The 57671-nt window shown below is 73.3% G+C and carries 39 protein-coding genes (1 of these 39 running past the window's edge); 12 read left to right on the forward strand and 27 right to left on the reverse strand.

All coding sequences use genetic code 11. The annotated features are described in order from the left end of the window. Positions 1-510 precede the first annotated feature (510 nt). Both ACYQ77_RS42815 and ACYQ77_RS42820 read left to right on the forward strand, forming a co-directional pair. Positions 511-783 (forward strand): STAS domain-containing protein, encoded by a 273-nt coding sequence (locus ACYQ77_RS42815; RefSeq protein ID WP_459723076.1) that lies wholly within the window; start codon positions 511-513, stop codon positions 781-783. Continuing rightward, on the forward strand, positions 780-1739 hold the full coding sequence (locus ACYQ77_RS42820; protein WP_459723078.1) for an anti-sigma factor RsbA family regulatory protein: 960 nt from the start codon (positions 780-782) through the stop codon (positions 1737-1739). The genes ACYQ77_RS42815 and ACYQ77_RS42820 overlap by 4 nt, the downstream gene beginning before the upstream one ends. A gap of 169 nt (positions 1740-1908) precedes the next feature. Here the strand turns inward: ACYQ77_RS42820 and ACYQ77_RS42825 are convergent, their stop codons facing one another. Continuing rightward, a complete protein-coding gene (locus ACYQ77_RS42825; RefSeq protein ID WP_459723080.1) occupies positions 1909-2343 on the reverse strand; it encodes a hypothetical protein in 435 nt (144 codons plus the stop codon). Positions 2344-2610: 267 nt separating this feature from the next. On the opposite strand from ACYQ77_RS42825, the gene ACYQ77_RS42830 reads away from it, so the two are divergent. Next, positions 2611-5538 (forward strand): nSTAND1 domain-containing NTPase, encoded by a 2928-nt coding sequence (locus ACYQ77_RS42830; RefSeq protein WP_459723081.1) that lies wholly within the window; start codon positions 2611-2613, stop codon positions 5536-5538. A gap of 27 nt (positions 5539-5565) precedes the next feature. Here the strand turns inward: ACYQ77_RS42830 and ACYQ77_RS42835 are convergent, their stop codons facing one another. The 13 genes from ACYQ77_RS42835 to ACYQ77_RS42895 all read right to left on the reverse strand — a co-directional run bounded on the left by ACYQ77_RS42835 (position 5566) and on the right by ACYQ77_RS42895 (position 31044). Next, positions 5566-6876, reverse strand: a complete 1311-nt coding sequence (locus ACYQ77_RS42835) for a cation:proton antiporter (protein ID WP_459723084.1) — start codon at positions 6874-6876, stop codon at positions 5566-5568. Next, positions 6873-9095: an AMP-binding enzyme gene (locus ACYQ77_RS42840; RefSeq protein ID WP_459723086.1), complete on the reverse strand. Its 2223-nt coding sequence runs from the start codon at positions 9093-9095 to the stop codon at positions 6873-6875. The genes ACYQ77_RS42835 and ACYQ77_RS42840 overlap by 4 nt, the downstream gene beginning before the upstream one ends. Then, the gene (locus tag ACYQ77_RS42845; RefSeq protein ID WP_459723087.1) at positions 9095-10162 is read right to left on the reverse strand and encodes a TauD/TfdA family dioxygenase; all 1068 of its coding nucleotides are present in this window, start codon (positions 10160-10162) and stop codon (positions 9095-9097) included. The genes ACYQ77_RS42840 and ACYQ77_RS42845 overlap by 1 nt, the downstream gene beginning before the upstream one ends. A 44-nt stretch (positions 10163-10206) precedes the next feature. Further along, entirely contained in the window at positions 10207-17703 is a 7497-nt protein-coding gene (locus ACYQ77_RS42850; protein ID WP_459723090.1) for an amino acid adenylation domain-containing protein, read from the reverse strand. Continuing rightward, positions 17700-17981 carry an acyl carrier protein gene (locus ACYQ77_RS42855; protein ID WP_459723092.1) on the reverse strand — a complete coding sequence of 94 codons (282 nt, stop codon included), beginning with the start codon at positions 17979-17981 and terminating at the stop codon, positions 17700-17702. The genes ACYQ77_RS42850 and ACYQ77_RS42855 overlap by 4 nt, the downstream gene beginning before the upstream one ends. 119 nt (positions 17982-18100) lie before the next feature. Beyond that, a complete protein-coding gene (locus tag ACYQ77_RS42860; RefSeq protein ID WP_459723093.1) occupies positions 18101-19897 on the reverse strand; it encodes a gamma-glutamyltransferase family protein in 1797 nt (598 codons plus the stop codon). A 37-nt stretch (positions 19898-19934) separates the two neighbouring features. After that, positions 19935-20792: a PhzF family phenazine biosynthesis protein gene (locus tag ACYQ77_RS42865; protein ID WP_459723095.1), complete on the reverse strand. Its 858-nt coding sequence runs from the start codon at positions 20790-20792 to the stop codon at positions 19935-19937. Then, a complete protein-coding gene (locus tag ACYQ77_RS42870) occupies positions 20789-21670 on the reverse strand; it encodes an LLM class flavin-dependent oxidoreductase (RefSeq protein WP_459723098.1) in 882 nt (293 codons plus the stop codon). The genes ACYQ77_RS42865 and ACYQ77_RS42870 overlap by 4 nt, the downstream gene beginning before the upstream one ends. 17 nt (positions 21671-21687) lie before the next feature. Continuing rightward, entirely contained in the window at positions 21688-22620 is a 933-nt protein-coding gene (locus ACYQ77_RS42875) for a hypothetical protein (protein ID WP_459723099.1), read from the reverse strand. Then, positions 22617-23078, reverse strand: a complete 462-nt coding sequence (locus ACYQ77_RS42880) for a VOC family protein (protein WP_459723102.1) — start codon at positions 23076-23078, stop codon at positions 22617-22619. The genes ACYQ77_RS42875 and ACYQ77_RS42880 overlap by 4 nt, the downstream gene beginning before the upstream one ends. Then, a complete protein-coding gene (locus ACYQ77_RS42885; protein WP_459723104.1) occupies positions 23075-28525 on the reverse strand; it encodes an amino acid adenylation domain-containing protein in 5451 nt (1816 codons plus the stop codon). Before ACYQ77_RS42885 ends, ACYQ77_RS42880 begins: the two co-directional genes overlap by 4 nt. Before the next feature lie 34 nt (positions 28526-28559). Further along, positions 28560-29567, reverse strand: coding sequence for a class I SAM-dependent methyltransferase (locus tag ACYQ77_RS42890; protein ID WP_459723105.1), 1008 nt, complete (start codon positions 29565-29567; stop codon positions 28560-28562). 10 nt (positions 29568-29577) lie between these two features. Next, on the reverse strand, positions 29578-31044 hold the full coding sequence (locus ACYQ77_RS42895) for an AMP-binding protein (protein ID WP_459723107.1): 1467 nt from the start codon (positions 31042-31044) through the stop codon (positions 29578-29580). A gap of 206 nt (positions 31045-31250) precedes the next feature. On the opposite strand from ACYQ77_RS42895, the gene ACYQ77_RS42900 reads away from it, so the two are divergent. The 5 genes from ACYQ77_RS42900 to ACYQ77_RS42920 are packed head-to-tail and all read left to right on the forward strand — an operon-like array spanning position 31251 to position 39159. Further along, on the forward strand, positions 31251-33380 hold the full coding sequence (locus ACYQ77_RS42900) for a S9 family peptidase (protein WP_459723108.1): 2130 nt from the start codon (positions 31251-31253) through the stop codon (positions 33378-33380). Continuing rightward, positions 33377-34855: a lyase family protein gene (locus ACYQ77_RS42905; RefSeq protein WP_459723110.1), complete on the forward strand. Its 1479-nt coding sequence runs from the start codon at positions 33377-33379 to the stop codon at positions 34853-34855. The genes ACYQ77_RS42900 and ACYQ77_RS42905 overlap by 4 nt, the downstream gene beginning before the upstream one ends. Continuing rightward, positions 34836-35831 (forward strand): GHMP family kinase ATP-binding protein, encoded by a 996-nt coding sequence (locus ACYQ77_RS42910; RefSeq protein ID WP_459723113.1) that lies wholly within the window; start codon positions 34836-34838, stop codon positions 35829-35831. Before ACYQ77_RS42905 ends, ACYQ77_RS42910 begins: the two co-directional genes overlap by 20 nt. Continuing rightward, positions 35813-38101: a pyridoxal-phosphate dependent enzyme gene (locus ACYQ77_RS42915; protein ID WP_459723115.1), complete on the forward strand. Its 2289-nt coding sequence runs from the start codon at positions 35813-35815 to the stop codon at positions 38099-38101. Before ACYQ77_RS42910 ends, ACYQ77_RS42915 begins: the two co-directional genes overlap by 19 nt. Further along, a complete protein-coding gene (locus ACYQ77_RS42920) occupies positions 38098-39159 on the forward strand; it encodes a GntG family PLP-dependent aldolase (protein ID WP_459723118.1) in 1062 nt (353 codons plus the stop codon). The genes ACYQ77_RS42915 and ACYQ77_RS42920 overlap by 4 nt, the downstream gene beginning before the upstream one ends. Here the strand turns inward: ACYQ77_RS42920 and ACYQ77_RS42925 are convergent. From ACYQ77_RS42925 to ACYQ77_RS42935, 3 genes are all read right to left on the reverse strand, one after another. Continuing rightward, a complete protein-coding gene (locus ACYQ77_RS42925; protein WP_459723119.1) occupies positions 39137-40099 on the reverse strand; it encodes a phosphotransferase family protein in 963 nt (320 codons plus the stop codon). The genes ACYQ77_RS42920 and ACYQ77_RS42925 overlap by 23 nt on opposite strands. Before the next feature lie 73 nt (positions 40100-40172). After that, the gene (locus ACYQ77_RS42930) at positions 40173-41045 is read right to left on the reverse strand and encodes a metallophosphoesterase family protein (RefSeq protein WP_459723122.1); all 873 of its coding nucleotides are present in this window, start codon (positions 41043-41045) and stop codon (positions 40173-40175) included. Next, a complete protein-coding gene (locus tag ACYQ77_RS42935; protein ID WP_459723123.1) occupies positions 41042-42223 on the reverse strand; it encodes a PucR family transcriptional regulator in 1182 nt (393 codons plus the stop codon). The genes ACYQ77_RS42930 and ACYQ77_RS42935 overlap by 4 nt, the downstream gene beginning before the upstream one ends. Positions 42224-42872: 649 nt before the next feature. On the opposite strand from ACYQ77_RS42935, the gene ACYQ77_RS42940 reads away from it, so the two are divergent. Together ACYQ77_RS42940 and ACYQ77_RS42945 are read left to right on the forward strand one after the other, a co-directional pair. Then, positions 42873-44195, forward strand: coding sequence for an ATP-grasp domain-containing protein (locus tag ACYQ77_RS42940; protein ID WP_459723125.1), 1323 nt, complete (start codon positions 42873-42875; stop codon positions 44193-44195). 18 nt (positions 44196-44213) lie between these two features. Beyond that, positions 44214-45443, forward strand: a complete 1230-nt coding sequence (locus tag ACYQ77_RS42945; RefSeq protein ID WP_459723126.1) for an MFS transporter — start codon at positions 44214-44216, stop codon at positions 45441-45443. A 22-nt stretch (positions 45444-45465) separates the two neighbouring features. On the opposite strand, the gene ACYQ77_RS42950 is transcribed toward ACYQ77_RS42945, so the two are convergent. The 6 genes from ACYQ77_RS42950 to ACYQ77_RS42975 are packed head-to-tail and all read right to left on the reverse strand — an operon-like array spanning position 45466 to position 51863. Next, positions 45466-46767, reverse strand: a complete 1302-nt coding sequence (locus ACYQ77_RS42950; protein ID WP_459723127.1) for an MFS transporter — start codon at positions 46765-46767, stop codon at positions 45466-45468. Positions 46768-46801: 34 nt separating this feature from the next. Beyond that, positions 46802-47293: an NUDIX domain-containing protein gene (locus ACYQ77_RS42955; protein WP_459723129.1), complete on the reverse strand. Its 492-nt coding sequence runs from the start codon at positions 47291-47293 to the stop codon at positions 46802-46804. Between the two features lies 1 nt (position 47294). After that, positions 47295-49091, reverse strand: coding sequence for a nucleotidyltransferase family protein (locus ACYQ77_RS42960; protein ID WP_459723130.1), 1797 nt, complete (start codon positions 49089-49091; stop codon positions 47295-47297). Between the two features lie 19 nt (positions 49092-49110). Continuing rightward, positions 49111-49854: a protein phosphatase 2C domain-containing protein gene (locus ACYQ77_RS42965; protein WP_459723131.1), complete on the reverse strand. Its 744-nt coding sequence runs from the start codon at positions 49852-49854 to the stop codon at positions 49111-49113. Between the two features lie 13 nt (positions 49855-49867). Further along, positions 49868-50833: a hypothetical protein gene (locus tag ACYQ77_RS42970; protein WP_459723133.1), complete on the reverse strand. Its 966-nt coding sequence runs from the start codon at positions 50831-50833 to the stop codon at positions 49868-49870. Then, positions 50823-51863 (reverse strand): FomB family phosphonate monophosphate kinase, encoded by a 1041-nt coding sequence (locus ACYQ77_RS42975; RefSeq protein WP_459723134.1) that lies wholly within the window; start codon positions 51861-51863, stop codon positions 50823-50825. Before ACYQ77_RS42975 ends, ACYQ77_RS42970 begins: the two co-directional genes overlap by 11 nt. 136 nt (positions 51864-51999) lie before the next feature. Between ACYQ77_RS42975 and ACYQ77_RS42980 the strand changes: the two genes are divergently transcribed. Together ACYQ77_RS42980 and ACYQ77_RS42985 are read left to right on the forward strand one after the other, a co-directional pair. Next, positions 52000-53367 carry a helix-turn-helix domain-containing protein gene (locus tag ACYQ77_RS42980; protein WP_459723135.1) on the forward strand — a complete coding sequence of 456 codons (1368 nt, stop codon included), beginning with the start codon at positions 52000-52002 and terminating at the stop codon, positions 53365-53367. A 30-nt stretch (positions 53368-53397) separates the two neighbouring features. Continuing rightward, positions 53398-54555, forward strand: coding sequence for a glycerate kinase (locus ACYQ77_RS42985; protein WP_459723137.1), 1158 nt, complete (start codon positions 53398-53400; stop codon positions 54553-54555). Here the strand turns inward: ACYQ77_RS42985 and aepY are convergent. The 4 genes from aepY to ACYQ77_RS43005 all read right to left on the reverse strand — a co-directional run. Then, a complete protein-coding gene (gene aepY / locus ACYQ77_RS42990) occupies positions 54494-55624 on the reverse strand; it encodes a phosphonopyruvate decarboxylase (protein ID WP_459723138.1) in 1131 nt (376 codons plus the stop codon). The genes ACYQ77_RS42985 and aepY overlap by 62 nt on opposite strands. A gap of 38 nt (positions 55625-55662) precedes the next feature. Next, complete coding sequence (locus tag ACYQ77_RS42995; RefSeq protein ID WP_459723140.1) at positions 55663-56250, reverse strand: PucR family transcriptional regulator; 588 nt, start codon at positions 56248-56250, stop codon at positions 55663-55665. Positions 56251-56462: 212 nt separating this feature from the next. Continuing rightward, positions 56463-57602, reverse strand: a complete 1140-nt coding sequence (locus ACYQ77_RS43000; protein WP_459723142.1) for a phosphonoacetaldehyde reductase — start codon at positions 57600-57602, stop codon at positions 56463-56465. Beyond that, positions 57599-57671: the 3' end of an isocitrate lyase/phosphoenolpyruvate mutase family protein gene (locus ACYQ77_RS43005; RefSeq protein ID WP_459723143.1), read on the reverse strand. 809 nt of this gene lie beyond the right edge of the window; the window shows 73 of its 882 coding nt (coding positions 810-882); its start codon lies beyond the right edge, outside the window; the stop codon is at positions 57599-57601. Before ACYQ77_RS43005 ends, ACYQ77_RS43000 begins: the two co-directional genes overlap by 4 nt.

Genomic DNA, 57671 nt, shown 5'->3' on the forward strand with positions numbered 1-57671 from the left:
TTTGTTCACCCTTCAGTCCTCCGTTTGAGCAGACTTGCGTTCTCGGCCAATGTCTTTGACCGCCTCAGGGCCGGAGTGTAAACGATAAACGGGTTCCTGGCCGCATTGACTCCTGAATGGACTCGAGGTCGAGCGGGGTGCGTGCGAGCGGCGGACTCAGGACAGGGCCGGGTCGCAAGTCTCTTACAGGAGAGGCAGAGCGCCGATCGAGTCCCTTCTCCGTTGATTCGGATCGCTTCGCGGATTGTGCGAGTGTCATCGACATGGCGGCCCGCACGACATCGCCACTGCGACGGCACGCACTTCGCCGTGGGCTGCCCGAGACCGTTAACATCCGGTTTCGGCTACCACGGAACGGGGTAGGTGTGAGGCAGGCGAGAGCAGGAGACCGCGGTGATGGTGAAACGGGGGAGCACCCAGCAACGCATCGCTGGTGAGTCTGCTGAACCCAGGCGCCCCGTCGAGGAAGGGCTGCGGGTGACGCGCCTGCCCGGTGACGAAGGACTGGCGGTGGCGGGCGAGGTCGACCCGGCAACCCATCGCGACTGGCAGAACGCCCTGACGTCACTGCTGGTCAGCGGTGTGCCTGCGCGGCTGGACCTGTCCCGTCTGTCGTTCGTCGACGCGCACGGCGCCGCGGTACTGATGTCCGTCGCGCGGAAGGTGGCGCCCGGCAGAACGCTGACGCTGTACCAGCCACCGCCGTGCCTGCTGCGGCTGCTGGACTTGTTCTGGCCGGAAGACCAGGTTGAGATCGTGATCGTGGATGAGGAGGCGGGATGAGCACAGCCTCCCCCGCGCTCAGAACCGGCACCTCCGGGGACGAGTCGTTCGTGCATCCGGCGTTGTTCTACCGCGGTGACGCGGAGTACCTCGCCGGGACGGTCCCGTTCGTGCGGGACGGCCTCGAGGCGGATGAGCCGGTGGCGGTGGCCGTCCCGGGTCGCAACCTCGAGTTGCTGCGCGCCGAGTTCGGCGCGGACGCCGAACGGGTCCTGCTGCTGGACATGACCGAGGCGGGCCGCAACCCCGGCCGGATCATCCCCGGGGTGCTGCGTGCCTTCGCCGACCGGCACCGGGACCGCCCGGTGCGCATCATCGGTGAGCCGATCTGGCCCAGCCGGTCGGAGCTGGAGTACCCGGCGTGCGCCCAGCACGAGGCGCTGATCAACATGGCGTTCACGGGCAGGGACGTGACGATCCTCTGCCCGTACGACGAGGAAGGGCTCACGCCGCGGGTACTGGCGGACGCCGAAGCGACCCACCCGGTCCTCCTCGACCGCGACGGTCAACGCGACAGCGAGGCCTACGCGCCGGACCGGATCGTCGCCGCCTACAACCAGCCGCTGCCGGAACCGGCGTCGGTCATCGAGGCGGCCGAGTTCGCCACCCCGGGCGACATCACGCGCCTCCGCCGGGCGGTCCGCGACCACGCCGACAACGCCGGCCTGGCAGCGGACCGCGTCGTGGACATGGAACTGGTGGTCACCGAGCTGCTCAGCAACAGCGTCGACCACGGCGGCGGCTCCGGCACGATGCGCCTCTGGACCGACGGCGACCACCTCGTCTGCGAGGTCCGCGACAGCGGCGTGCTCACCGATCCCCTCGCAGGCCGCCGCCCCACCGAACCCGGCCAGCTCCGCGGCCGCGGCCTCCTGCTCGTCAACCACCTCGCCGACCTCGTCCGGATCCACACCGGCAGCGACGGCACGGCCATCCGAGTGCACTTCCACGCCTGAACGGCCCGCACACCCGGTCAGAGCACTCGGCCCCGACTGGGCTCCGATGGGACTGTCCACATCCGAACAACCACGGCCCGCAGCCGGCGCGGACAGGTGCGCTGACTCGAGTCAGGCGGGAGTGGTGGTCCTGAACACCTCTGGCCCAGGACCACCGTGTCCCCCCGGCTCAGCCGTCGACGCTGGTGTGCGTCGCCGACCGACAGTCTGATGGGGTGGGGTCGTCGGCGCCGTCGACCAGGCACACCTTCAGGCCGATCGCCTCACCGGCCACGACGTTCCCGAAGGGGTCCCACACCACCGGGGCACCGGCCAGGCCGTTGCCGTTGTACTTGCTCCCCAGGTAGTAGCCGTCGATCCACGCGTAGGCCTTGACCCCGTGGCCATCGCTGCAGTAGTCGTGCACCACGGCGTAGTCGTCGTTGGAGCCGCCGCCCGGCTGGCCCTCGCCGTAGTCGACGAAGTCCACGGTCCCGCAACCGTTGCCGGTGCGCACGGTGAACCCGTCGTCGTACGCGGCGGCTGCCTGGTTGGCCGTCAGGACCATCGACCCCAGCACGAGCGCCGGGGCGAGCATCGCGGCTTTCTTGAACAGTGTGATCATTTCGTCTCCGTTCGGTTGGCTGGTCAATTCATAGCGACGATGTGTTGTCCGGTGCCGGGGCGCGCGCGCCGGACAACAACCTCCGGACAACCTCGGTCGGTGACGCGGTGTGCCGGCCCGCGGGATTGGCTGGTCCGATCGGGTTGTCCGCTGTCATTGCGGCACGCGTGGCAGGTGCTGCCCGGAGAATGGGGGGCCGGAATTCGGATCCTGGGGGTGTACGGATTGGCGCGTCCCGAACGTGTGCTGGAGCCTGACGGAAGTGCGTTGACCGAGTTCGCCGTCGAGCTGCGGCGGTTGCGCACGGCGGCGGGGCGTCCGCCGTACCGGGAACTGGCGCGACGTGCGCATTACTCGTCCACCACGTTGGCGGAAGCCGCTGCCGGCAGGCGACTGCCCAGTCTCGCGGTCACCGTGGCGTACGTGGCGGCGTGCGGCGGGGACGTGGGGGAGTGGGAACGTCGTTGGCGTGAGCTGGCGGCGTCGGAGCCTCCTGACGTTCACGGGCACGTGAATCAGGACGGCGAGCGCCCGCCATACCAAGGCCTCGCCTCCTACCAGACAGGGGACGAGGAGTGGTTCTTCGGTCGGGAGCGGTCGATCGCTGAGCTGGCGGACAGGGTCCGTGCGGTGCGGTTCGTGGCGCTGTTCGGCCCCTCCGGCGCGGGGAAGTCGTCGTTGTTGCGGGCCGGGTTGGTGCCGCGGTTGACGAACGGGAGCGCGGCCCGCGTGGCGGTGTTCACGCCTGGCCGCAGTCCGGTGGAGGAGTGTGCTGTCCAGCTCGCCTCGCTGGTGGGTGGCACAGCGGGCACGGTGCTCGCGGAGCTGCGTGCGGACGCCCACAACCTGCACCGGCTGATCCGCCAGGCGTTTGCCTGCGAGCCGCCGGACGCGGAGGTCGTGCTGGTGGTCGACCAGTTCGAGGAAGCCTTCACCCTGTGCGAGGACCCCGCGGAGCGTGCGTGGTTGATCAGCGCGCTGACCGCGGCGGCCGATGCGCCGAACAGCCGGTGCAGGGTCGTCCTGGGAGTGCGCGCGGACTTCTACACCCACTGCCTGTCCGCCGCCGAGATCACGGCCAAGCTGGCCGACGGGCACGTCTCCCTGGGCCCCTTGAGCGCCGACGAGTTGCGCAGGGCCATCGTCCTGCCTGCACGGCGTGTGGGTTGTGTGGTCGAGAGTTCGTTGCTCACCACCCTCGTCGCGCAGGCGCACGGGCGGGCGGGGACGCTGCCGCTGCTGTCGCACGCCTTGCTGGAGACGTGGCGTCGCCGCCGGGGCAATACGCTCACCCTCGCCGGATTCGACCGCGTGGGGCTCGACGGCGCGCTCGCCATGTCGGCCGAAGCGGTCTACACCGACCTCGACGAACCCGGGCGGCAGGCGGCGAAGAACCTGTTCCTGAGGTTGGTCGCGCTGGGCGAGGGGACCGAGGACACCAAACGGCGGGTCAGCCGGGACGAACTCGGCGGCGGCAACGGCGAGACCGGCGACGTCATCGACGTGGTCATCGAAAGGTTCACCGCCGCCCGGCTCGTCGTGGTCTCCGACCACGGCGTGGAAGTCACCCACGAGGTGCTCATCCGTGCGTGGCCCCGGTTGCGAACCTGGCTCGAGGAGGATCGTCAGGCGCTACGTGTACATCGGCAGCTCACAGCGGCGACGCGGGTCTGGCAGGAACACGACCGCGACCCCGGCACTCTCCTGCGTGGGACCCGGCTGGCGGTGGTGGAAGAGTGGACCGGACGTCATCAGTTCATGAATCAGGCCGAACACGCCTTCCTCGACGCCAGTGTCGCTGCCCGGGACCACGAACAGCGGTCGGCCATGCGGCGAACACGCGTGACGCGCGCACTCGTCGCCATGCTCGCGGTCCTCGCGGTGGTCGCGACATCGGCGGCGCTGTACGCCACCCACGCACAGCGGATCGCCACCCATGAGCGCAACACGGTGACCGCGCTGAAGGTTGCGCGCGACGCCGCGGATCTCATCAGCACGAACCCGAGGCTCGCCGCCCAGCTCAGCCTGGCCGCCTACCGCCTGGCGCCATCGCGGACCACTCGCGACAGCCTCGTCGCGGCAGAGGCGGCGGCGAACGTCCGCCCCTTGAACCCAGGCGGTGCGTTCGTGTCGGTGACGCCCGACGGGCGGGTTTACGCCGCCGCGGACCGAGGCCGGGACGTCACGGTCCTGTCGACGATCTCCGATGCGGCGACGGCAGAGGTCAGCACCCTGACCGGCGGCTACATCTCGGCACGTTTCAGCCCCGACAGCCGGATCGCCGCGACGATGGACGACCACGCGGTCGCACGGCTGTGGAACGTGGCGGACCCCGCCCGGCCGCGGCTGCTTGCGACCCTGCCCAGAAAATCCGCCGACTTCTGGTTCAGCCCGGACAACTCGTACCTGGCCACCGCGGACGCGGTCGAAGGCGCGGTCGACGCACTTCCGGACATCGGATCGACGTGGAAGCACTCGACCGGCCAACTCTGGGACATCACAGCCATCGACCGGCCACGGTGGGTCGCCACGATCTTGTCCGGGCGGCTCGAAGCGGCGACGTTCAGCGATGACGAGAAACGAATCGCCACGGTGAACGTGGCCGAGCCCGGAAGACCGGCCGGCAATGACCGTAGCGGTTCCCGGCAGATCATGTGGGTGTCGGACATCGGCACGTTGTCACGATTGAAACCCGTCGGCCGGGAGGAGATGGCCGCCGCCGAATGGCAGCGCAGTGTGACCTTCGCGTTGAACAGTCACACGCTGGTCACCGGCGGCGAAGCAGGCACGGTCTCCGTGTGGGATGCCGACGACGGCGAGCGCCTGCTGATCCACGGAAAGGCCAGGGGCAACCGCGCGGCGATACTCGACATGGCAGGTCATGGGACCCGGGTGGCCACCGCGGACATCGGTGGCGCCATCGCTGTCTGGGACGTCTCCGACGACGCTGATCCCAGGCAACTCGTCGAACTCACACAACACCACGAATCCAGTTTCGACGCGCTGACCTTCGGCACGGACGGCAGAACGTTGCAGGCAATCGAGTTCCCGGCCCAAGGCGGCGCGAACCTGCTCCGCTGGCACCTCGACGCCGACGACGCGGCCGCCACCGTATGCGAGCACATCCCGCCCATGACCGAATCCGACTGGCACGAACACCTCGTCAACGTGCCGTATCAGCCCGTTTGCGAATAGCGCGAGCCGCGGTCGGAGCGCCGGGGGTCAGCGGGTCGTGTTCAGGTGCAGCCGGGCGGAGCGGGATGTTTCGGCCTCCGTCTCGGTGACCCTGGCCATCGCCCAGCGGAGCACCGGTGGGGCCATCAGCGAGGTGACGATCGCGATGAGCACGACCACCGTGTAGATCTCCGGGCTGAGGAGGCCGAGGCGCAGGCCCACCATGGCGATGACGATCTCCACCACGCCTCTGGCGTTCATCCCGGCGCCCAGTGCCAGGCCTTCCCAGTGGCTGAGCCTGCTCAGCCGGGCGCCGAGGTACGCGCCCGCGAACTTCCCGACGACGGCCGCGATCAGGACGACGGCGCCGGTGGCCAGCACCGGCCAGTGGGCCAGTGACGTCAGGTCCATGCGCAGGCCGGCCAGTGCGAAGAACACCGGTGACAGCACGGCGAGCACGGTGGTGCGCAACGGCACCAGCAGTTCCATCCGCACGAGGCGGCCGTGGCTCAGCACCAGCCCGACGACGAACGCGCCGAACACCGCTTCCAGGCCGAGTGCCTGCGTGCCGGTCGCGCCGAGGAGCACCAGCACGCACACCACGCCGGTGGTCGGGCCCCCTCCGGTGGTGCGGCGCAGCACCGATCGCGCCAGCGGGCGCAGCAGCAGCGCTCCCGCCACGGCGGCGAGCAGCCCGGCGGCGGTCGTGAGCAGCGTGTGCGCGTGCAGCCCCGCGGTCGCGATGCCGGACACCACGGCCAGCAGGACCCAGCCTGCCGTGTCGTTCAGCATGACCGCGCACATCGTCAGCTGGCCGATGTCGCGGTGCAGCAGATCCATGTCCAGCAAGGTCCGCGCGATGACGGGGATCGCGCTGATGCCGAGCACGATCCCGATGAACAGGGCGAAGGTGGCCCGGTCCGCGCCGTCGGGCACCAGCGCGGCCGGGATGCACAGCGCGACCGGGATCCCGATGGCGAACGGCAGCACGAAACCGGCGGCACTCACCTTGGACACGGTCGCCGAGCGGCCCCGCGCGAGACCCAGGTCGACGTGCATTCCCGTGATTCCCACGAGCAGCAGCACGCCGACCTGACCGACCGCCTCCAGCAGGTGCTGCTGCTGCGGCTGCCCGAAGGCCAGCGCCTCGCCGAGACCGGGCCAGAGCGCGCCCAGCACCGACGGCCCCAGCAGCACACCGGCGCTCAGCTCCCCGGCGAGCGCGGGGAGCCTGCACCGGACTGCCAGGCGTCCCAGCACGACGGCCAGCAGGAGCAACAGGCTGATCTGCCACAGGAACCGCAGCATGGTGCCGGACGGGATCGGCGCGATCACCGTCACCTCCGCCACCAGGGTCATGTCACCGCCCAGCCCTGGCCGGCGAGCGTGGCGGTACGGGTGTGGTCGACGAGCCCCTCGTGCGTCCTGGGCAGCGCCGTCACCACGCGGAACTGAGCCGGGATCAGGTAACCCGGCACCCTGTCCCGCAGGAACGACACGATGTCGACGCGAGTGGGCCGCTGATCGCGCTCGACCACGAGGAACGCGACCAGTTCCGGGCCGCTGCCCGCGCCGGGCGACCACACGAGCGACTGAGCGATGGCGGGATGGCGGTCCAGCGCCGCTTCGGCGAGTTCCGGATCGACCCGGAACCCGTGCACGAACACGGGGTGGTCGCGGCCCTGGCCGAGTGCCGCGCCCGTCTCGTCGAGCACCGCCGTCTCACCGGTGTCGTGCTCGCGGCCCGCGACCCGGACGAGGAACCTGCCTGCCACCCCCGGAGGCAGCGTCACGCCGCCGTCCCCCGCGACGCGCCAGCCGACGCCGTCGACCGGGCGCCCGACCGGGACGATGTCGCGCTCCAGTTCCGCCGCGCCGACCCGGTGCGCGGCCAGCGCACCGGCGATCCCGGCCGCGGTGTACAGGGTCCGCACCTCCGCGGCGGGCCCGGCGAGGTCGCGCATCGCCTCGGCCGTCCGCGCGTGCAGCAGCTGCCCGGAGGCGACCAGCAACCGCAGCCTGCCAGTGGTGAGCTGCCCGCGCAGGTCGGCGTCTTCCAATGCGGCGGTGTGCACCGCACGCCACTGGTCGGGCAGCAGGTCGACGACCGTCGCGCGGGAGCCGGCGATGCGCCGCGCGAGCGCGGTCCGGTCGGCCCGCACCGACGCCGCCTCGACCAGGCACGCGCCGACCAGCCATGCCGCGGTGACGTCACGGACCCAGCCCGCGCTGCCCCGCGGCCACGCCGTCAGGAGCACGTCGTCGGGCCGCAGGCCCAGCGCCCGCACCGTGCGGGCGGCGCCGTCGGCGAGTTCCGCCGGATCGGTGTCGCTGCCCAGCGTGGCGAGGAGACCGGCCGGAGTGGTGTCCAGTTCCGCGAACAACACCGGGCCGTCGTCGCGGTCGAGCGCCACGCGGTCGGCGTCGGCCGCCCAGACGGCGACCACCCGGCCGAGGTCCGGGCGCTCCCGCCGCCGGGCAGGGCCGGCGTCGTCGGTGGCGGTGTCCGGCTCGCCCGCGAGGAACTCGGCGAACCGCTGCGCGACGACCGCTGCGTGGCTCACCGCGATCCGGTCCTGGTCGTGCCACACGACCAGGGTGCCGTCCGCGTCCCTGGCGAGTGCCAGGTCGAACCGTTCGCCGCAGCGGTCGGCACCGAGGTAGGCGAACGGGAAGTGCGCGTCGCGGTAGGCCGACGCGTCGTGGTGGTGCAGGTGGGCGTCGGCCTCGGCGAGGCCCGCGCGCACCTGGTCGACGAGGTCGGAACCGTCGAGGTCGAGCGGGACCGGCATCAGCCGGGCGAACGGTCCGACGACGGTCGTCAGCTGGTCGTCGTCGCGGCCGTCGCGCAGGACACCGACCACCGCCACCCGGTGGCCCGCGAGTTCGGCGCAGAACTGGCCCCACGCCGCGATCAGCACGGCGTCGGACTCGGGGGTCGCGGTGGTCAGCGGTACCGGGACGCGGCCGGGGGTGCCGCCGTGCCGGCGGACGTGGTGGGTCAGGGGAGCCTCGGCCTGGAGCCGCTCCTGCAGGTGCAGTTCGTCCAGGCGGGCGTGCCACTCCTTGGCTTCGGTCGTGTCGGCCTGCTGCGCCTGCCAGGCACCGTAGGACAGGTACCGCACGTCGGTCACGGAATCGGCCGCGCCGCGGGCGACGGCGGCGATCAGCTCGAGCGATCTCCGGTCCACGGCGACGGTGAGGCCGGTGACGGCGAGCGCCGCCGAGCCGTGCCCGGTCGCGAGCACCGCGCCGATCACGCGGCCGCTCGCCGGGTCCAGTTCCAGGGTCCGGGCACGGGCCGCGGCCGCCGCGCCGGGGTCGGCGACACCGCGCAGCTCGACGACCTCGACCGCGGGCGCCTGCGCGGCGGGCAGCGGTCGCTGCATCCCGCTGGGCCATCCCGGCACGGCAACGAACGCCGTCCGCAGGATCTCGGTGCGGCGCACCAGATCGCGCAGTGCCGCGGTCACCTCCCCGGCGGTGACGCCGGCCGGCATCGGGAAGACCGCGTCGGTGCGCCTGCCCGGCACGTGGAGCCGCTGCTGCTCGGACAGGGCGTACAGGTCGTCGGTCATCACACGGTCTCCGTCTCCATCTCGACGCTGCTCGTGCGGCCGCCCACCTCGGCGATGCCGCCGCCGGTGTAGGTCGGCACGTACATCTCGGCGATCGCGAGCGCGATCAGCCGCTCCCCGCGGTACGGCGTCCTCGAGTGGGCGACGAGCATGTTGTCCAGCAGGATCACGTCGCCGCGTTCCCACAGGAAGCTGTTGCTGTTCTGCTCGTAGCAGTCGTAGACGTGGCGCAGCGTCTCCTGGTCGATCGGCGTCCCGTCGCCGAAGTAGGCGTGCCGCGGCAGGTCCTCCTCGGCGAAGGTGTCCAGCAGGACCTTCGTGACCTCCTCCTCCAGGCTGGACACGTGGTAGTGGTGCGCCTGGTTGAACCACACCTGCTCGCCGGTGTCCGGGTGGATCGCCACCGCGTGCCTGCGCGACTTCGTGCGCAACCGCTCGCCGCCGTCGAGCCACTCGAACTCGATGTTCTGCCGCCGGCAGTACGCGGCGACCTCGGCCTTGTCCTCGGTCTGGAACGTCGACTGCCAGGACAGACCGATGCCGTCGTGGTAGTTGCTCACGTAGAGCACGCCCTTGGCCTTGAACTCGGCGGCGACGTCGGGGTCCATCACCGCCAGCACCTTGCGGCAGTCGGCGATCGGCGTGCGGCCCTCCCACTCCGCGGGCTGGATGCAGGAGAACCAGAGCTTGCGCGGCCACTGGTGGGAGAAGGACGTGGTGTTGTGGAAGTGGATGTACTGGTCCTGCGGGTGGATGGTGGAGGTGTAGATGTGGTCGCCGAGCTCGGTGCGCGGCGACCGCCGCTCGGTGTAGGGGATGAGGTCGGGGGTGAAGGTGCGCGCGAACCGGCGCAACCCGTCGATGGTGTCGACGTGGAAGTCGCGGAACAGCACCGCTCCGTTCGCGGCGAGGTCGGCCAGCACGTCGTCGCGGTGAGCGGCCACCCAGTGCAGGAGGTCGACGTCGGCGCGGGCGGGCTGGACGAGCCGGATCGGCGTCGGCCCGTCGACGTAGCTCTTCCGGACGGCGCTGACGTCGACGCTGCGCGGCTGGACTTCGTTGAACATGCGTGCTCCTCCGTTGTGACGTTGTCTGTCGTCGCCGGGCCGGGTCAGCTCCTGGCGCCGGCGAAGGTCTCGTCCTCGACGATCGCGGGCGTGCCGCGGAAGCCGTGCTCGACGAGTGCTCGGTGGGTGCGGTGGACGTGCTCGGGATCGGGTTCGCCGATCACGGGCACCGGTGCGCCGTCGAAGGTCGGCAACACCCCCGCCGAGACGCAGCCCATCAGGTGCCGGCCCACGCGGTGTGCGCGCAGCGACCCGAGGACCGTGGCCAGCACGCCGTCCTGCGGCTGCCACCGCAGTTCCGTGAGGTCGGCGGGCCAGGTCAGCATGCCGCCCTCGGTGACGTGCAGGTCGCCGTTCCGGTGGCGGGCCAGGGCCCTGGCGACGTCGAACAGGTGCGGCGACGAGTCGTCCACGACGACGGTGCCGGGCCGCAGGCGGTCGACGTCCAGGACGCCGTGCACGCTGGCCGCGCCGATGACGAGCGTGGCGCGGTAGGCGGCATCGGCGACCGCCGACGGTGCGCTCTGCGCGCACTCCACCGGGCAGTCGCAGCCCGCCGCGGTGAGTTCCCCGGCCACGCGCTGCGCGCGGCCGAGGTTGCCGGGGCCGTCGACCAGGATCAGCCGCCGGGGTCTGCCGAGCACCCGGACCGCCTGCCGCACGGCCGCCCGGCCCACCGAGCCGAGCCCGACAACCGCCACGTCGTGGTCGGCGAAGCCGGTACCGGTCCTGGCGAGGGCCTCGGCCACGTTCAGCACGACCGCCGCCGCGGTCACGTCGTGCCCGGTGGTCACGCTGCCCGCCGGCACCAGGGGCCGCAGCAGCCGACCGTAGTCGAGGCTGGACGCGAGCATCCCGGTGAGCGCGGTGCACCGCGCGCCCATCTCGCCCGCGGCCTGGACGGCAGCCGCCACCGCGGCGGCCGTCCGGCCGGGGTCGGCGAACAGGTCGCTCGTCATCAGCGGCACCAGCAGGTGGCCGACCGGGCCGAACGGGGTCACGAAGACCCGGCGGAGCACCGGTTGTCCGGCCGCCACCGCGTCGAGCACCTCGGCGCGGGTGTGCCCGGTGCGGGCGAGGGCCTGCGCCGAGACGTAGCCGACCGCCGCCGCGGTCAGCCGTCGCCGGGGCAGCCGGTCGAGGAGCGCGAGCCCGGTCCCGGCGGTGACGACGTCGACGGCGTCCGCGCGGTCCGGTGCGGCGGTGCCTGCCCGCGGCGCGGTGCGGTCGGCGAGCAGGCCGACGAACGCGCCGAACCGCGGGTTCCGCAGCACGGTGGCGGCGTCGACCTCGGTGCCGAGCCGGGCGCTGACCCGGGCGGCGAACCGCACCGAGTCCAGCGACGTGCCGCCGTCGGCGTAGAAGTCGGAGTCCGGTCCGGGATCGGTGCCGAGGATGGCCGTCCACTCGGCACCCGCGGCGGCTGCCACCGCGGCGGCGCCGGGGCCGGTCAGTGCCGGGACGTCGGTCGCGGCGGGGGTGTCCGCGGGATCGGACAGCGCGGCGAGTGCTGCCCGGTCGACCTTGCCGTGCGGCGTCAACGGCAGCGCGCCGACCACCAGCAACTCGTCGGGCATCATCCAGCGCGGCAACCGCTGCGCCAGTTCCGCCCGTAGTCCCGCGTGGCCGGTGGCCGCGCTCGGCCCGGTGACGACGCACCGCAGCCGCTTGGCGCCTGCCCGGTCCACCATCACCGCCACCGCGTCCGTGACCCCGTCGCAGCCGCGCAGGTGGTGCTCGATCTCGCGGAGGTCGACCCGGCGGCCGTTCAGCTTCACCTCGTCGTCCATCCTGGCGAGCCACACCAGCTGACCGTCCTCGCGCAACAAGCCGAGATCGCCGGTGCGGTACGTCGCGTGCACCGATCCGTCCGATGTGGACTCGAACTCGAACCGGCCGCGTTCGTGCGCCGGGTCGAGGTAACCGAGCCCGACCGCGGCGCCGGAGACACGCAACTCGCCCGCCACACCCGGCGGCAGCAGCCGCCCGGCGGTGTCCACCACCGCCACCGCGCAGTTCGGGATCGGCGTGCCGATGGGGATCCGCGCGTCGGCAGGCGGCGCGGACAGCACCGCGTGCGTGACGTCGTCGGCGCACTCGGTCGCGCCGTAGGCGTTGACCAGGGGCACGTCGCTCACCCGGAACCACCGGGTCACCAACTCGGCGGTGAGCGCCTCCCCGCTGACCATCACGTGCGTCAAGCCCAGCGCCGCGGCCGGCCACCGCACGCGCCCGCACTCGACCGACTCCAGCAGGGCACCGAGGTGGCTGGGCACGGTCTCGAACACGGTGACCCCGTGCTCGACGAGGTGGTCGACCAGCCGTCCCGGGGCGAGCATGCGGGCTTCGTCGACGACGACCGACCGGGCGCCGACCAGCCAGGCGGCCATGCACTGCCACAGCGACTGGTCGAACGACGCGGGCGCGACCTGCGCGACGGCCGACGACGCGTCCAGGCCGAGCAGCTCCGCCTTGCCCCACAGGTGGTTGGCCATCGCGTCCGGGCCGATCCGCGCGCCCTTCGGCTCGCCGGTCGACCCGGAGGTGAACACCACGTAGGCGCACTCGGGCACGGGCCGGACCGCCGGCTCGCCGACGGCCGCGCCCGGGTCGGCGGCCGACACCGGGACGGTCCTGCTCCCGGCCTCGGCCAGCGCGGCACTCAACGCCGGGCCGACCTCGTCGTCGGTGACGACGACCCGGACCCCGGCCCGTCGCAGCAGGCCCGCGAGCCGCGCGGGCGGCTGTCCCGGGTCGAGCGGCAGATATGTCGCACCGGCCCGCCAGATCGCCAGCACGGAGATCCACAGCCGGGCCGACCGGGTCGCGAGCACCGCGACGACCCCGGGGCTGGGCAGGACGCGCCGGATCGCCTCGGCGCACGCGTGTGACGCCCTGGACACCTCGGCGTAGGACCAGGTCCGCTCGTCGTCGACGATCGCCGGGGCATCCGGCCGGACCCTGGCGTGGTCGTCGACGACAGCGGCCAGGTTGTCCAGTCGCGGCCGGTCACGGGTGGTGTCGGCACCGGACGCCAGCTGGACGAGCCGGGCGTCGCGTTCGGGCAGCGGCACGTCGGCGGGCCTGCCGTCCGGGTCCGCGGTCAGCCGCCGGACCAGGTGCGCGAAGTGCGCGAGCATCCGCTCGGCGTCGCTGTCGGCGACCGTGGGGAACCGGTTGTCCACCGACACCCGCAATCGCTTGCGCGCCGGGTCGAGCGAGCACTGCACGGTGACGTCGAAGTAGGTCTGGTCCAGCCCGACGAGCGTGCCCGTCCGCAGCGAGCGCTCCTCGTCGGCCACGGTGTCCGCGTAGCGGTGGAAGTTGGTGAAGTTGAAGACCGAGTCGCAGCCCTCGATGCCCGCGTCGCGCACGATCGTCGAGTAGGGCACGCGGCGGTGGCGCCAGGCCGCGCCCTCCCGGTCGCGCACGGCGCTGATCAGCTCGGACCAGCTCGGCGCGGCTTGCGAGTCGACGACGAGCGGCACCATGTTCAGGAACAGCCCGCACGCGTCGGCCGCACCGGGCAGCTCGGGGCGGCCGTTGACGGTGACGGCGGTGGCCGCCTGCCCGCCCCCGGCGAACGTGGTGACCAGGTGGACGTGCACGGCGAGCAGCACCGTCCGCAGCGGGACCGCGAGCCGCTCGGCGACCGCCAGCAGGTCGGCGACCTCCCGCTCGGTGAAGACGTGGTCGTGGCGGTGCCACTCGTCCGGGTGCGTGCCGCCGTCCTTGGCCACGGCCAGCTGCCAGCGCACGTCGCCTGCCTCGGCGATGCCGGCCCGCCAGAACTCCCGTGCCGCCGGGTCCGCGACCGCCTCCTGCTCCAGCCGGACGAACTCGGCGTAGCTGGGCGGTTTCCGCCGTTGCCGCCACCGGCGCGCGGTGGGCGGCACCGGCCGGTCACCGGCCGCGCAGTGCAGGCATTCGTAGGCGTCGAGCACGTCGCGCAGCAGCACGGCGACGCTCCACCCGTCGAGCACGGGTTCGACGACGGACAGCATGGCGCGGTCGTCCGCGAGCCGGTAGAGGGTGAAGGTGAACAGCGGGGCGGTGTCCCACCGGAACGGGGTGCGCCGGGCGAGCGCCGTCTCCGCCTCGATCACCGCGTCCTGGTCGGGCCCGGGCAGGTGCCGCAGGTCGCGTTCGGCGAGGGGGACCTCGACGGCCGTGCGCACCACCTGGACCGGACCTTCCGGGGCGCCGGCGTCGATCTCGGTGCGCAGCACCTCGTGGTGCTCGGCGACCTCGGCCAGGGCGGCGCGCAGGAGCCCGGCGTCGACGTGGCCGTGCAGCTCGACCGTGGTCACGTAGGTGACGTAGTCGTCGCTGACGTCGTGGTGGAACAGCAGCGCCTGCTGCAACGCCGACAGCGGGAACCGGGCCGGCCGCGACGGCGCGGGCGGATCCGCGTCGACCGGGGCGGCGCGGCAGGCGAGCCTCTCGGCGAGCCGGGCGATGGTGCGGGTCTCGAACACGTCGGCGGTCGTGATCTCGGCACCGGCCGCGCGCAGACCGGTGACGAGGTCCAGGACCGTGATGGAGTCCAGGCCGACGTGGAACAGGTCGGAGTCCGGGGCGACGGCGGCGGGCTCGACGCCCAGCAGGGTGGTGACGTGTTCGGCAAGGAGCCGCTGCGACCCGTCGGCCGGGACGTGCCCGGCACCGCGGTGCTCCGGCAGGACCTCGGCGGGGAGGGTGGCGAGCGCCGGGCGGTCGAGCTTGCCGCTGGGGGAGTACGGAAGGGCGGCCACGGTGAGGAACCGGGTCGGCAGCATGTGCTGCGGCAGGGTCCTGGACAGCTCCCGGCGCAGGCCGCGCGCGTCGGGGTGGGCGCCGGGGCTCAGCCGCAGGTACGCGACGAGCCGGTCGGTGGGAGCGGCGTCCGGGTCGTGGCGCACGGCGGCGGTGGCGACACCGGCGCACTGGGCGAGCGCGCTGTCGATCTCGGCCAGCTCCGTGCGCTGGCCGTTCACCTTCACCTGGCTGTCGGTGCGGCCGAGGAACTCCAGCACGCCACCGGGCCGCCAGCGCGCCAGGTCACCGGTCCGGTAGGCGCGGGTGCCACCCGGTCCGGCGATGAACCGGCCTGCGTCGAGCGTGCCGTCGCCGACGTAGCCGAGCGCTACGGCGTCGCCGGAGATGACGAGTTCGCCGCGCACGCCGACGGGCGCGCTGCGCCCGTACCGGTCCCGCACGTCGATGCGCACGTTGTCGGCGGGCCGTCCGATCGGCACGTGGGTGCGCCGGTCACGGGGGTCGTAGGTCCACCCGGTGACGTCGATCGCCGCCTCGGTCGGTCCGTAGAGGTTGTGCACGGCGACGCCGAGGTGTTCGTGCAGCCGCCGGGCCTGGCGCAGTGTCAGCCGTTCCCCGCTGGTGATCACCCGCCGGAGCTGGCCGCAGCGGCGCCGGTCGGCGACGGCGAGGAACGCGTCGAGCATCGCCGGTACGAAGTGGACGGTGTCGATGCCGTAGCGCTCGACCACGTCGACGAGGTACTCGGCGTCGCCGTGCCTGCCGTGTCCGGCCAGCACGCACACGGCACCGGCGAGCTGGGGCCAGAACAGCTCCCACACGCTCACGTCGAAGCTGATCGGGGTCTTGGCGAGTACCCGGGAGCACCGGTCGAGCGGGAACGCCCGCTGTGCCCACCGCAGGCGGTTGAGCAGCGCGGGCTGGGACACCACCACGCCCTTGGGGCGCCCGGTGGAACCCGAGGTGTACATGACGTAGGCGGCGTCGTGCGGGTCGGCGTGCCCGAGCGGTACCGGGCTGGCGGCGCGCAGCCGCCGCACCGACAACCGCACCGAGCCGAACTCCTCGCCGCCGTCGTCCTCGCCGCCGCCGTCGTTGCCGTCGTCGGGAGCGGCGACCAGGACCGTGGCGCGGCTGTCGGCGACCATGTGCGCGCGGCGCTCCGGTGGCAGGTCGGGGTCGAGCATCAGGAACGGCGCGCCGGCCAGCAGCGCGCCGTACACGCCGACGTGCAGCGCGCACGAACGCGGGGCGCGGACCGCGACCACCACGCCCGGCCCGGCCCCCTCGGCCAGGAGCCGGCCGGCCAGCGCTCGTGCCGAGCGGGCCAGGTCGGCGTAGGTCATGACGCGGGGCGCCGCACCGCGCGCGCCGTCCTCGATCACGCAGGGGCGCAGCGGGGTGTCCTCGGCCTGTCGCAGGAACTCGGCGGCGAGCGACGAGGGCACCGGGTGCGCGGCGCCGACGACCGGGGGTTCGGTGCCGGTGACGCAGTCCAGGGCGGGGTGCCCGGTGTCGCGTTCGGACAGTGCGGTCCACGCGCCGGTGAGGAGGTCGGCGTAGGCGGCCATCGACGCGTGGTCGTAGCGGTCGGCGCGGTACTCCAGCGCCATCGTCGCCCGGTCGCCGTCGCGTCCGATGTAGATGGACAGGTCGAACTTCGCGGAACCGTTGTGCACCAGGAAGGGCCGCCAGGACAGGCCTGCGCAGCGCACCGCCCGCTCGGGGACGAAGTGCAGCGGGAGGTCCGGTGGGTCGAGCTGGTTGACCGCCACGATGGACGTGCCGGTGCCGCCGAGGGTCAGCGGCAGGTCGCCGCACAACCGGATGGCACCCTCGTGCAGCTCGTCCTGCACGTGCTCGGCGAGGGCGGCGACCGTGGTGTCCGCGCCGACCCGCAGCAGCAGCGGCAGCGTGCGCACCCGGTAGCTGACGAACCGGTCCTCGTCGGGCCGCCGGATGCTGAACGGGACGCGGACGGCGAACTCCTCGGCGCCGCTCACCGCCCCGACGAGCACCGCGACCCCGCTCAGCGCCAGCGAGAACGGCGACACGCCGAGCAGGGCGGCGCGCTCGGCGAGCGCGGTCGCCGAGCCGGGCGCGAGCCGGCGGCGCAGCAGCGCCCCGCGGCCACCGCTGTCCGCGTCGCCGTCGGGCGGCAGCAGTTCCTGCGACTCGGCGAGCCGCTGCCGCCGCCGCCAGTGGCGGGTCGCGTCCTCGGGGTCGGTCAGGTCCGCGTGCGCCAGCGTCTCGGCGGGCTCGGCCCGCTGGTCCCCGGCCGGGTCGTCGCGGTACAGCTCGCGGATGCGGGCCAGCAGCAACCGCAGTGACAACCCGTCGCACACCAGGTGGTGGATGGTCAGCTGCAGGACCGGGGAGCCCGCCGGATCGCGCCACAGCACGAAGCGGTGCAGCCGGGCGCCGGGCAGGAAGGGCCTGCCCGCCTCCTCGATCAGCTCCTGGCGCTCCTCGACCGGTGTTTTCCCTTCCACCACGGGAAGATCGGCGACCCGGAGTTCGGCGGCGCCCGCGTCCGCGTACCGGCGCCACACCCCGTCATCGTTCCGGCGCACCACCGACCGCAGCGCGGGCTGCTCGCCGACCAGCCGGTGCAGCGACCGCGCGAGCCGGTCCTCGTCGAGGTCGCCGTCGATCTCGACGGCCGCGGTCACGTGGTAGGCGACGTCGAGCGGCCGGCGGGCCTGGTGCGCCCAGATCTCCCGCTCACCCGGCTCGAGCGCCACCCCGGCGCCGAGGTCCGCGGCTGCCCCGGCGTCGCTCATCGAGCGGTCTCCCGCGTGCCACCTGTCCACTGGTCCGCCACCAGCGCGGCGAAGTCGTCGGCGTTCTTCGCTCCCTGCAACGCCTGCCAGGCGAGCCGGACACCGAACTCGGCCCGCACCGCGCTGAGCATCCGCAGCCCGGACAGGGAGGTCCCGCCGCCGACGGAGAACGGGCCGTGCACCGACCCCTCGTCGCCGCCGGTCGCGACGACCCACAACGTCCGCACCCTGGCGCGGACCTCGGTGGCATCGGCGAAGGTCGTGGTCGTGTTCGCCACAGTGTCGTCCTTTCCGTTCGAGCGGGAGGTGGTCCCATTCCCTGGATATCGGATGGATTTCCCGCCGCGGGCGAGGTTTGTCGTTGACCCCAGCCCTTCGGGGCCCGGTCGGTGACGGCTCACCGCACCACGCCGTAGGCCTGCTCGCCGCGCTGGGACGCGGCCGCGAGCACCCCGCCGCGCGGGTCCGGCCCGGTGGCGCACACCTTGCCCAGCGTCGCGGCCGGTGCCGTGCGGATCCGGTGGCCGCGACGGGTCAGCTCGGCGGTGGTCGCGGCGTCGAAGCCGTCCTCGGCCACCAGCACCAGCGGCTCGGCCCGGCGCGGGGTGAACGAGCTGGGCACGTGCTCGGTGTGGAAGGTGCGGGCCTCGACCGCCTCCTGCACCGGCATCCCGAAGTCGACGTGGTTGACGAAGAAGTTGAGCGTCCACTGGTCCTGCTGGTCGCCGCCGGGGGTGCCGAAGGCGAGGTACGGCGTGCCGTCGTCCCGGCGGACCACGGTCGGGCTGAGCGTGGTCCTCGGCCGTTTGCCCGGCGCGAGGCTGTTGTTGTGGCCCTCGGCCAGCCAGGCCATCTGACCCCTGGTGCCGAGCGGAAAGCCCAGCCCGGGAACCACGGGCGAGCTCTTCAACCACCCGCCGCTCGGGGTGGCGACCACCATGTTGCCCTCGGCGTCGGTCGCGCTCACGCACGTCGTGTCGCCCGCGGCGGCGGTCAGCTGGACCACCGTGGGGATACCGCTGTCCAGCTGCGCGAGCCAGTCCGGCCCGTCGGGCACCGCGGCTCCGTCCGGCACGGGCGGCACCCAGGGGGCGCGGCCCGCGGGGGAGCCGGGGCACAGCGTGTCGCGGGCCCGGTCGCCGATCAGCGCCCTGCGGTGGTCGCTGTAGCCGGGCGACAGCAGCTCGTCGATCGGCACGTCGGCGTGGTCCGGATCCCCGTACCACGCCTCACGGTCGGCGAAGGCCAGCTTGGCCGACTCGACGACCGTGTGCAGGTGGTCGGCGCTGCCGAACCCCATGGCGCCGAGGTCGAAGCCGGACAGCAGTGCCAGCTGCTGCAGGAAGACCGGCCCTTGCGACCAGGGACCCGCTTTGCTCACCACGAGGTCGCGGTAGGGCAGGCTCACCGGCTCCTCGACGCCGGACCGCCAGCCGGCCAGGTCCGCGCCGCGCAGCAGCCCGCCGTTGCGCCTGCCGGTGGCGTCGGCCATCTCCGCGGTACTGAGGAACTCGTCGACGGCCTCCGCCACGAACCCTTCGTAGAAGGCGCGCCGGGCGGCCTCGATCCGCGCCTCCCGGCCGCCACGCGCGGCGCGTGCCTCCGCCACGATCCGGCCGAAGGTCTCGGCCAGCACCTGGTTGCGCACGATGGTCCCGGGCGCCGGGGCGCCACCGCCGACGAGGTAGGTCTTGCCGGACTCGGCCCACTCGTCGCGGAACAGCGGGGTCAGCACGTCGATCATCAGCGATGCCTTGGGCAGCACCGGGAAACCCGCCGACGCGTAGCCGATGGCGGGCGCCAGCACGTCGGCCACCTCGAGCCTGCCGTGGTCCCGCAGCAGGCGCATCCAGGCGCCGAACGCCCCCGGCACGCACGCGGCGAGCAGACCCGATCCGGGCACGTGGTCAAGCCCGCGGTCCCGGAACGCCGCGATCGTCGCCGCGGCGGGCATCGGGCCCTGCCCGCAGATCACGCTGACCCGCTCGGTCCTGGCGTCGTGGACCAGGATGGGCGCGTCGCCCGCCGGGCCGTTGAGGTGCGGTTCGACCACCTGGATCACGAACGCCGCGGCGGTGGCCGCGTCGAAGGCGTTGCCGCCGCGCTCGAACATGGCCATCCCGGCGGCCGACGCCAGCCAGTGGGTGGACGCGACGGCGCAGTGCGTGCCGTGCAGTTGCGGTCGGCTCGTCATGACGTGTTCCCCTCGGTGGTGGTCGGGTGGCCGGTGCTCACGCGGGTACGGCGATGCGGCCGTCGGCGACGGCGGTCACCGACCCGGTGACCGCCGCCCGCGCGACCCGGCCGTCGGTGATCTCCGCGGTGCACCGCAGGACGGCGGGCCTGCCGATCTCGTCGCCCTGGCGGATGTGGTACCCGTGCAGCCCGTCCGGTTCGGGGAACAGCCCGGCCTCCGCCAGCCAGATCCCGAGTGCGAGCGCCACCGGGGCGCACGCGGGGTCCTCCGGGATGTCGAACCCCGGCGCGAACAGCCGGGCGCGCGCGCAGCGGCTGTCGGGGCGCCAGCTGAACAGGAACAGGGCCGCCACGCCGAGTTCGCCCAGCCGCCGGTGGTCCGGGCGGGCGACGGCCAGCGCCCGTTCGTGGACGGGCAGGAACGGGAACCTGGCGGAGAACCCGGCTGCCATCGGGCTGTACAGGTCGGTCTCGGCCGCGGTGAGGCCGACCGCGCCGAGCAGCGGCTCCGGGTCGACGGCCGTGCCGGGCAGCGCACCGGACCCGGTCAAGGTGGCCCGGCCGGGTTCGGCGATCAGGTGCTGGCGCCCGGTTCCGCACTCCTGCACGACCGGCCCGCCGGGGATCACGCCCAGCCGCACCAGCGTCGCCGCGGTACCGACCGCGGAGTGCCCGCCGTGCGGGGATTCGTTGCTGGGCGTGAAAACCCGGACCCGGTAGGTGGCCTCCGGCGAGGACGGCGTCAGCACGAACGCGGTCTCGGTGGCGTTCAGCTCGGCGGCGATCGCCCGCATCGCGGCGGTGTCGAGCCGGTCCGCGTCCGGGACGACGCCGAGGGAGCTGCCGGTGAACGGCCGGTCGGTGAACATGTCGACCAGCAGGTAGTCGATCATCGTGCGGTCCTTTCGGTCAGCACCTCCGCCGCCACCCCGGCCAGGACGTCGAGGCGCGCCCGGTACGGGAAGTCCGGTCGGGGCCAGTGCGTGACGACGTCGGTGACGCCGATGCCCGCGAACAGTCCGCAGGCGTCGCGGTAGGACTCCACCGACGTCAGGACGCCGTCGATCATGGCTCCGGTGACCACCAGCCTGCGCACCGTCGCCGGGTCCCGTCCTGCCGTCTCGCAGGCCCGGTCCAACGCGGCGGCCTGCGCGCGGAGCCCGGCGACCGCCCGGTCGTACCGGACGGGGCTCGGCCAGCCCGGCTGCCCCGCGGTGACCCAGATGTCGGCGTGCGCCGCGGCGAGCCCGATCCCGCGCGGCCCGGTGGCGGCGACCGCGAGCGGCACCCTGGGCCGCTGCACGCAACCGGGACGGACGTGCACACCGGCGGCCGTGTAGTACCGGCCGCTGTGGTCGGTCTCGGGTTGCCGCAGCAGCCTGTCGGTCAGCGCGACGAACTCGGCGAACCGGTCCGCCCGCTGCGCGCCGGTGAGCGGGCCCGCGCCGAGCGCGGTGTCGTCGTAGCCGCCCGCACCGGCGCCGATGCCGCAGATCGCCCGGCCCCCGGCGATGTGGTCGAGGGTCATCACGTCCTTGGCAAGGGTGACCGGGTGGCGGAAGGCCGGGCTCGCGACCATCGTGCCGAGCGCGATCCGCTCCGTGGCCGCGGCGGCCGCGCTGAGCGTCGGCACGGCGGCGAACCACGGTTTGTCGCGGAACCACCGCCACATCAGGTGGTCGTAGGTCCACGCGTGGTCGAACCCGAGGCGCTCGGCGGCGAGCCAGTCCGGCCGGGCCTGTGGCCACGGCCGGTCCGGCAGGATGATCACTCCGTGCCGCGTCGGGCTCACCTGCCCCGGTCGGCGGACACGGCCAGCGTGGCCATCCGCAGCACGATGTCGACGAGATCGCGTTCGCACGCGCGGACCCGCGGTGTGCGCAGTTCCTCCGGCACCGGTTCCGGGTAGTCGGCGGCGGCAGGCCGGAGACCGTTGGTGGCGAGGTCGGCGAGCACGGCCTTGCAGCGCCGCAGCATCTGCACGGTCACCTCGTGCTCGGACACCGGTTCGCGCACGGTGAGGAAGTAGCAGTCGAAGATCGCGCCCCACATCCGCGGCTGGTGCGCCGCGGGGTGGTCCACCAGGTGCTGCAGCAGCGACCGGCCGTCGCGCACCAGTTTCGACGCGACGCCGAGGTGGATGCGGTGGCCGAGCGCGACCTCCTCGCGCAGGGCCGCCAGTTCGCTCGGCGGCACCGGTGGGACGCGCCTGCTGCGGAAGACACTGCGCACCGGGGCGAAGTCCGCGGCCCACGTGCCGCTGAACGTGTCGTGCAGGCGGTACATGCTCGGCCGGATGGTGCTGTTGTAGATCTTCCGCGTGCTCGACGCGGTGTAGAGCAGCATCGCGCTGTAGCCGCGCACGTACCAGGTGATCGCCCTCGCCGTGGCCACCTGGTCCGTGTCCGGGTCGGACAGCCGTCCCACGGCCTCGGCCAGCAGCCGCCAGATGACGAAGGAGACGTGGTGGCCGATCATCCAGCGGAACCAGAACAGCCGCTCCAGGTCCCGCGGGCCGGCGGGCACGGTACCCAGCCGCCGCTCCCGCACGGCGGCCACCAGTTCCCGGCACACGGGTGCCAGGTCGGGGCCGCCGGTGACGATCGACTCGCCAGGGCGCGGCAACGTGAGCGGCTCCAGCCCGTAGGGGTAGTCGCCGAAGTCCCACCCGGTGCCCGACGGCGGGGACAGCGCCACCGCCCTGGATGTCGTCGCGCTCATGAGGCGGCCTCCGGGACGTGGGTGAACTCGAACTCCAGCCCGTTGACGTCGAGGCAGTAGAAGCTGCTGATCCCGGCGGCGTCCACGACGATCTCGGTGGGCGGGGCGTCGGTGAGGAAGCGGTAGCGGCCGGACCGGTACAGCTCCCACCACCGGTCGCGCCACCACGGCAGTTCGGCCGCCTCCGCGACGCGGACGCACAGGTGCTGGAACCGCACCTGGTCGGTGGCCTCGGCGCGCTCGGTTCCCCGGCGTTCGAACAGGTGCAGGCGCACCCCGGCGAAGTCCACCTCGGTCAGGCGGGTCACCCCGGGCAGGCGGCTGCGGGTGAGGGCCGAGAACCGGTCGGTCGACCAGTTGGTCTCGCAGCCGAAGAAGTCCCGGTACCAGGCCACCGAGTTCGCCAGGTCGAAGGTCTGCACACCGACGTGGTGCAGGACGGGTCGTGCCGTGCTCACCGGGCCTCCTCGCCGGGTCCGTCGTCGAGCAGTGCGGTCAGTCCGGCAGGCGTCGGACGTTCGAACAGGTCGCGGATCGACACCTCGGCACCGGTGCGCGACCGGATGAGACCGACCAGCCTGCTCGCGCTCAGGGAGTGCCCGCCGAGGGCGAAGAAGTCCTCGTCGGGGCTCATCGCGTCGACGTCGAGCACCTCGGCGAACAGCGCGCAGACGAGCCGTTCGCGGTCGCTGCCCGGGTCGCGGGCCGCGCTGCCACCGGTCGGCGGCGCGGGCAGGGCACCGCGGTCGAGCTTGCCGTTGGGGTTGAGCGGCAACGACTCCAGCACGACGTAGGCGGCGGGCACCATGAAGTCGGGCAGCGTCCGGGCGAGGTGCCCGCGCAGCGCCGCGGTGTCCGGACGGTTCGCCCCGGTGGCGACGTAGGCGACCAGCCGCTTGGCGCCCGGGGTGTCCTCGACGGGGACGACGGCCGCGTTCGCCACGTCGGGGTGCTCGCGCAGGCGGGCCTCGATCTCCCCGGTCTCGACGCGGAACCCGCGGATCTTCACCTGGTGGTCGACCCGGCCGACGAACAGCAGCTCACCGGCGGGTGACCACCGCACCAGGTCGCCGGTGCGGTACATCCGCTCGCCCGGCGGCCCGAACGGGTCCGGCACGAACCGGCTCGCCGTCAGTGCCGGCCTGCGGTGGTAGCCGCGCGCGAGCTGGGCGCCCGCGAGGTACAGCTCGCCGGTGACCCCGACCGGGACCGGGCACCCCCATCGGTCCAGCACGTAGGCACGCATGTTGGCGATCGGGCGGCCGATCGGCGGGTCCGCCCGCCATTCCTCCACTGTGGACGGCAGGGTGTGCGCGGTGGCGAGGTGGGTCTCGGTGGGGCCGTAGTAGTTGTCGAGCCGCCTGCCGGGCCGGGCCCGGTAGAACTCGGCCAGCGCCCCGGACAGGATCAGCGCCTCCCCGCCCTGGCCGATCTGGTTCAGCGCGGGCAGGGTCGTGCCCGCTCTGGCGGCCGCCGCGCAGACGGCGTCGATGACGAGGTTCGGTGCGATGAGCTCGCCGACCCGGTGCTCGGCGAGCCAGCGGACGAGCCGGTCCGGGTCCTTGCGCGTGTCGTCGTCGGCGACGACGAGGCAGCCGCCGCTGAGCGTGGCGATGAGGATCTCCATGGCCGCCACGTCGAAGCTGATCGCGGAGAACTGCGCGACCCGGCGCGCCGAGCCGAACCCGCCGTACCAGGCGACCAGGTTGACCAGCGCCGCGACCGGGACCTCGACCCCCTTGGGCCTGCCGGTCGAGCCGGAGGTGTAGATGACGTAGCAGAGGTGGTGCGGCAGCAGCGGCCGCACCCGGTCGGCGTCGGTCACCTCGTCCGCCGCGATGTCGTCGAGGTCGGGCAGTTCGGTCAGCACCACCCGGGGACGCGCGTCCCGCAGCATGAACGAGATCCGCTCCTCCGGGTAACCGGGGTCCAGCGGCAGGTAGGCCGCGCCCGCCTTGAGGGTGGCCCACACCGCGACCACCATGTCGATCGACCGCGGCAGGTGCAGCCCGACGAGGTCGTCCGGCCCGATGCCGAGCCCGATGAGGTGGCGCGCCACCCTGTTGGCCTTGGCGTCGAGCCCGGCGTAGGACAACTCGGCGTCACCCATGCGCACGGCGGGCAGGTCCGGGGTGGCGCGCACCTGTCGCCGGAACAGCTCGGGCAGCGTGGTCTGCTCGACCGGGCGCGCGGTGTCGTTCCAGTCGACCAGGACGCGCCGCCGCTGCTCCCGGTCGAGCAGTTCGATCCGGCCGACCGGGGCCCCCGGGTCGGCCGTGGCCGCGTCGAGCACCCTGACCAGCCAGCCGGCGATCGCCCGCGCCGTCGACCGGTCGAACAGGTCGGTGGCGAACCGCAGTTCGACGTCCACTCCGGACGGTGCGCGGTCCGCGTCGTGCCGGACGTCGAAGTTGACGTTCAGGTCGAACTTCGCCACGCCGAACTCCCGCTCGTGAGCGGTGGTGCGGAGCCCTGGCAGGTCCAGCGGTACCTCCTTGGCGTCGGCGGTCACCAGCACCTGGAACAGCGGGTGCCTGGCCGCCGACCTTGCGGGGTTCACCGCCTCGACGACCTGTTCGAACGGCACCCCCTGGTTGGCGAACGCCGCGAGGTCGGCACGCCGCACCCTGGCGAGCACGGTGTCGAACGAGGGGTTCCCGGACACGTCGGTGCGCAGCACCAGCGTGTTCACGAAGAACCCGACCACGTCGGCGAGTTCCTCGTCTTCCCGTCCCGCGACGGTGGTGCCGATCGGGACGTCGTCGCCGCCGGTGATCTTGGCCAGCAGCACCGCGACGGCTGCCTGGAACACCATGAACGGGGTCGTCCTGGTGCGCCGTGCCAGCGCGGCGACCCGTTCGTGCACCGCGCGGGACACCCGGAACGTGACCGCGTCGCCCCGGTAGGACGGGACCGGCGGGCGGGGGCGGTCCAGCGGCAGCCCGACCTCGTCGGGCAGACCGCGCAGCGCGCCGGTCCAGAACCGCAGCTGAGCGGCGGCCGGGCTGTCCTGGTCGGCCGGGTCGCCGAGAGCCGCCCGCTGCCGGACCGCGTGGTCGGTGTAGCGCACCGGCGCCGCCCGCCACCGCGGTGCCCCGCCCGCCGTGCGGGCCCGGTAGGCCGTGGCGAGGTCCCGCGACAGCGTGCCCATCGACCACCCGTCGCTGCAGGTGTGGTGCATGAGCAGGACCAGCACGTTCTCCTCCGGCCCCAATACGAACAACGCGGCCCGGAACGGGCGTTCGGCCGACAGGTCGAACCGGTGCGCGGCGAACGCCGCCACCTGCTCGTCGAGGTGCTCCTCGTCGATGCCGGTGATCGTCCACACGGGACCGGTGGCGTCGGCGGGCAACACGACCTGCTCGGGCACGCCGTCGCGCTCCGGCAGGATCGTGCGCAGGCTCTCGTGCCTGCGCACGACGTCGCGCAGCGCGCTGTGCAGGGCGTCGCGGTCGAGCGGGCCGGAGAGCCGCACCACGACGGGGAAGTTGTAGAGGTCGCCCCGGTCGGCCATGCGGTGCAGCAGCCACAGCCGCTGCTGGGCGAAGGACAGCGGGACGCGGTCCGCGCCGGACCGGTGCGCCCTGGCGGCTGCGCTCGCGTCCGGCCCGGGCTCGAGCCCGCGGCACAGCGCGGCCGGGGTCGGTGCGTCGAACAGGTCCCGCATCGCCAGCCGGACACCCAGCCGTGCCTTGATCCGGCCGACGAGGCGGATCGCGACGAGCGAGTCGCCGCCGAGGTCGAAGAACGAGTCGTCCGGACCGACCCGGGGCGCGTCGAGCGCCTGCGCGAACAGCTCGCACAGCGCGGCTTCGGCCGGGGTGGCGGGTTCGGTGGGGCCCGTCCCGGCCACGGGCGGTGCGATGAGCGCCGCGCGATCGAGTTTTCCGTTGGGGGTCAACGGGAGCGCCGGGTCCACGTGCACCGTCGGCACCATGTGGGCGGGCAGCACCTCGGCCAGCCGCGCCCGCAGGTCCGCGGGCCGGACGTGCGCGCCGTCCGGCAGCACGTGCCCGACCAGCCGCGGTTCCCCGGCGTTGTCGTGGTGCAGCCGCACGGCGCACTGGGCGACACCGGGCAGGTCGCGCAGGACCGCCTCGACCTCGTCGAGTTCGATCCGGTGCCCGCGCAGCTTCACCTGGTTGTCCTGGCGGCCGAGGAACAGCAGTTCGCCGTCCTCGGTCCACCGGACCAGGTCACCCGTCCGGTAGAGCACGGGGCCGGCGCCCAGCCCGGCGGGCGCCGGGACGAACGCCGCGGCCGTGCGGTCCGGATCCCCGAGGTAGCCGCTGGACAGACCGGCGCCGCCGAGCGCCAGCTCACCGGTGACCCCGCGGGGGACCAGGCGGCCCGCGGCGTCGAGCACGTAGGCGCGGGTGTTCGGGATCGGCCTGCCGATCGTCGGGGTGCCCGCGACCGGTCCGGTGAAGGACACCGCGGTGGAGTAGGTGGTGTCCTCGGTCGGGCCGTACAGGTTGCAGACCCGGCGCACCGCACTCGTGGTGAACACGCCGTTGACGACCGAGCGGCCGAGCGCCTCCCCGGCGACGTTGACCACGCGGACCGACGCGGGCAGCGCCCGTTCCCGCACCAGCGTCGCCAGCGCGCTCGGCACGGTGCTGACCAGCGTCGGCGCCGGCGCTCCGGACTCGACCAGGGCCAGCACATTCGGCACCACGACGAGGCATCCGCCCATGGTCAGCGGGCACCACAGCTCGAACACCGAGACGTCGAAGTTCAGCGACGTGCTGAACAGCACCCGGCGCACCTCGTCGGCGGTGTACTGCTCGTGTGCCCAGGCGAGCAGGGCGACCACGTTGCGGTGGTGGACCACGACGCCCTTCGGCACCCCGGTCGAGCCGGACGTGAAGATCACGTGCGACACCGCGTCCCGGTCGGCGGAGACGGGTGGCGCGGTGGCGGGCTCGGCCCCGGCCCTGGCGCACAACGCGGCGAGCGAGTGGGTCTTCGCGTCCGTCCACTCCGGACGGTTGCCCGCGTCGTGCACCACGGCGGCGACCGTCGCCGTGCGGGCCGTCACGGCCAGCCGCGCGGCCGGGTAGGTGGGGTCGAACGGCACGTAGGCGCAGCCGATCCCGAGGATCGCCAGCAACAGGGCGGGCAGGTCGGCGGTGCGGGACACGGCGACGCCGACCCGGTCGCCCGGCACCAGACCGGTCCCCAGCAACACCCTGGCCAGCCGGTTGGCCCGCTCGTCGAGCTCCCGGTAGGTGAGCACCGTCCCGTCGCACTCGACGGCGGGTGCGTCCGGATCGGCCGCGGCCCGCGCCCGGAACAGCCCGTGGATGGTGGCGTCGCGTGGGTACGCGCGGTCGACGCCGGCGAGGGGCCCGGTCAGCTGCGCGCGTTCGGCCGGGGAGATCAGGTCGAGGTCGAGCACCGGGTGCGCGGGCCGGGCGAGCGCGTCGGTGAGCAGCGTGCGGAAGTTCGCCACCATCCGGTCCACGAAGGACGCGGTGCGCCTGCCGTCGGCGCAGTGCAGCGTGATGTCGTACTCCGGACCGGTGCCGGTGACGTCGAGCGCGAGGCCGGCGGGCGGTGCCTGCCACCGCGGGTCCTCACGCGGAACGCCGGCGTGCCGGAAGGCGCCCAGCGGTGGCTCCGGCGACGGCGCCGCGGCGGCGAGTTCCGCCGCGAGCCCGGTGATCGTGGTCGCGCCGGACACGGTGCTGTCCACTGTCGACAGCCGGCCGTCGCGGTCGACCGCCAACGGGACCGAGGACGCGCCGAGGTACCGGTGCACGAACACGGCGAACACGGCGGCCAGCAGGTCGGGCGCCGGGACGGCCGGACCGGACGTGACGGTCTGCCGCCAGCGCCGCACGTGCCCGGGCGGCGGGCGCCTGCTGCTCGTCCGCCCGGCCACGTCCCTGGTCGCTGTCATGCGCTCACCTGTCCCGGGTAGTCCGGCCGCACCATCAGAGCCGCTCCAGCTCGAAGATCTGTTCGCCGACGAGCAGGTCGATGTCGTGACGGCGGCGCAACCGCCAGCCCGCGGGCTCGAAGGTGGTCTCCCACTCGGCGACGGTCGGGATGTAGGTGTCCATCAGGTCGTGGGCGACCTCGAAGCCGAGGGTGAACACGGGCAGCCGGTTGTCCGCGATGTCGACGGTCCTGGTGGCGTCACCGATCAGGAACCGGCGCGCGCGGGGGAACACGTCGCGCAACCGGGCCAGTGTCCGGATGCACTCCGCTCTCGGCCAGAAGTCGTGGCCCATCATGAAGCACGTCAGCAGCTCCACGTCGGCGAACTCGGTCCTCGGCGACATGGTGAGGACGTCGGCCTGGACGAACGACAACCGTCCGGCGAGACCGGCCCGCTCGGCGTCGGCCCGCGCCACCGCGAGGGAGTCCGGCGCGATGTCCACCCCGGCGCCGGTCGCGCCCGGGAAGCGCGCCAGCAGCTGGATCAGCCGTTCCCCGCTGCCGCACCCGAGGTCGGCGACCGACGCCGGTTCGAAGCCCAGTCCGTCCACACAGGACCAGAAGTGCGCGTCGTAGCACCGGGTGTTGATCTCGCGGCAGGCGAACGCGATCGCCGCGGCGTCCCGCCGGTAGTACTGGCCCACCCGGTTGTCCGCGCGCAGCACCGACGGCATCTCCCGGAACAACTCGGCACTGCCCCGGGACAGCCAGTGGAAGAACGACCGGGTCTGGAAGACCTCGTCGAAGTGGATCGAGGTCATCACCTTGGTGTGGTCGCGTCGCACGATGTCCACGGCGGCCAGTGCCCGGAACATCGCCAGCGTCGCCGACGCGTCCAGCCGATGGCTCGCGGCGAACTCCTCGGCGTCGATCGTGCCGTGCTCGTTGAGCTCGTCCAGCGCGCCCAGCTCCCACGCCGCGCCGATCGCCCAGCCGGCCACGGCCGAGTTGAACATCCGCGCGGCAGTCGGGTAGCGCCCAGCATCGGTGATCGTCTTCACATCCGCCCCTTCACAGTTGTCGGCTTGCCCGCGTCCCGCACAGGTGGCGCAGGTGCACCAGGTCGGTCTTCCCGCTCCGCAACCGCGGCCAGTCCTCGATCCGGTGCGCGACGGCCGGGACCATGGGGAGCGGGAGGTGCCTGCGTGACCACTCGATCAGGTCGGCCGGGTCCAGCCGGACGCCCGGACTGCTGACGTAGGCCACCTCGACCCCGTCCTCGCCCGCGGTCACCACCGCGCTGCACTCGACCCCCGGACAGTGGTCCAGCTCGGCTTCCAGCGCCGTGTGGTTGACGCGGAAGCCGCGTACCTTGCTTTGCCGGTCCTTGCGCCCCCGCCAGACGAACCCGGTCGCCGGGTCGTGGTCGACCAGGTCGCCGGTGGCGAGCCTGCGGGTCCCGTCGGCGAGGTGCTCGACCGTGCCCGCCGCGGGCGGCAGGTACCCGGTCGTGACGGCCCGGCCGGTGACCACCAGCTCGGTCTCGCCCGGTTCGCCGCGCGTGGTCAACCGCACGTGGTCCAGCGCGTCGCCGATCGGCAGCGCGTCACCGCCCTCGGCGGCGTCCGTGACGTCGCGGGCCGCCACGATCCCGGTGGTCTCGCTGCAGCCGTACATGTTCCACACCCGGCAGCCGCCGGTGAGCGCCACCGTGCGCTGGACCAGTCCCGCGTCCAGCCGCTCGCTGGCGAACAGCACCCGCCGCACGTGGCGCAGCGCCGCCCGCAGCTCGCCGTCGTCCTCGACCGCGGTGAGGACCCGCCAGAACGACGGCACGACGTCGAGCTGGGTCACCCGGTGCCGGGCGAGCAGGTCGAGGAACTGCCACGGCGTGCGGACCTCGTCGTCCGAGGCGATCACGGTGGCGGCGCCGGTGGCCAGTGGCAGCAGCAGCTGCCGCAGTGACGAGGAGAAACCCGGCGGGGCCAGGCCGAGGCTCCGGTCGCCGGCCGCCATCCCGACCCGGGCAGGGAGGGCCAGCGCGTAGTCGAGCAGGCCGGCGTGGGTCAGGGCGACTCCCTTGGGGTCGCCGGTGCTGCCCGACGTGAAGATCACGTACGCGGTGTCGTCGGCGTGGCCGGCTCGCGCCGGTGCCGGCGCCGGTGCCGGCGCCGCGGGGGCGGGCAGCGCGGTGCGGTCGTCGACCGTCAGCCGCGGCCGGGTGAGCGCCAGCATCCGGTCGCGCAGTGGCGCCGGGTGGGTGGGGTCGACCGGGACGTAGACGGCGCCGAGGTCGAGGATGCCCAGGATGAGCGCGACCAGTTCCGTGCCGCGCCCGCGTACGACCGCGACCCGGTCGCCGCTGCCGATCCGCCGGCCGCGCAGCCATTCGCGCACCCCGCACACCTGGCGCAGCAGCTGCCCGTAGGTGAGGGTTTCCGCGCCGAGCACCGCGGGCCGGTCCGGCTCGCGGGCGGCGTGTTCGCGCACCAGGTCGACCACGGTGCGGTGCGACGACGTGGCCACGGCGATGATCACCTCCGGACGGGGCTGGACCCTGCGACTCCGCCAGCCTCACACCGGCACCGGCACGGCGGCGCCGTCGCTATGGCCTGACACAACGACGATTGGGGTTGGGAACACGGTTGCGCGGCAGGGCTCGTCGCGGTCGGCGCGCAACGGGCACGATCCGGTGCGAGGGCCACACACCGGATCGCCTGCGGGCGCCGGGGGAGGGGAACGCGGTGACACCAACGGACCTGCTGCTCGACCAGTACGTCGCCACCCGGCATCTGCGGCTCGGTGTGCCGCGCGGCATCGTCGTGTCGCCGGACGGCGCGCGGGTGTTGTTCGTGCGCTCCCGAGGTGGCCGCGATCCCTTGTCCTGCCTGTGGGAGCACGACGTGGCCGACGGCACCGAACGGGTGGTGGTCGATCCGACCTCGATCCCAACCGCCGACGGCGGCGCTCCGTCCGCGGCGGAACTGTTCATGCGCGAACGCAGACGCCAGCGCACCGAGGGCATCACCGCGTTCGCCACCGACGACGCCGTCGAGCTGGCCGCGTTCACGCTGTCCGGGCGGCTGCTGACGGTGGACCTGCGGGCAGGCGCGGACCGGACGGTGCGGGTGTGTGGCCCGGCCGGTGCGGCGTTCGACCCGCGCCCGTCACCGGACGGCAGGCACATCGCCTACGTGGACGACGGTGCGCTGCGTGTCGTCGGGGCCGACGGCACGCACGACCGCGCACTCGCGCCGCCGGAGCACGACGAGGTGCGGTACGGCGTCGCCGAGCTCGCCGCCGCCGAGGACATGAAGCGCACCAGGGGTTTCTGGTGGTCGCCGCGCGGCGACGGGCTGCTCGTGGCCAGGGTCGACGAGTCGGTCGTGCCGCACTGGCACCTGCCGGATCCGCTGGACCCGCGGCGGCCGCCCCGGGTCGTGGCCTACCCGGCCGCGGGGACGACCAACCCGGACGTGTCGCTGTGGCTGTTCGGCCTCGACGGCTCGCGCACGCGGGTCGACTGGGACGGGACGGAGTTCGAGTACCTGGTCGCGGTCACCTGGACGAGCGAACGGCCGTTGCTGGCCGTGCAGGACCGGTCGCAGCGGAGCCTGCGGGTGCTGCGGGCGGACCCGGCCACCGGCGCCTGCGCGGTGCTGCGCACCGACACCGATCCGCTGTGGGTCACCCCGGTCCCCGGGGTTCCGCTGTCCACATCGGACGACGAGCTCGTCTGGGTGTCCGATCGCGACGGTACGAGCAGGTTGCTGGTGGACGACAGCGCGGTGAGCCCGGTGGGGCCGCAGGTGCGCGAGGTGTACGGCGTCGACGGCGACCGGGTGCTGTTCGGCGCCTCCGGCGAGCCGAGCGAGATCCAGGTGTGGGAGTGGTCGCGGCGGACCGGGGCGCGCCGCGTCACCACCGAACCGGGGGTGTGGACCTGTCAGAGCCGCGGCGGCACCGACGTGCTGAGCGGCCGGATCCTCGGCCGGGGCGGCTTCCGGATCGACGTGCGCCGCGCCGGGCGCCCCGCCCGCGAGATCGGCTGGGCCGGCGAGGCGCCGGTGATCCCCCCGAACGTGACCCTGCTGACCGTGGGCGACCGCGCGGTCCGCACGGCGGTGGTGCTGCCCGCCGGACACCGGCCCGACGGCCCGAAACTGCCCGTGCTGGTGGACTCCTACGGCGGACCGGACGCCCAGCGCGTGCTGGCCGCGCTGGACCGCTACGTGCTGCCCCAGTGGTTCGCCGAGCAGGGCTTCGCCGTGGTGGTGGCCGACGGCCGCGGCTCACCCGGCCGTGGCCCCGGCTGGTCGCACGAGGTCGCGGGTGACTTCGCCACCCCGGCCCTGCAGGACCAGGTGGACGCGCTGCGCGGCGCCGCCGAGGTGATGAGCTGCCTCGACCTGGACCGGGTCGCGATCCGCGGCTGGTCCTTCGCCGGGTACCTGGCCACGCTCGCGGTCCTGCGCAGGCCGGACGTGTTCCACGCGGCCGCCGCGGGCGGCGCCCTCACCGATGCCCGGCTCTACGCCAGTTACTGGATGGAACGCTATCTCGGCCACCCGGACACCGACCCGCGGAACTACGACCGCTGCTCGCTGATCGACGAGGCGCATGTCCTGTCCCGTCCGCTGCTGTTGATGCACGGTCTGCGCGACGACAACGTCTTCGCCGCCCACCTCTACCGGCTCTCCGGCGCGCTGCTCGCCGCGCACCGCCCGCACACCGTGGTCGCGTTGCCGACCAGCAGCCACTTCGTGACCGAGGCGGAGATCGAGAAACAGGTCGCCAGGCTGCAGGTGGAGTTCCTCACCGACGCGCTGCGCACCCGCACGCAGACGCCCGCGGCGGCAGGACTCGCGCGGTGACCGGCGGCGCGGGGCCGGAGCTGAGCGGCCGGGTGCTCGGCGGGCCCGCCGCACTGCTGCGCACCGAGGTCCTCGAGCCGCAGCTGCGCTACGAGCTGGTCCACCTCCTGCCGCACTACCTCGCCGTGGAACGCGCTCTCACCGCCGAGGCGTGCAGGCTCGGGGTGCTGAGCGCAGGACAGGCCGCCGCGGTGGACGCCGTGCTGCGGACCGTGACCGCCGACGACCTGCTCGCCCGCGCGCCGGACTGCCTCAGCGACCTCGCCCTCACCCTGGAGCGGGAGGTGGAGGCCGCGTTGCCGGAGCCGGTGCCCGCGTGGCACGTGGACCGCAGCCGCAACGACTACCAGGCGTGCGCCCAGCTGATGTTCGGCAGGCAGCGCCTCGTCGACCTCGCGGGCACGGTCCTGGTGTTCTGCCGGGCCGTGCACGCGTTCGCGGCCCGGCACGTCGACACGCCGATGCCGGGGTACACGCACCTGCAGGCAGCGCAGCTGATCACGCCGGGCTTCTACTTCGCCGCCCTGGTCGACCGGCTGCAGCACGGCCTGCGCAGGCTGCTCGCCACGCACGACGCCATCAACGCATGTCCGCTCGGCGCGGGCGCCATGGCCGGCCAGGAGCTGGCCTGGGACCGGGACGGGCTGGCCAGGGCGCTGGGGTTCGGCCGCAGCCAGCCATCGGCGCTGGTGTCGGTGGCCGACCGGGGCTGGACGTTGGAGGTCACCGCGGAACTCGGTGTGCTCGCGGTGCAGCTCAGCCGGTTCGTCACCGACATGATGGCCTGGGGCGGCAGCGCCCTCGGCTGGCTCGACCTGCCGGACGAACTGGCAGGCATCTCCGCGGCGATGCCGCAGAAGAAGAACTTCCCCGTGCTGGAACGGGTGCGCGGCAGGCTCGCGCACGTGTCCGCCTGCCACCTCGATGCCGTGCTCGGTCAGCGCAACACGCCGTACGCCAACTCGGTCGAGGTGTCCAAGGAGGCGGGCGCGCGGCTGGCCGACGCGTTCGCGGCGATGGACGGCGCGCTCCGCCTGTGCACCGCGGTGGTGGACGCGGCGAGCCTGGACCGGGACCGCATGGCACTGGCCTGCGGACGCGACTACTTCGGCGGCTTCGCCCTCGCCAACCGGCTGACCCTGCTGGCCCGGGTCCCGTGGCGCACGGCCCAGGTGGTGGCCGGTCGCTACGTGGTGGCGGCCACCGCCGCCGGACTGCCACCGGCCAGGACCGATCCGGCGCTGCTGGCCAAGGCGGCCGCGGCGTCCGGGGTCGAGCTGCCCGACCCGGCCGGCCTGCTGGCCGGCGTGTTCGACGTGGCGGCCGCCCTGCACTCGTTCCGCACCGCCGGGTCGGCACACCCGGCTGCCGTCGCCGAGCTGCTCGGCGACCAGGAACGGCGGACGGCCGAGCTCACCGCCGAATGGGACCGGCGGCGGGCCGCCGCGGGGGGAGGTGGCGACCATCGCGGTTAGACGGGTCTCCCGGGAGACCGCCCGGCTCGACCCGGCGGCGACGGGGTTCGGGGTGGGGCACTGCTTCGGTACGTTCGGCGAGCTGCTGCAGGGCGCGCTCCCCAGGCCGCTGCCGCATTTCATGGTGACCTGCCCGGCCGCCGCGTGGAGCACCGCGGAGTTCACCCACCTGCCGTACGCGACGACCGTGCGGGTGCGGCCGGCGGGCAAGCGGAAGTCGGCGCGGCTCGCCACCCTGGCCCTGCGCGCCGCCGGGCTGCCCGGCGGCGGCGAACTCGCCGTGTACAGCGACCTGCCGGAGGGCAAGGGGATGGCCAGCTCGTCGGCCGACCTGGTGGCCACGGCCAGGGCGGTGGCGGCCGGTGTCGGCACCCACTTCGGTCCCGCCGAACTGGAAGGGCTGTTGCGGCGGATCGAACCGTCGGACGGGGTCATGTACGACCAGTTCGTCGATTTCGACCACCGCGGCGTGCGGTTGCGGGAGAGCCTCGGCGTGCTCCCCGCGATGCGGATCGTCAGCTACGACCAGGGTGGCCAGGTCGACACGGTGCGGTTCAACCGCCGCGCCAACGGCTACGACGACGACGAACGGCGCGAGTACGCCGCGCTGCTGGCGGCCGCCCGGCACGCCATCCGGGACGGCGACCTGGCCACCGTCGGCGCGGTGGCCACCCGCAGCACCGAGCTGGACGCCCGCCGCGACCGGCACCGGTGCCTGGAGCAGCTGCGGCGGGTGTGCCGGGACGTGGACGCGCTCGGCATCGCGTGCGCCCACAGCGGCACCGTGCTCGGCATCCTCATCGACGACCGCGACCGCGACGCGTCCGCGAAGGTCGACGCCGCGCTGGCCGCGTGCGCCGCGCTGCCCGGCGACGTCGCGGTGGTGCGCACCCTCGGTCCGGCCGACGACTGGACGCGGCCGGATCCCGGATCTCTCGAGCAGCGCAGGAGGCGACAGTGCTCTACCGGTCGGTGACCGACATGATCGGGCACACCCCACTGGTCCGGCTGGACGTCGCCGCGTCCGACGGCACCTCCGTCTACGCCAAGCTGGAGCTGGCGAACCCGTTCGGCATGAAGGACCGGGTCGCGCAGCGGGTGATCGAGCAGGCACGGCGGATCGGCGCGCTGCGCCCCGGCGCCCCGGTGGTGGAGAGCTCGTCCGGCACGCTCGCGCTCGGCCTGGCGCTGGTCGGCCGGTCACTCGGCCACCCGGTGCACATCGTGACCGACCCGCGGATCGACCCGATCACCCTGGCCAAGCTCACCGCGCTGGGCACCGAGGTGCACGTGGTGGCCTCGATGACGAGCCACGGTTGGCAGAGCGCACGGCTGGAGCGGCTGCGCGAGCTGCTGGCGACGCTGCCCGGCGCGTTCTGGCCCCGGCAGTACACGAACCCGGACAACCCCGGCGCGTACCGGCCGATCGCCGAGCAGCTGGTGCGCGACCTCGGCGGCGTCGAGGTGCTCGTCGGCTCCGTCGGTTCCGGCGGCTCGATGTGCGGCACGACGAGGGCGCTGCGCAAGCTGGTGCCGCGGCTGCACGCGGTCGGCGTCGACTGCGTGGGCAGCGCGCTGTTCGACCAGCCCGACGATCCCCGCAGGCTGCAGAGCGGGCTGGGCAACAGCCTCTCGCCGCACAACCTCGACCGCGGTGTGCTCGACGAGGTGCACTGGCTCAACGACCACGAGGCGTTCGCGGCTGCCCGCGCGCTCGCCGGGGAGCAGCAGATCTTCGCGGGCAACACGTCCGGCTCGGTGTACCGGGTGCTGTCCGACCTCGCCGTGCGGGCCGAGCCGGGGAGCCGGATCGTGGGGATCTTCCCCGACCGCGGTGACCGCTACGCCGAGACCGTGTACAGCGACGGCTACTGGATCCGCCACGGCGTCGCCGACATGCCGCTGGCCACCGAGCCCACCGTCGTCGAGTACGGCACCCCGGTCGACCGGTGGTCGCTGGCGCGGATGCCACGCCCGGACGACACCGGTCACCTGGTCTTCGTCGAGGCGAACACCTCCGGCACCGGGATCACCGCGCTGCGCGCGGCCGGCCGGCTCGGGTTGCGGCCGGTGCTGCTCACCGCCGCGCCCGGCCGGTACCGCGGCCTCGCCGAGAGCCTCGCGGACACCGGCGGCGAGGTGCTCGAGTGCGACACCAACTCCCTGGTCGAGTTGCGCGTCACGATCCAGGAGCGGTTCGCCAGGCAGAGCATCGCGGGCATCACCACCACCAGCGACTTCTACGCGCGCACCGTCGCCGAGCTCGCCGACTGGCTGGACCTGCCGGGCAACGTGGTCGAGGCCGTGGTGACCTGCCGGGACAAGGCGGCGACGCGCAGGGCACTGCGGACCGCGGGCGTGCCGCAGCCGCGGTTCGCCGCGGTGGCCGAGCCCCGCGGCCTGGCCGCGGCGATCGCGCGGATCGGGCTGCCGTGCGTGGTCAAGCCGGTCGACGACTCCGGGTCCAACCAGGTGCGGCTCTGCGTCCGGCCCGACGAGGTGCACCGCGCCGCCGGGGAGATCTTCATGGCGGGCACCAACGTCCGTGGCCAGGCCATGGCCGGGGTCGTCCTCGTCGAGGAGTACCTCGACGGCCCGGAGTTCAGCGTGGAGACGGTGGTGGTCGACGGCGCGGTCGTCTGGTCCGGCGTCACGGCGAAGTCGGTGACGGCAGGCCCGTGGTTCGTGGAGACCGGGCACCTGTATCCGGCGCCCCTGCCCGCGGCCACCCGCCGCGAGCTCGTCGCGGTCGCGGAGGCCGCGCTGCGCGCGGTGCGGTGGCACGCGGGCCCGGCGCACACCGAGCTGAGGCTGACCGCGGACGGACCGAAGGTGGTCGAGATCAACGCCCGGCTGGCGGGCGGGATGATCCCCGAACTGGTCCGGCTGGCCAGCGGGGTGGACCTCGTCACCCAGCAGCTGCTGATCGCGCTGGGCAGGCCGGTGCGGATCGAGCCGTCGCACGACGGGCACGCGGGCATCCGCTTCCTGCTGGCCGGTCGCGCCGGTGAGTTGTCCTCAGTGGACGGAGTGGACGCGGTGCGGCGGCGGCCGGGGGTGGTCGACGTCGCGGTGACCGCGGGGGCGAACGCCGCGGTGCGCCCGCCCCGGAACGCCTACGACCGCCTCGGCCACGTCATCGCGGCGGGCGACGGCACGGACGAGGTGGTGCGCGAACTCGACGCCGCGGTGGACGCCATCCGGCTGCGCGTCGCCGGCGCCGGCACGAAGGTGGGGTCCCGATGATCGAGCTGCGCAGCGACACGTTCACGCTGCCGACGCCGGAGATGCGCCGCGCGATGAGCAGCGCCCCGCTGGGCGACGACGTCTACGGCGAGGACCCCACCGTCCGCGCGCTCGAGGACCGCGCCGCGGAACTGACCGACATGGCCGCGTCCTGCCTGATGCCCAGCGGCACCATGGCCAACCTCGCCGCGATCCTCACGCACGCCCCCCGGGGGTCGAAGATCCTGGTGGGCGCCGAGAGCGACATCCACGTCTACGAGGCGGCGGGCGCCTCGGTCTGCGGCGGGGTGAGCTACGAATCCGTGCCGAACCGTCCGGACGGCACGCTCGCCATCGCCGACCTCGAGGCGGGCTTCCCGGTCGACGTCACCGATCCGCAGTTCGCCCTCCCGGCGCTGATCTGCCTGGAGAACACCCAGAACCGGTGCGGTGGTGCGGTGCTGTCCCTGGACTACCTCCGGCAGGTGCGCGACTTCGCCGACGGGAAGGGCCTGCCGGTGCACCTCGACGGCGCCCGCGTCTTCAACGCCGCCGTCGCGTCGGACGTGCCGGTCTCGGCGATCACCCGGCACGTCGACTCGGTCCAGTTCTGCCTGTCCAAGGGCCTCGGCGCGCCGATCGGGTCGGTGCTGGCAGGCTCGGCGGACTTCGTGCTGGCGGCGCGCCGCGTCCGCAAGATGCTCGGCGGCGGGATGCGCCAGGCCGGGGTAGTGGCGGCCGCCGGCCTGCTGGCGCTCACCGGGACGGAGCGGCTCGCCGTCGACCACGACAACGCACGCAGGCTGGCCGACGGGCTGGCCGAGTGCGACGGGATCGAGCTGGACCCGGAGGCGGTGCGGACCAACATCGTGCTGTTCCGCATCACCTCGGACCGGTTGTCCTGGCGGGATTTCATCGCCGCCGCGGCGCGGCGCGGCCTGGGCGTGTCCGAACTCGGCCACGGGCGGCTGCGTGCGGTCACGCATTCGGGGGTGGACCGCGCCCAGGTCGACGAGGCGGTGCGGGTGGTGCGCGCGGTGCTCGACGACGCCGGCGTCACACGTGCCCGCGCGCGATGATCGCACGCAGGTGGTCGAGGGTCGCGGCGAAGAACACGTGCTCCGGCCCGGCCGCCAGGAAGTCCACCACGGCGAACATGTCCAGCGCCCTGGCGAGGCGTTCCCAGTCGTCCTCGAGCACGCCGCCGCCCGCGACGAACGCGTCCAGGAAAGCGTTCCGGTAGGACGCCGGGAGGAGATCGGGGAAGCGCAGGTGGTTGGCGACGTCGGTGAGCGGCGGGCCGCTGAAGGCGAACTCCCAGTCCAGCACGGCGGCGACCAGCCAGCGCCGGTTCTCCTGGCGGACCACGATGTTCTTGCCGTTGAAGTCGGAGTGCACGAGCCGCGCCTGGTCCCGCACGGCGGTCAGGACGGCGGCGTCGCGGGCCACGATCTCGATCAGCCGCCGACGGTCGGCGAGGTCGAGGTGGCTTGCCGCTCCCGGCCGGTTCAGCCGGTTCTCGACGTGGGCGGGCAGGGCCAGCAGGTCGAATTCGGGCGATGGCCGGGGCCGCAGCGACGTGTCGGTGAACTCGCCGGGCGCGTCGAACCCGACGGTGCCGATCCCGGCCAGCACCCCGCCGACGGCGGCCGCGATGTCCCGCGCGTCCCGCTCCGCCGCGGTGGGCAGCACCGAGCTGACGGTCTGCCCGGCCACGAACCTCTTGACCAGGATCGGGTAGCCGAGCAGATCGCCGTCGTCGGCGTAGACCGGCTCGGGGACCGGCAGTACCGACGCGAGCCTGCGCAGCAGCGCCGCCTCGACCGGTGCGCTGTTGCCGCGCACGTTCTCGGTGACGGTGTAGTCCCCGCCGTCGTCGGTGCGCACGCGGACCGCCTTGCGTTGCACGCTTTCCGGCAACGACGTGACGGCGGTGACCGCCGAGCCGAACACCTTCGTCCCGAGGAGTGACAGCGCCTCGTCGGACAGTGCCTGCTCGGTGCCGGTTCGCTCGCTCACCAGATCCCTTCCACACGGTCTTCTCGCCGGCTGATGCTAGCCCCGCCCGCTGCCTGCCGCACGCCGCCGCGGTTCACCACCGGATGTCCCGCTCGGCGGAGTGCGGGAGGATCGTCCGCAGTGGACCGACCGGGACCCGCGCGCCAGCGGGCGGGTGGTGCGGGTGCCACGACTGCGACCAGTCGGCCGGATAGCCGAGCGACACCTCCTCGAACCGCACGCCGTCGATCGTGGTGGTGCGCGGGAGGTGCAGGTGCCCGTACACGACGGCGGCGACGTCGAACCGACTGTGCCAGTCCGCCGTGCGTGCCGTTCCGCACCACATCGCCATTTCCTGGTGCCGCAGCACGGCGGTGGGCGCACGGTGCAGCGGCCAGTGGTTCACCAGCACGAAGGGCGGTCCTGGCCCGGCGCAGGCGAGGCGGTGCTCGGTCGCGGTCACCCGGGCGGCGCACCACGCCTCCCGGCTCGGGTACGGCGCCGGGTCGAGCAGCTTCTCGTCCGTGAGGACCACGCCTGCCCGGTAGGCGGCGTCGAGCGCCGCGTCCTTCGTCGTGCCCGCCTGCCGGAAGGTGTAGTCGTACAGCAGGAACAGCGGCGCGACCCGGACCGGGCCACCCGGGCCGTGCCAGACCGGGTAGTCGTCCTCGGGGGTGAGCACCCCGAGGTTCCTGCACCGCCGCACCAGCAGGCGGTAGCGCTCCTCGCCCCGCTCGGGACACCCCGTGGTGGCCCACAGGTCGTGGTTGCCCGGCACCCACACGACCCTGGCGAAGCGCCTGGCCAGCACGCCGAGCGCCCACTCGACGTCGTCGACGGTGTCGGCGACGTCACCCGCCACGATCAGCCAGTCCTGCTCCGAGGTCGGCCGCAACGCGTCCACCACGTCGCGGTTCTCCTGGTGGCGCACGTGGATGTCGCTGATCGCCAGCAGCCTGCCCGTCATGCGGTCCGCGTGTCCTGCTGTGCGAGCGCCAGAGCGGGATCCGGGGTGTCCGCCTCCGGCAGGCCGTGCATCCGCAGTGCCATCAGCGACACCTTCAGCAGGCACAGGTCGTGCACGCTGCTCAACGACAGGCCGGTCAGTTCCCACACCCGCTTGAGCCGGTGGCTCAGGGTGTTCGGGTGGATGTAGAGCTGGCGCGCGAGCTCACGGCGTTCGCAGTCGCTGTCCAGGAACGCTTCGAGCGTGTCCAGCAGGTGCGGGGTCTGCACCGCCACCGGGGCGACCTTGCTGGCCAGGCGCGACGACAGCTCCCGCGCGCGGAACAGCATCGCCTCCAGCAGGACGTCGTCGAGCCGGTACATCCCCGGCTTGGCGTTGTCCAGGTGGCCGAGCGTGGTCACCACTTCCTGCGCGTCGTCGACCGCGGCGGGGATCTCCTCGATCGAGCCGGGCAGCGCGAGCCCGGCGGGCCCCGGCAGGTGCAACGTCTCGAACGCGTGCTCGGCGGCTGTCTCGGGGGTGTCGTCGGCCCCCGTCTCCTGCACCGGCACCAGCACCAGCATGTTCGTCCGCCGCCGGGCGGTGAACCAGCCGTCCTCGACGGCAGGGCGCAGGTCCTCGACGACCTGGGCGCTGCGCATGGCGAGAACCACGTAGGTGTCGGCGACCGGGATGTCGGTACCGCACAGCTCCTCGGCGGGACGTTCGCCGCGCAGCAACGCGCCGGTGATCCGGCGTCTGCGGTCGTCGACGCTCAGCGCGGGCTCCTCGCGGTGCTCCGTCCCGAGGTCGATCTCGGCGCGCAGGATGCTCTCGACCACCCGGCTGCCCGCCAGGAAGAACTGGTTCGCGCGTTCGAGCAGCAGCAGCTTGTCCGCCTGCCCGGCTTCCAGCGACAGCGCCTTCCACAACCGCGAGTACATGTCCCGGCAGGCGGCGCTGCACGTCACGGCGCTGATGCCGCACCGCTGCCACTCGTCGATGTCGAGCTCGCCCGTGGCGGTGGTGTCGTAGCGGCCCGCGACGCAGCCGAGCCCCCACATCGCGGCCTTGCCCAGCACGGCACGCAGTCCCTGCGCGGCGGCGGGTGTGAGGTGTGCCCCGCCGTTCTCGCGCGCGAGTCCGTCGACGGTGACGTGGGCCAGGTAGGGGATGTTCAGCGACACACGGTCGAGCAATCCGGCAAGTCCTCGCATCGGGTTCCTGTCGTCGGCGACCACGGCGACGCCGCCGGGGCCGTCCCCGGCGCCGTCGACCGGACCGCTCCGGCGCGGGCCGTCACCACGAGAACTGCCATTCCGCTGCGGACCAAGCAACACCAAGTCCCCCTTCTCGGCGCGTTCCTCGGTGCGCGAGCACATCATCACGGGGGCGCGCGGTCGGCCGCCGACAACCCTGCTGATGGGCGAGGCGGGTTGACCCCCAGGTGCGCTGATCGACCTCGGAACTACCGTAGCTCGTCAACCAATGCACTCCGACTTTAACAGCGCGACAACATTCATGCACAACTCTCCGCGACATGACGATCACGGATCGTTGATCATCCCTTGTGGGTGAGTCCCTGACCTGGGGGGATTCATCGACGCTGACGCCGACGGATGGCGCGGAAAGATGCCGAAAAGATCGAATTCGGTCCGGCGGCCGGTGGCTGCAAATCCTAGTGGAATCCCGGTTCGCGCCACCACCCGCTTTCGTGGCGGCGACGAAATCGTTGGCCAGGAACATTTTCTATTGGTTACGCGCACAACCCGGTCCGCTTCGCCGGTGCCGCCGCGTGGTGATTGTGAACAATGACGTTGTTCCGCGTACCGCGACTCGGGAGTTGAGATGTCCGATTCGGCACCGTGCCGGCACATGATGGTCGTCGGCGACGGCCTCGACCGCGTGGAACGCGCCCGCGAGCTCCAGGCCGGGTTGCGCACGAGCACGGTCTGCAGGCAGAAGTCGGTGCCCCGGCTGCGCGCGCCGCAGCTGTTCGACTTCATCGTCGCGGTGCCGGACGACGCGCCGACGAGCACCTGGCTGGAGGCGGCCCGGCTGGTCGACCGGCTGAGCCCGGTCGATCGCGTCGCGGCGTTCACCGACAAGGACGCCGGGCGCGGCGCCGCCGTCGCGGCCGGCCTCGGCCTGCCGTGGCACGACCCGGTCACGGTGGAAGCCGTGTCGGACAAGGCCGTCATGCGCGCGGTGCTCGCCGGGTCGGGCGTCGACGACAACACCGCGGTGGTCGCCACCTGCCCGGCCGACGTCGAGCGGCTGGCCGGTGCGGTCGGCTACCCGCTGATCTGCAAGCCGGCACGAGGCATCCGGAGCCGGGGCATCACCCGCATCGACGGGCCGGACGACATCCCCGGGGCACTGGACTGGGGCCGGGCGTCGGTGGGGCCGCTCGACTCCAAGGACCTGATCGTCGAGAAGTTCAGGTGCGGCACGGAGTACAGCGTCGAAGCGGTCAGCGAGGACGGGGAGCACGTCGTACTCGGCCTCACCACCACCCACCACCTCGCGTCGCGTGCCGAGCACTACATCGAGATCGGGCACGTGGTGCCCGCGCCGGTCGACCGTGCCGAGCACGACCGGGTCGCGGCCGCGGTGTGCGCGGCGCTGGACGCGCTCGGTGTGCGGACCGGCGTCACCCACACCGAGGTGATCGTCTCCGCCGACGAGGTGCACATCGTGGAGACACACGTGCGGCCCGGCGGCGACGAGATCCCGCGGCTGTGGGCCTCGGTCACGGGCGTCGACCTGGTGGACCTCACCGTCCGGCAGAGCCTCGGCCTGCCCGTCCTGGCCGACGTGCGGGCCGCGCTCGCCGCACGCAGCGCGACGGCGGAGCTCCCGGACTACGCGGCGATCTGGTACGCCTGCCCGGACGGCGTCGGCCGGATCACCGGCGTCGGCGGGGTCGACGCGGCCCGGTCCCTCGACGGGGTGGTCGAGGTCGACGTGGTGCACGGCGAGGGAGATCTGCTGGAGCCGATCGTCAACTCCGCCCACCGGGCCGCGTTCGTGTGCGCGGTGGGCGACAGCCACGACGAGGCGCTCTCGCGGGCCCGTGCCGGCGTCGGCAGGCTGTCGTTCGTGGTGCGGACCCGCGACGCGGGCCTCGAACAGGGCAGCGGTGTGCACGGGCCGCGGATTCCTGCCTGACCACCTGGAGTGGCCCTGGTGACGAGCGTCCCGTCGGGCCCGCTGGCGGTCCGCAACTTCCGCTTCTTCGCGGCGAGCGACGTCGTGTCCACGCTGGGTTCGGCGATCGCCGTCGTCGCCCTGCCGTTCGCGGTGCTGAGCACCGGCGGTGGGGCGGCCGGCATCGGTGTCGTGACCACCGCGAACCTGGTGCTCATGGCGGCGTTCTTCCTGGTGGGCGGTGTGGTGTCGGACCGCGTGTCCCGCCTTTCCGTCATGGTCACCGGGAACGTGGTCCAGGCCGTCGCGCAGCTCGGCTCCGCCGCACTGGTCTTGTCCGGGTGGTCGGCCACCTGGAGTCTCGCCGTGCTCGCCGCGCTCCGCGGCGTCGGCGTCGGCATCTACTTCCCCGCCGCCACCGGGCTCGTCGCACAGATCCTCCCCGCGCCCGTGCTGGGCCGCGCCAACGCGATCAGCCGGTCCAGCCGCTCCACCGCGCAGATCGTCGGCGCGGGCCTCGGCGGTGTGCTGGTGAGCGTCGTCGGCCCCGGGTGGGGGCTGGCCATCGACGGCGCGAGCTACGTGCTGGCCGGCCTGCTGCGGCTCGGGATGCGGATGCCGCCCGCCCCGGTGCCACCGCGGGCGTCCGCACTGCACGACCTGAAGGTGGGGTGGGCGGAGTTCCGCGGCCGCACCTGGCTCTGGACCGGGGTGCTTCAGTTCGCCGTCGTCGCGGCCGCTTACCAGGCCGCGATCGGGGTGCTCGGCCCGGTGGTGGCGCAGGACAGCCTCGGCGGGGCGCGGAGCTGGGGCTGGATCACCGCGGCGGTGTCGATCGGCGCGGTGGCGGGCGGTCTTGTGCTGGTGCGCTACACCCCGGGCCGGCTGCTGGTCGCGGCGAGCCTGGGACTGATGCTGATGTCGGGGTTGATGTTCGCCCTCGCGGTCCCGCTCCCCATCGGTCTCGTCCTCGCCGCCGCCGGGCTGAGCGGGATCTGCCGGGAGGTGTTCACGATCAACTGGGCCACCACGCTGCAGAGCCACGTCGACCAGTCGGTCCTGTCCCGGATATCGGCGTACGACTCGCTCGGCGGCTACGTGCTCGCACCGATCGGCGGCGCGGTCGCCGGCCCCCTGGCCGAGGCGTTCGGCGTGCGCCCGGTGTTGCTGTGCTGTGGCGTGCTCACGGTGGGGACGACGGCGGCAGCGCTCGCGGTGCGCGACATCCGCGCCATCCGGCCGGTGGCGGCGGTCCCGGAACGCCGGTGAGGACCCGCGAACCGCGCCGACGTCATGGTGGGCCGGTGGTGCGCCCGGAACGAGCGGACTCCGCTGCCGATGGGGCCGCCCGGAGCCGGGACTCGGTGGTGGTTTCCTCGTCCTCCGGACGCGCGCGGACGGCACGTAGGGCGGGGAGCGACAGCAGGGCGGCGGGCACCGCGACCGCCGCTGCCACCGCGACGGCGAGCACCGGCCGCAGGCCCATCAGCTCGCTCGCCGGGCCCGCCAGTGCCCGCCCGATCGGTGTCGCCACCCGCGACCCGGCGACGTCGAACGAGTGGACCCGGCTGAGCGCGGCCCGCGGTACGTGGGTCTGGATGGTCGAGTGCCACAGCACCAGCCAGAACGTGGCGCCTGCGCCGTGTACGAAGAACCCCAGGGCGATCCACGGTGTCGGCAGGTCGCAGAGGACGACCAGCGGGCTCATCGCGAACGTCGTGACCGCGACGGCACCGGCGACCAGCGGGCGAGCCGGCCGGTGCCGCAGCGCGGCGAAACCACCCATCGCGTTCCCGGCGCCGTAGATCGCCATGACGACGCCGTACGCGGTCGCGCCGCGATCCGCGACGATGAAGCTGGCGCCCAGCGTCTGACTCGGGCCGCGGCAGAGCAGACCGCCCCACATCCACACGACGATCGTGCCCCACAGCCATCCCCGGCTGCGGAACTCGTGCCAGCCCTGCCCCAGGCCCCGCCGCAGCGACACCTTCGCGGTGGCCGTCCCGGGCAGCCGCAGCCGCCACAGGCACACCGCGCTGATCGCGAAGGTGATCGCGTCCACGACCATGCCGGACCACGGGTCGGTGACCGCGAGCAGCACGCCGGCGAACGCGGGGCCGATCACGGTCATCACGGACTCCGACATCCGCAGGACCGCGTTGCCGCGCAACACGTCCGCCGAGACCTGCGGGACCACGCTCGCCACCCCCGGCTGGAACGCGGCGGAACCCAGCCCGGTGAGGCCGAGCAGCACCAGGACGTGCCACAGCGGCGGCGTGCCGAACGCGAACGCGCAGGCGAGCAAGCCGGTCGCGACGAACCGCAGCACGTCCGCGGCGATCATCATCCGCCGGGGCGAGTAGCGGTCGGCCAGCACACCGCCGAACAGCACGAACAACGCGTACGGCACCATCTCGGCCGCCAGCGCGAACCCGACCCCGGTCGCCCCGTACCCCGCCTGCACGACGGCCGCGACGACGACCACGGGACGCATCATGTCGCCGAGCATCGACACGGTCCGCGACGTGAAGAACAGCCGGTACGGCGTGGTCCGCAGATCCGCGAAGTCGTCGCCCGCGACAATCGACCTCACTCGCAGCACGTTCCCTCCCCGCGCCCGCCGCTGGTCATCCGCGGCCGTTCTCCGTGTACACGGCGGTGTTCTCCCGCCACGCGCGCACACACGCCAGCACGCGCCCGCCACGCCGTGGGCCCAGCAACTCCGCCGCCCCGTCCGGTTCGACGAGACGGCCCGCGCCGATCTCGTCCGGGGGGAGACGGATGCGCGCGACGTCCTCGTGGGTGAGGATGCCGCCGTCGAACACCACCACGAGCCCGTCGAGGTCCGGGTCCGCGCCGCCGGGAACCCAGTCCACACCCAGGATCCGGCCGGGTACGCGGTCGAGCCCCAGCTCCTCCCGCACCTCACGCCGCAACGCCGCGGCAGGCGACTCGCCGGCCTCCACGATCCCGCCGGGCAGCACCCAGCCCGGGGCGTAGACCCGGGACAGCAGCAGAATCCGGCCCAGGGGATCGGTGAAGAGGCCCGAGACCGCGGTGCGCTTCTTCGGCAACGACCTCAGCCAGGCCCTCTTCGCGTGCCCCGGCGTGCCGGACACGTCAGGCGTTCCCGAAGGTGGCGACGCCGTAGAAGTTGGGGTTCCGCACGTTGTTGCGACCGCCCGACCATTGCAGGACGATCCGTCGCTCCTGGCCGGGATCGCCGCTCTCGTAGGCGCAGAAGTCGAACCCGATCTCGGTGGTCCCGGCGGTGATCCCGAGCGCGGCCACCGGGATGCCCGCGTGGAGCACGTAGCCGCGCCCGGTCACCTCCGCGTCGACGCGCGTGCCCGGCACGGGCCGGGTTCCCGCCAGCTCACCGCCCGAGTAGTGGAACAGGGCCGTCGGGCGGTCGAGGTCCGCGGCCTTCGGCACCAGCAGGACGTTGCACACGCGCCCGCTCTCGAACGGCACCTCGAACAGCAACTGGACGCAGTCCTGCGCGTGGTAGTAGCCGGACTTCTGGCCGAACCAGAGCCGCTCGTCCCGCACCTCGGCGCGGACACCCAGCAACGACCCGGCGCGCAGCAAGGCGAAGGACGCGCTGAACTCGGCGTCGCTCGCCGGCCTCGCCCCGAAACTGACGTGCGTGCCGAAGTACTGCCAGTCCGCCGCGGTGCGCCCGGACAGCCGTTGCACGTCCGCCACGTCCCACGGCCACTCACGCAGAGCCGACGGTTCGCGCCCGGCACCGATGTCGGGCACGGCCACCCGCCCGCCCACGACGCCCCGCTGCCGCAACCGCCGGTACCTGCTCTCGTCCACGTGCGGCTCGAACAGCCGCTGCTCGAAGGAACTCGACCCGTGCCGGTACCGCCACACGTCGTCGACGACCTCGGCCGCGGTGCCGGACAGCGACACGGGCGGGTGCCGCAGTTCGGTGGGCACGACACCGGGAAAGAGCCGTTCGGTGTACTCGAGCACCTGGAAGACCGCGTCCGCCTGACCGAGTTCGGCCGCCCGGTCGTGGAGTCCGCGCCACACCTCGGCGCCGGGCAGCACCAGGAACATCTGGCGCACGTCGCAGAACCACCGCAGTTTCGGCATCGCGATCTGCCCCACGGGTGTGTGCACGTACAGGTTCTTGCGGATGTGGGCGCACGCGTAGACGAGCGAGTCCACCACCGACAGCTGCCTGCCCTCGGCGCCGTCGACGACCAGCGGCCTGCTGCGCGCGAAGAAGTCCGACGTGTCGATCCGGTGGAAGTTGTGGTCGTTGCGCGGTCCGTGCGCCTCCACGCGGAACAGCTGACCGGGCAGCGAGCTCTCCTTCAGGTACGGCGTGGCGTGCCGCCCGGCCTCCAGCGCGGCCTGGTTGCGCGCCGCGGCGACCGGCACCAGCCGGCGCGTGGCGGCGTCGTAGGTCGCCTGCCGGTAACCGAGTTCCTCGAGCACCGCGCCGAAGGGCGCCAGCTCGTGGGTGTCGACGTACAGGTCGAGATCCTTGAACGGCCTCGTCCTGGTGTTCGCGTAGAACTCGAGCTGCCAGGCGGGGCCTTTCAGCACGACGGGACGGATCCCCCGGCTCCCGGCCGCGTCGAGGATGACGGCCAGTTCCGCGTAGTACAGGTCGATCCAGTCCCGGGCGTCCGCGCACTCCTTCGCCACGAGGTCGACCGGCAGTCGTGTGCGGAGCAGGTCCCCGTGGCCGGCGGCGTCGAGCCCGGCGACCGTCCGGCCGAACAGGCACATGGTCCCCTGCGCGCGCACGCGGTCGAGCAGGTCGGTCCCGTCGTCGAGCGCCGCGAGCCACCCCAGCAGCCGTTCCCGCCGCGCCGCGTCGGGTGGTGCCACCCACGAGGAGTCGAGCAGCGCTCCCTTGATCGTCTCGTCGACACGCTCGGAGTCCCAGCGCACGTGAACCTCCCGTCGCCGTTCACCGGACAAGTTCGCACACGACCGCGGTCGCGTCGTCGTGTTTCTTCTTCGGCCGCGCACCACCGGTGTGCGGCCGCGCCGACTCGGCGGCGCGGATCGCGCGCACGAGTGCGTGCGGTCCCGCCGAGCTCAACCGCGCCATCAGTCCCTGCCAGGAACACATGCCGAGGGACAACACAGCGCGGGTCACGCCGTCGGTGGCCAGTGCCGCGCACCGCACCCCCCGCGGACCGGCCAGCGGCACGCGGCCGGTCACCGCGGCGAAGGCCGCGCCGGGCACGGCAGCCGCCTTCCACAGCGGCCCCGCGGGTGTGGTGCGGTGACTCCGCTCCGCCTTCGCGATCGCGTCGGTGTGCACGGTGATCTCGCCGCCCTGGTCGAGGACCACCGCGCAGTCGCACAGGACGAGGTACTCGGCGTGCGCCGCGCCGACCCGGAGGGCGGCGAGGGCGGCGGACGGCGTGTCCGGGTGGCGGAGATCGCAGGTGTCCTCGTGCCCGCGGGCGACGTCGGCGATCGCGCGCGCCACGATGTCCGGCAGGGCGTCCGTGGCCACGGCGCCACCGGCGATGGCGTGCCCCAGCGCCTCGACGTACCACCGCACCCCGTGCCGGCACCCGGTCTCGCCGGACGCGGGCGGGGTCACCCCGTCGAGCACGCAGACGAGCCGGTCGGTCGCGACGACGAAGTCCTGGTTCTCCGTGGTGGCCGAACCCGGCACCGACACGTAGGTCACCTGCATGACGGCCGCCGGATCACGGACTGCTGAGGCTGGGGATCAGCTTGGTCGCCCCGGGTCTCTGGTACTCGACCAGGCTGCTCGCCACGAGCAGGGCGTCCCAGTCGTCCACGGCGATGCCCAGCGTGGCCAGGTCACCGGCGTACCGGTCCCAGTCGAGTCCGGTGGGTCCGCCACCGACGCGGCGGACCGTGGCGGCGATCCGCTCCGCCGCCTCCGCGCGGTCCGCACGGCCACCGATCCGGTCGAGCCTCGCGAGCAGGCGCCGGCAGGCGTTCTCCTCGTCCACGTCGTGCGGCGGCGTCACCGCGTACACCTCCTCGGCCGCGGCCCGGCAGTCGTACGGCGTGCCGTCCCGGCGCCCGGCCGCGAGCCGCTCGTAGAACCGGGGAAGGTGCGGTTCGCCGACCAGAACGGCGGTCTCCCTGAGCACGTCGAGGGGTTCGTCCGGGCTGTGCACGCACCGGAGGATCCGGTTCGGCGTCCCCAACGCGGACCGCAGGTCGCCGCCCCGGCGCTTGCGCGGGTCCGAGTAACCCTTCAACTCGGTCAGCCGTGTGCTCGCCGACCGGTCGTCGCGCTCCGCCGAGTCCCGCAACGCCAGCAACAGCGACGGCCCCCGGCAGTACACGAGCTCGCCGAGGGCCCTGCTGCCGTCGGTCTTCGCGTTGAACTGGAACCGCCACAGCAGCCGGGCCATCGGCACGGTCAACGTCAACGGGACGGCGAGTACCGGGACGAACCCGTGCTCCGCGAGGAAGCCGGTGCACTGCCCGACCAGCCGCCGGGCGATCGCGTCCGGCTGGACGAGCAGGAACGTCAGCTCCGCCATCGCCTCGTGGAACTCCCGGCCGAACGCACGCGCCGCCGCGGCGCGCCCCTGCGCGAGGTAGCCGCCCGGCTCCTCCTGGAAGTGGGTGAGCTTGCCGGGCACGGTCGTCAGGTCCGCGCAGCGGGCGGGACCGGTGCGGTCAGCGGGCATCGGACACCGCCAGCTCGTCGAGCACCGACCTGCGCACCGCGGGATCCCCCATCCCCACGTTCGCCACGTAGCAGCGCACCCGCCCGCACAACGCGGCGAGTTCGTCGCGCATCGCGCCGTACGCGGCGACGTACCTGTCCACGTCCCGGTCGAGGTGCTCGAGGAGGTCGTACCGGAGGTCGTACACGGTGAGGGCCAGTGCGAACTGTTCCAGAAAGGACAGTGCGGTCGCCGGCGCCACGCGTTCGAACCGTGGCGGGTGGTCTGCCCGGTAGTTCATCACGACGATGCTGCGCACCGGGCCGGACGGCGCGGTCGCGTCCCCGAAGAGGACGTCCGGGGCGGCGAGGTACTCACCGGCCACCAGGTGCCCGCGCAAACCGCGCTCCCGGATGAGCTCGCCGAAGCACTCGTCGTCCCGGACCCGCATCGCGGAGGGGATCCCGTGCACGACACCGTCGCGGAGGAGCGCGTGGGTGTTGGTGACGAAGCGCGCGCCGTCCTGGCAGGCACGGGTGAGGAAGACGCTCTTGCCGCTGCCCTTCGCCCCGGCCAGCAGGGTGACGCCCCCGTCCGGGTGCGCGAACGCCGCCGCCTTCAGGTGCGTGTAGCCCGCGTCGAGCGCGAAGACGTTCAACGCCTGCTTGAGCAGGTACGGCCACACGATCTTCTCCAGCGTCCGGCCGTACACGTGCCAGTTCCGGTCACGGGTCACCAGGTAGGCAGGCGCGCCGAAGTACGCGCCGCGGAAGTACCCGGAGCGGAACCGCTTGCCGCGGATGGTGCTGTCGGACAGTCGCGAGAGGACGGACTCGTCCAGCGCGTCGTGGTCGAGGTCGACGCACGTGAAGTCGAAGTCGGCGGGCGCGTCGTCCGGCGCGAAGCGCGCGAAGTAGGAGTACGCCGGGGAATCCGGCGTGTTGAACCGCAGACGTGCGCGGAGGACGTTGAGGTCGAGCACCCTGGACGACCGGATCGGCACCTCCGGCAGGGCGTCGGACAGGTCGGGCTGAACGCGCGCGCTGGACAATGATCGGCTCCCCGTCGCTACGGTTGTGCTGCCACCGTCGCACCGTGGGCACGGACCCGCCACCCGCGTTGTGTGTTCGCACAACATGTGTGCGGCACGGGTCGTCGACGTGTCTCGTCGTCGTTAGTTTCGGGCCATGACCGATGACGTCGGATATCGCGAGCGGATGGGTGCGCTGCTGCGGAGCACCGCGAACGACCTGAAGCGGAATTCGGCGGCCGCCGCGAAGGACCTTGGCCTGTCCGAGGCGGAGTACCAGGATCTGGTCAACGGCCGCCGGGAGTTGTCCGCTCCCGCGCTCGCGGCCGTCAGCCGGAGCTGGCCGGTCAACGAACGCGACATCCTCCCCATCCACAACGACTGCCCGGACGGTGTGCTCAGGTTCGCCGCCGAGGACTCCGCCGCCTCCGCCCGCGTGCTCTCGCGGGGCGGCGCCGACTACTACGAGTACCGCGACACGGCCATGTCCCGGCTCGCGTCCTTCCGCCCGGAATGGATCAGGATGCTGGCCGTCGTCGACGACGACAAGCCGGACAACCCCGCCGTGCAGTGGAACAACGGGCACCTGCTCTACCAGTTCACCTACTTCGTCGGGCCGGTGAACTACTACTACCGCTGGGGCGGCCGGTCGCACGTGCTCCGCATGCGCACCGGTGACTCGATCTGGGGCCTGCCGTTCTCGCCGCACACCTTCACCGCCCGCCGCGCCGGCGAGCCCGCCTACATCCTGGCCCTCACCTACGGCGGCGAGCTGACCGGCGACGCCCGGCACGAACTGTCCGCACTCGGCCTGGCCACCGCCCGGAAGTTCGCGATGACCGGGACCGACGAGGCGGCGACCGTTCGCGGGCGCCTGCGGTCGTTCCTGGACGCCGCGATGATGTCGGCCGGTGAGCTGGCCCGGCTCACCGGGTGGCCGGTGCGCAGGCTCGCGGAGCTGGTCGAGGGCACGGCCACCGCGAGCGCCGAGGAACTCGCCGTGCTCGCCGACGCGCTCCGCGTCTCGGTCCGGGACCTGCTCCCCATCGGCATCGACTCGCCGTGCGACATCTGCGTGGTCCGGGGCGCGGATGCCCGCCGGTGGCCGTATCCGGCGCCGGAGCGGCACGACTACACGGTCACCGAACTCGCGGGCAACCGCCTGCACCCGCACACGCGGGCCCTGGAGATCCGGCCGCGCCGCGAACACGGAGACGTCGGGGCTTTCCTGACCACGTACCAGCACCAGTACCTGTACAACGTCGGGGCGGACCCCCTGGCGATGCGCTGGGAACACGCGGGACGGGAGCACCGGACGGTACTGCACCCCGGTGACTCCGCGTACGTGATGCCGTTCGTCCCCTGTGCCTACGGGGTCGAGCGGACGGCGGACCACCCGTGCCTGCTGGCCCTGCGGATCAACGGCAGCGTGACCGGCGAGGTGCGCACCGCCCTCGGGGCGATGCATCCCGGTGGCCTGGAACGGATGCTCCACGAGGACCGCGCCTGGTACCGCGAGGAGTGATCGGCGCCCCGCCGCCGGAGAGGGGGTGACGTGCGCGTCCTCATCTGCCCGGACAAGTTCGCAGGCACGCTCACGGCCCGCCGGGCGGCGCGCGCGATCGCGTCGGGATGGCGCCGGGGCGCACCGGCCGACGACCTCGTGCTCCGGCCGCTCGCAGACGGCGGTCCCGGCTTCCTCGACGTGATCCACCCGGTGGCCGGTGGCGAGCGCGTCACGGTGCGCGCGTGCGACCCCTTGCTGCGGCCCGTCCGCGCACACCTGCTCGTCGCCGGTGATACCGTCTACGTGGAGAGCGCGCAGACGTGTGGGCTGCACCTGCTCACCCGCACCGAACTGGATCCGCTGCGGGTGTCCTCGCACGGCTTGGGGGTCCTGATCGGCGAGGCGATCGCCCTCGGGGCCCGCGAGGTGGTGGTGGGACTCGGCGGTTCGGCCACCGTCGACTGCGGCGCGGGCATGCTCTCCGCGCTCGGCGCGGTGGCGAGGGACGCCACCGGCGCGGCGCTGCCGCCGGGCGGTGGACCGCTTCTGGACTGCGCGGCGATCACGTCGCTGCCGGATCTCGGTCCCGTCGTCCTGACCGCCGCCGCCGACGTCGCGATCCCGCTGCTCGGCGCGTCCGGCGCGGCACGCCTGTTCGGTCCGCAGAAGGGTGCCTCGCCCCGCGCGGTGCGCACCCTGGAACGTTCCCTGGCGACGTTCGCCGGGCACCTGACCCGCACCGCGCCGCGGTGTCCCGCCGACCTGGTCACGATCCCGGGATCGGGCGCGTCCGGCGGCATCGCGGCGGCGATCATGGCGCTGGGTGGCCGGTGTGTCTCCGGTGCCGAGCTGGTGTGGGCGACCACGGGGCTCGACGACGAACTCGACGGCGTCGACGTGGTCGTCACGGGTGAGGGCCGGGTCGACCACCAGACGCTGCGGGGCAAGCTGCCTGCCGTGGTGGCCAGGGCCGCCGCCGCGCGTGGTGTGCCGTGCGTCGTGGTCGCCGGGCAGGTGTCGGACGGGCTCCGCACGGCGGAGTGGGCCGATGTGACGTCGATCCACTCCGTCGCGGAACACGCCGGAAGCGTCGCGAGGGCCATGGCCGAGCCGTTCGCCAGCGTGGTGGCGCTGGCCGGGCTGCTCAGCGGCGAGGCCCTGCGTGCCCGCCCAGGTGCTGCTCGAACCGGGCCGCGATCTCGCTGATGCCGAGGCTCTCCGACGCCCGTTTGCCGGTCGAACCGCCGACCGCGCCCGCGACGACCAACAGGCTGGGACCGGTGGCGTCGAGTGCCGCGCGGACCGCGCTCCGCAGCTCGGCGCGAGCGGACACCGTCGCCGTCGACCGGTATCCGAGGGCGGTGGCCACCGCGGCGAAGTCGGGCCGCGCGGCGGCCGGTTGCGCTCCGGTCGACTCGTAGGCCCCGTTGTCGAACACGATGTGCACGAGGTTGGGCGGTGCGCAGGCCGCGACCGACGCCATGGCCCCCAGGTGCATCAGCAGCGAGCCGTCGCCGTCCAGCACGACGATCCGCTGTGCGGGCGCCTGGAGCGCGGCGCCGAGACCGAGTCCCGCGACGTGCCCCATCGACCCCTGCATGTAGAAGTTCCCCGGCCGGTCACCCGCGGCGAGCATCGCCCTGGACAGGTATCCCGTGGTGGACAGCACGAATTCGTCGCGCAGCTCGGCCACCAGCACCGAGACCACGTCCTCGCGGAGCACGCGCCCGCCTGCCGGTGCCGCCGAGCGAGCGGGCGCGGGCTCGATCGCGCCCTTGCCCACCAGGATGAAGGCGGTGCGGCGGTCCTCGAGCACCGCCGCGGCCTCGGCCACGAGTTCGGCGAACGGCCGGCCCCCGCGCTGGAGCGTCCAGTGCGGGACGGCCAGCGAGTCGAGCCAGGACGGGACGACCTTGCCCATCAGCTCGTGCTGTTGCTCACCCGGCTCCGGTGCCGGCCAGCCCCGCATGCTCATGATCACCAGCTGGGGGATGCGGTAGGGCAGCACCAGCGAGGTCAACGGGTTGACCAGGTTGCCGAAGCCCGAGTTCTGCGCGATGACCGCGCCGGGCACCCCCGCGAGCCGGGCGCCTGCGGCCATCGCGAGGGCGCTCCCCTCGTTGACGGCCGGCACGTAGCGCAGCGTCGGGTGGTCCTCGAGCAGGCGCAGCGGTGCGGAGAAGTACGAGCACGGCACGCCGGACAGGAAGCGCACCCCGTGTTCCGCCAGCACGTCGAGGAACTCCGCGCCCCGCACCGCGGGTGCACCGGCCATGACCGTCTCAGTCTGTGACAATTCCGTTCACCTCGTCATCATGCGGATGCCGCGCTGCTGAGCCGCCAGGCGACCATCGCGGCGCGGAGCGTCAGGATGTCCTTCGGCACGTTCGGCGAGAGCCCGGTCAGCTCCTGGATCCGGCGCAACCGGTAGATCAGCGTGTTGGGGTGGATGTACAGGCGCCGGGCGGTCCGCCTGCGGTCTGCTCCGCTGTCCAAAAAGGACGTCAAGGTCTCCAGCAGCGGCGCCTCGCTGGCCATCATCGGTTCGATCAGGGCCGCGAGCCGTTCGGTGATGTCCGGCGACCGGGCCAGCGCGGTCTCGAACAGCACGTCGTCGAGCTGGTAGGCCCCGGAGGGATACGCGAGGGCGCACACCACCCGCAGGACCAGGCTCGCCTCCTCCACCGCTGCCACGACACCGTCCGCGTGGACCACCCCGGCGCCGGCGACCACCGGGTCGTGCCCGGTCACCGCGAGCCAGCGGAGCACCTCGCCCGCGACGGCACGTACGTCCGGTACGCGTGCGCCGGGCGGTACCGGCACCAGCATGACGAGCTGCCTGCGGTCGGCCGTGGCCGCCACCATGGGCCGCGGACAGTCGAAGGTGGCGGCGCGCTGCATCGCGCGTCCGTCCCGCGACGACCACGGCCGGCCACCGGCATCGGCCGCGAGCAGTGTGACGTAACGCGATGTCTCATGGCCGGCACCGCGACTCAGCAGCGCGATCGCCGCCGCGACGAGCGGGGGCTGGTGGTGCGGACCGTACCTCCGCGCCGTCGCGGATCTCGCAGCGGCAGTCACCGACGATCTCCTCTCTCGATTCGGCGTGCACGTCAGAGCCGGGCGCGCAGTGCGTCGAGCGCGCCGTCGGCCAGCGCGACCGGGGAGTTGCCCGCACGCTCGTGGCTCGTCCCGTCCGCGACGACGTGCGGCAGGTCCGCGGCCCGGACCCCGTGCGCCCCCAGCCGATCGGCCAGACCCCCGGCCCGCATCAGGTCTGCCAGCGCGGCGCCGATGTCGCGCCGCGACCCCGCCCCGACGATCGCCGCCACCTGCCGCAACCGCTCCGCCACGAAGCCGGGCCCCCGGGGGTCGGTGCACCGTTCCCGGTAGCACTCGCCCGCGGCCGCGAACACCCACACCAGGTTGAGCGCGCACGCGACGCCGTGCCGGATCCCCGCGCGCGCGGTCAGCGGGTAGGCGAACGCGTGGGCGAGGGTCGTGCGCGTCAGGTCGATGGCGAGGCCCGCCATGGTGGCCAGCCTGCTCAGCTCCGCCCGGCCCCGGGGCTCGACGAGCACACCGGGTTGGCTGAGCAGCGTGACCACTCCCGCCGCGGCCTCCGACGCGAGCAGGCGCGAGTGGACCGACGACCGGACCGACCAGAGCGACTCGAGCGCGTGTGCCAGGGCATCCCAGGCACCGCTGATCGTCGTCGCGCGCGAGCAGCCCGCGGTGAGCTCCGGGTCGACGAGCGCGACGTCGGCGCGCACGCGGTGGTGGTCGAGCGACTGCTTGCGTCCATCCACGTAGACGCTGGCGAACCTGGTGACCTCCGCGCCGGACCCCGCGGTCGTGGGCACCAGCACCAGGCCGCACCCGTCCCGGCCGCGCTCGTAGTCCGCGGGGGTCATGTCGGAGGGGGCGGGACCACGCCCGCCGGGTGGCAGCACAGCGACGGCCTTCGCCGCGTCCATCGCCGAGCCGCCACCGATCCCGACGACCAGATCCGGCCGGAACCGGGCCCGCACCCGAGCGCCTTCGCGGAGGTCGGCCAGATCGGGGTTCGGCCGGAAACCGGTGAAGGTCGCCACCTCGGCACCGGCAAGCCGGCCCGCCACGGCGGTACGCCGCAGGCCCCCGGTGCTCGCCACCACCAGCACGCGCCGTGCTCCGAAGCGGTCCACGAACTCGGCCAGCCGCCCGAACACACCCGCGCCGGCCACGACCTCGATGTCGGGCAGGGGCGTCACTTCTCGAGGACCATCCATTCGTCGACACCGGTCAACCGGAAGATGTCCCGCATGGACGCGATCCGGTCC

The organism is Actinophytocola sp. KF-1 (assembly GCF_054661535.1).

Coding starts and splice junctions, on each gene's coding strand:
- ACYQ77_RS42820 (WP_459723078.1), top strand. CDS start 780: ATGAGCACAGCCTCCCCCGCGCTCAGAACCGGCACCTCCGGGGACGAG.
- ACYQ77_RS42825 (WP_459723080.1), bottom strand. CDS start 2,343: ATGATCACACTGTTCAAGAAAGCCGCGATGCTCGCCCCGGCGCTCGTG.
- ACYQ77_RS42835 (WP_459723084.1), bottom strand. CDS start 6,876: ATGACCCTGGTGGCGGAGGTGACGGTGATCGCGCCGATCCCGTCCGGC.
- ACYQ77_RS42840 (WP_459723086.1), bottom strand. CDS start 9,095: ATGACCGACGACCTGTACGCCCTGTCCGAGCAGCAGCGGCTCCACGTG.
- ACYQ77_RS42845 (WP_459723087.1), bottom strand. CDS start 10,162: ATGTTCAACGAAGTCCAGCCGCGCAGCGTCGACGTCAGCGCCGTCCGG.
- ACYQ77_RS42850 (WP_459723090.1), bottom strand. CDS start 17,703: ATGAGCGACGCCGGGGCAGCCGCGGACCTCGGCGCCGGGGTGGCGCTC.
- ACYQ77_RS42860 (WP_459723093.1), bottom strand. CDS start 19,897: ATGACGAGCCGACCGCAACTGCACGGCACGCACTGCGCCGTCGCGTCC.
- ACYQ77_RS42865 (WP_459723095.1), bottom strand. CDS start 20,792: ATGATCGACTACCTGCTGGTCGACATGTTCACCGACCGGCCGTTCACC.
- ACYQ77_RS42875 (WP_459723099.1), bottom strand. CDS start 22,620: ATGAGCGCGACGACATCCAGGGCGGTGGCGCTGTCCCCGCCGTCGGGC.
- ACYQ77_RS42885 (WP_459723104.1), bottom strand. CDS start 28,525: ATGACAGCGACCAGGGACGTGGCCGGGCGGACGAGCAGCAGGCGCCCG.
- ACYQ77_RS42920 (WP_459723118.1), top strand. CDS start 38,098: ATGATCGAGCTGCGCAGCGACACGTTCACGCTGCCGACGCCGGAGATG.
- ACYQ77_RS42930 (WP_459723122.1), bottom strand. CDS start 41,045: ATGACGGGCAGGCTGCTGGCGATCAGCGACATCCACGTGCGCCACCAG.
- ACYQ77_RS42940 (WP_459723125.1), top strand. CDS start 42,873: ATGTCCGATTCGGCACCGTGCCGGCACATGATGGTCGTCGGCGACGGC.
- ACYQ77_RS42965 (WP_459723131.1), bottom strand. CDS start 49,854: ATGCAGGTGACCTACGTGTCGGTGCCGGGTTCGGCCACCACGGAGAAC.
- ACYQ77_RS42970 (WP_459723133.1), bottom strand. CDS start 50,833: ATGCCCGCTGACCGCACCGGTCCCGCCCGCTGCGCGGACCTGACGACC.
- ACYQ77_RS42980 (WP_459723135.1), top strand. CDS start 52,000: ATGACCGATGACGTCGGATATCGCGAGCGGATGGGTGCGCTGCTGCGG.
- aepY (WP_459723138.1), bottom strand. CDS start 55,624: ATGGCCGGTGCACCCGCGGTGCGGGGCGCGGAGTTCCTCGACGTGCTG.
- ACYQ77_RS42995 (WP_459723140.1), bottom strand. CDS start 56,250: ATGCAGCGCGCCGCCACCTTCGACTGTCCGCGGCCCATGGTGGCGGCC.